Origin of the sequence: Nonomuraea sp. NPDC049714, assembly GCF_044465295.1 — a bacterium.
In the GTDB taxonomy this organism is placed as follows: Bacteria; Actinomycetota; Actinomycetes; order Streptosporangiales; family Streptosporangiaceae; genus Nonomuraea.
The window spans coordinates 609172-663403 of record NZ_JBITLM010000004.1 but is presented as its reverse complement, the minus strand read 5'-3'; the positions used below and the strand labels follow the sequence as shown (position 1 = coordinate 663403).

Genomic DNA, 54232 nt, shown 5'->3' with positions numbered 1-54232 from the left:
CCGCGGGCCACCCGCTCCAGCACGACCTCGAACTGCTGCAGCTCGCGGTCGCGCCCGGCGAGCTCCGGCGGACGCTGACCGGCTCCGGGGGCATAGGGGTTGCGCACAGGGTCCACGCTCTCGGACTCTATTGCCGGATATAGCGGCCGTCTTAGATTTGGGAAGAAAGTGCTACGGCGTGTCCGGGCAGGGGCGAGCGCGAGCACCGTCATCGGACACACCCCCTCTCACCTGGCCGAACCCTTGTTCGATTCGAGTACCTAAGACTGTAGCGCCCACTCGAACACCTGCGCGATGTTTTCGAGTAAAGAAGTTTGCAACGCGAAGCCCCGTTCAAGCGTCTGGGTGGTGTGGAGTTCGAGGATTTCGTCCGCGCCAGGGGGCCTGCCCTGCTCAGGTACGGCTACGTGCTCTCCGGCAACCCCGATGACGCCGCCGACCTGGTGCAGGAGGCGTTGCTCAAGCTGAGCGACACCTGGAGGCGGGTGCGGAACAAGGACAATCCCGAGGCGTACGTACGCACGATCATGGCTCGCCAGCACATCAGCTGGTGGCGCAGGAGGCGCCGGGAGCACCTGACGGACGACGTGCCCGAGGGCTCCTACACCGACCGCCACGCGACCGGCGAGCTCTGGAGAGAGCTGGCCACGCTGCCGAGGAAACAGCGCACCGTGCTGGTGCTGCGCTACTTCGAAGACCTGCCGGACCAGGAGATCGCCGACATCCTCGGCATTTCTTGCGGAACGGTGCGAAGCCAGGCCTTCCGCGCGCTCCAAACGTTGCGGGTCAGACCTGAGATGCTCGAAAGGGGACGGGCATGAGGACCGAGGCCGACCTGGTCGCCGCGCTGCGTGAAGGGGCGGACGACGCGCCGATGCCCGATCTGATCGCGGGTGTGGAACGGCTCAAGCGGCGGCGCGGCAGGAGACGTACCCAACTTCTCGCCGCGGCGGCGGTGATCACGGTGGCGAGCACGAGCATGGCGGTCGTTCTCAGGGGTGGACAGGTCGCTCCCGTGCAACCCGCCGTGACCACGTCCGCGAGCGTCGCGTCGCCGTCCGCCGCCGCCACGTCGACCCCGCCACAGGTGGAGGTGCCGACGGTCCGTGCCGCCGACATCTGGCCCGACGCGCTGTTCACGATGCCGGCGAAGAACGCCGACGGCTGGCGCTACCGGCCGATCACCGCGCTCAGCGCCACCGAGGTGCTGCTCAGCGCGGAGTCGTCGTTCGAACGAGCAGGGCGATTCGAGATTTACGACAGCAGTTCCGGCAAAGCCAGAGTAGTAACGGAAGCGCCGAAAAATCCGGACCTGAGGGGGTACATCACGCAGACCGCGACCGTCGACGGACGGAACATGGTCTGGTTCTCCTTCGGCCGGCAGGCGGACGGGACGCCGGCGCGCGACATCTGGACGGCGCCGCTGGCAGGCGGGCAGGCCAGGCTCGTCACCACCCGCACCGGCCCCGACGCGTCCATCGACGCGATCGCGGTCAACGGCGACAGGGTCGTCTGGTCACTGGTGCAGGGTGGCGTCTGGGAGGTGCCCCTGGCGGGAGGAACCCCGAGCCGGTTGCCGGGCGGCGACGGACTGCACCTGATCAGATGGCCGTGGGCGGGCGACGCGGGGACCGGCCCGGGTGACCAGAAACGCGTCCAGACCAAGGTCGTGGACCTGACGAACGGCTACGTCTCCGAAGTGGCCGCCCAGGAAGGGGTGACGGATCTGCGGTGCGCTCCGTTCTGGTGTTTCGGCCGCAGCACGAACGGCGGGGTCGTGCAGCGCATCGACGGGACGGACCGCCTGGAATCACGAAAGATCTCCCATGGAGGAGCCCTGCGGCCGTATCCCATCCTCGACCGCTTCCTGTGGATGGGCAGCAGCGTGTACGACATGTGGACCGGGCAGTTGGCGACCATCGACAATCCCGGCAACTGGTACGGCGCTGGGACGTCCTCCGAACCCAGCACGATCCTCTACTGGGGGGCCAGCAAGGGGGACAAGCCGGACAAACTCCGGGTGCTGAACTTGGCAGCCGTGCCGCCCGCGCAATAACGTTCGACCTCATGCGGACCTTCGCGAACGTACAAGAACTCAAGGCGAGCGTCGGCGAGAAGTTCGGCCCGACCGAGTGGCGCACGATCACCCAGGAGCAGGTCAACCTCTTCGCCGACGCCACCGACGACCACCAGTGGATCCACGTCGACGTGGAGCGCGCCAAGGAGGGGCCGTTCGGTGGCACGATCGCGCACGGCTATCTGAGCCTGTCGCTGCTTCCGGCGTTCATGTTCGAGCTCATCAGGGTCGAGGGCATCGCGATGGGCGTCAACTTCGGCCTGAACAAGGTCCGCTTCCCCCGGCCGGTGCCGGTCGGCGTGCGCGTCAGGGCCAGCGCGGAGTTGTCCGACGTCAAGGGCACCCCCGCCGGCTACCTGTCCAACCTGAAGATGACGATCGAGATCGAGGGCGAGCGGCGTCCCGCCTGCGTCGCCGAGACGCTCAGCCTGTACGTTCCCGCCCAATAACTTCTTTTTCGCTTCTCGTGCAACACAGGCGTGTCCTCGACGGTCCCTGGGTTCGTGGACCCAACTGAGTTCGACGAGTTCATCCGGACCCGGGGTGACGCGCTTCTTCGGTACGGCTACGTGCTGACGGGTAACTCCGAGGATGCGGCCGATCTCGTCCAGGAGGCGCTGGCCCGCCTCGGAGACGCCTGGCCCCGCGTACGCAAGAAGGACAGCCCCGAGGGCTACGTGCGCACCATCATGGTCAGGCTGCACATCAACGCGTGGCGACGGCGGCGCCGGGAGGACCTGGTGGCCGCCGTGCCCGAGAGCGGCCGGTTCGACGACTACGGCGACGCCGACCTCTGGGCCGAGCTCCAGGAACTGCCGCGCAGGATGCGGGCCGTGCTCGTGCTGCGCTACTACGAGGACCTTCCCGATGCGGAGATCGCCCGGATTCTCGGCGTCTCGCGCGGAACCGTACGCAGTCAGGCCGCCCGTGCCCTGGACAAGCTCCGGATCAAGCGAGTGCTGCAGGAGGCGCGATGAGAAGCGAAGAAGACCTGGTCAGGACCCTGCGCGCCGCCGCCGACCAGGCGGCGCGGCCGCCGGCTGCGCCCGGCTCGCCGGCGGCCGGCTCGCTGGCGCACGCGGTCGCCGCGCGCCGCCGCGCCCGGCGGTTCCGGCAGCGGGCGCAGGTGGCGCTGGCCGCCGCCGCGGTGGTGATCGTGGCGGGAGGCACGGCGACCGTCCTGTCGGGCGGGGGCGGGCAGGTGCAGCCGGCCGTCACGGTGGACGAGCCTAGGGTGAAGGAGGTGTTTCCGCAGGTGAAGCCCGCTGGCGAGGTGTGGCCCGGGGCCGTCGTCAAGATGCCTGCCAAGGCCGCCGATGGCTGGAAATATCGCCCGGTGACCGGCATCAGCCCGACCGAGGTGCTGGTGACCGCCGAGTCGTCCTTCGAGAAGGCCGGACGCCTGGAGGTGTACGACACCTCGGCCGGGACGGCGCGGGTGGTGGGCGAGATGCCCGCGCCCGAAGGGGTGAAGGGCTACTACTCCCAGGCCGTCGAAGTGGGGGAGAAGTACTACGCCTGGTACGGCGAAACGCCGAACAACAGTGATAAATGGGCAGATTTCTGGATCATGCCAAGAGAGGGCGGCAAGGCACGGCAGGTAGGCGAGGTCACCGGCGACCTGTCCCGAGTGGAGCGGATCGGCGTCACCGACGATCACCTCGTCTGGTCCGTGGACCAGGGCGGCGTCTACCGCATCCCACTGACCGGCGGCGCTCCCGAGAAGATCGCCGACGACCTCCACCTGACCTCCTGGCCCCTGGCGGCCGGCTACGCGCCCGGCGGGCGGGGGGAGAAGAACCAGAACCGCGTCGTCAACCTGGAGACCGGCCAGTCGACGGCCATCAAGGCACCGCCCGGCGTCACGAACCTGACCTGCGCCATCGAATGGTGCTTCGGCGTGCAACGCGACCGCACCGTCAGGCAGCGGATCGACGGGTCCGGCCGCGAACCGCTCCCCGACGGCCTTGGTCCCTACCGCGAAGTCCTCGGCGGTCGGTTCCCGCTCCTCTCGCCCCCCGGCGGTGACCCGGCTAAGCAGTACATCCCGGTCAAGACCGTGTACGACCCCACGACCGGCCTGTTCGGCGGTGCCCACAGGCGTTCGCCGGAGGGCAGCAGCTACGGCTTCGGCACCTCCTCCTCGCCCACCACGATCATGTACTGGGACGAGGACAAGAAGCAGCGTCGGGTATGCCGGACAACCTCCCCCACGGGGGCTACGTCCTGCGAGACCAAGGAGAGCGGCGGCGGTAAGGAGTTCACGGTGCTGAACACGCTGGCCATCAGATCAGGGAGTTGACGATCGCGGCCGCCGCCACCAGCGCGAGCAGCCCCAGATAGCCCAGTACGAGCCGGGTGTCCCGCAGCACGCACTTGCTCCGGGTCAACCCGGCTCGCCGCGCCTTCCAGTACCCGGCGAACCCCAGCCCCGCGAACCCCAGCAACGCCCACGGCCCCAGCAGCCAAGCCAGCAGCGCGATCGTCGCGTACACACACAACCGGAGCGGATCGTACGGCTCCGCCTTCTGCTCGGTGGTCACGTGATCACCTCCAGCGGAAGCCGTACCCTCGGCTCGGACGCCACCGCGGACAGCCGCTGGGCCGACAGTTGCGGCCACGCCTGCACCGCGCAGAACGGCGCGCACTGATCCTGGGCGGCCCGCGTGCCGACGTGCACGCAGCACTGCGTGAGCCGCTCCTCGATCATCGTCGAGATGTCCATGAACGGCTTGACCGTGATCCGCACCACCCGCTCGCCCAGCATCCTGCGCAGCTTCTTACGCCTGCCGGGCAGCGCCGACGAGGCCAGCGTGAGCAGCGTGGACACGCCGAGGTCGCAGTTCTCGCAGATGTTGCGCCACAGGTCGCCCATCTGCGGGTGCGACAGCGACGACTGCTCCGACAGCAGTCCGAGCAGCGACTCCTGTACGGCCAGCCGCAGCTCGCGGGGGATCTCGGTGTCGGCGATCCGGTTGGAGACCAGGCCCAGGTTCTCCTTGAGCCGGTCGTGGCCGATCAGCGCGACCAGCGAGCGCCACTGCCGGGAGTCGTCGCGGATGAGGTAGCCGACCGAGCAGCAGTGGGGGTGCGAGCACGGCAACGCCGTCAGGTCGCGCCAGGTCACCAGGCCGCCGGTCTGCGGGCCGAGCCGCTTGAGCACGCCGGTGTGCGTGAGCCGGTCCATCGGGTCGATCGCGCCGGACCTGCCCGAGCCGAACTGCGGCTGCAACGACACCCCGCCGACGAACGGCGTGTCGAGTGCGAGCCGTACGACGTCACCGATCTCGTCGTCGTTCACGCCCAGCGCGGCGGTCATCACCAGCGTGGTGAAGATCTCCCGCTCCGACAGCCGTTGTACGGCCTGCGCCTTGAGTTTGCGCAGGTCACCGCCCCGGTGGTGTCGGGAGGACTCGGCCGAGGAGCCGTCGTACTGCAGGTAGACCTCGACCCGCTCGCGGTGCTCGGTGAGCAGGTCGAGCAGGGAGTCGTCCCTGGCGATCAGGACGCCGTTGGTGTTGATCAGGATGCGGGTGATGGGACGCTCGTGCAGCTCGGCCAGGAGCGTCTTCAGCTCGGGATGCAGGGTCGGCTCGCCGCCGCTCAGCATCAGCACGTCGAGCCGGCCGTTCTCCCTGGCGAGCCGCTGGTCGATGTTGGCGAGCACCTCACGGACCGGGACGACTCCGCTCAGGTCGGGCGAGCTGCCGGCGAAGCAGGTGGGGCAGCGCAGGTTGCACGCCTCGGCGATGTCCTCCAGGAGAATGCAGGTGTGCTGGGTCTGCATCTCGGGCAGCCCGTCCAGATAGGCGGCCGGAACCGGCGCGAAATTCCCCGAGATATCCGGCAGGTGCTCCTTGGTGGGAGCGGTCCATTCTTCGAGGTACGCGAGAATCTCCGGATCCTCGTCGTAGAGCGTGCGCACCAGCCCGTGCTTCCGGCACCCGCGCTCCAGCCACACCTTGCCGTCCCTGGCCGCCAGATAGCCGCTCAGCCGCTCCACCTGGTCCAGGTCCTGGCCATGGCAGTGGGGGCAGAACGCGTTGACGTATCTGAGAATGCGGTCACCCCGCAGTCCCATTCCTGAGCTCATGTCATGACCTTTCGCCGGAAAAGTGGATCGTAGTGGCCGCGCCGCCAGCCGTACGCCACCCGCAACCCCAGCAGCAGCAGGCCCGGAACGAGAAAGCACTGCGGTCCGGTGAGCTCCAGCCACAGAATCTCGTTCGCCCGGGTGAACTCCACGAGGAACCGGAAGGTGGCATATCCCGCCAGATAGAGCGTGAACAACTCACCCGGCTCGGTAAGCCGCTTACGCGCCCAGATCAGGGCGGCGAACGCCGCGAGATGGAAGACGATCTCGTAGATGAACGACGGGTGCATCGCCTGCCCGGCCAGACAGCCGGGACACTCCGGCGTCGACGCGGGCGCGTGCACGCCCCATGGCAGGTCCGTGGGCCGTCCAGGCGCTTCGGTCAGATGACAGCCGATCCGGCCCACCGCCATGCCGAGCGCCACCGCCGGAGCGAACAGGTCGCCGGTGCGCTCCCGGTAGCCGATGATCCGCTTGGCGATCAGGACACCGACGTACGCGCCGGTCAGGCCGCCGAGGATGCTGCGTGAGCCGTACATCCACAGGTCCGCGAGGCTCAGCGTCTCCAGCCAGCCCGCCAGTCGCATGCCGATCGCACCGCCGACCAGCGCTCCCGTGACGGCGACCAGCGACTGCTCGTTCAGCGCACCCCGACTGCGGGCCTCGCGGACGAAGACCACGGAGGCCACCAGCACTCCCAGGCCGACGAAGATCTCGTGAAGAGGCAGCATGGTCAGCCGTACAGGCCCGGATTGATGCCCGTACAGAAGCCGGCTGTGGTGATCGACCACAGCGCCCAGCCGATCATGAGCCCGAGGCCCATTCCGGTGGCCCACGGTTTACGGACGAACAGCAGCCCGACACCGGCGACCAGGCCGACGAGCACCAGGACCACGGCTCCGACGACGAGAAAGGCGGTGGCGCCACCGGTGCCGCTCGAGTTGGACTGGCTCAGGGCGGCGAAGAAGATGAAGAACCCGAGCACGGTGTTCACGGCGCTGTAGACGCCGACACCGGCGAAGACCATCGCGACGGTGACGCCTGTGGAGTTGTCGGCGGGCGGGGGCGGAGGCGGCGGCATCCACTGCGGCCCCCCTTGTGGCCCCGGCCCGTACGGGGGAGGCCCGTAGGGCGGCGGCCCTTGACCGGGCGCCCCATGCCAGGCAGGACCTTGCGCGAACGGTCCTTGCGGTGGGCCCTGCTGCCCTGACCACCCCTGCGGCCCTTGCCCTTGTCCATGCCCTGCTTGCGACCCGGGCGGCCCCTGCTGACCTTGCGGGTCCTGCGGGTCCTGCGGGTCCTGCGGGTCCTGTGGGTCCTGTGGGTCCTGTGGGTTCGCTCCATACGGCGGTGGTGGCCCTTGTACGGGCGGCCCTTGCGGAGGCGGCGGCCCCTGCGGTGCCTGGTGAGGCGGGGTCCAGGTCTGGCCGTTGTCGTCCGGCTCCTCTGGTGGCGGTGTGCTCACGTGATCTCCCCTCCGATCCCGAACAGGGTAGAGGGCGTGGATCGCCGCCCGATCAACGCCACCACCTAGGCATACAGCCCGGGATTGAGCCCCGTGCAGAAGCCGGCCGACGCGATGGACACCAGCGCCCAGCCGATCATCAGCCCCATCCCCAACCCCCGCGACCAGGGCTTACGCATGAACACCAGCGTCAGCCCAAGCCCGATGGCGAAGACGGCGAGGAACGCCGCCCCGACGCCGACGCCCACGCTGGACTCCGTGGCCAGGGCCGCGAACCCCACCACCACATTGACGACGATGTACCCGAAGACCCCCACGAACGCCAGCCCGACGATCAGCCCCGTCTGACGAGGTTGCTGCGGTGGCTGAGGCGGTGGCGTGCTCACGGCGTTCAGACTACGGCCCTATATCCCCCTCTGAGTAGTAGATGGCGGCCTGGACTCGGCTCCGCAGGTTGAGCTTGTTCAGCACTCGGCTGACGTGGGTCTTCGTGGTGGCCTCCGCCATGTCGAGCGCTCTGGCGATCTCCGCGTTGGACATCCCCTGCCCGATGCAGGCCAGCACCTCCCGCTCGCGCGGCGTCAGAGTGGCCGTGTCACCCTGCTCCCGGCGCGGAGCCTGCTCGGCGAAGGCCGAGATCAGCCGCCGTGTCACCCCCGGCGAGATCAACCCGTCCCCCCTGGCCACCAACCGCACCGCATCGACCAGCGAATCGGCATCAGTGTTCTTCAGCAGGAACCCGGCAGCCCCGGCCCGCAACGCCCCGAACACGTACTCGTCAATGTCGAACGTCGTAAGAATCAGCACATCGGTCACCCCCGCCAACTCCTTGGTGGCGGAGATCCCATCCATCCGGGGCATGCGCACATCCATCAACACCACGTCAGGCCGCGTCTCACCGGCCAGCGCCACGGCCTCCACACCATCGGCCGCCTCACCCACCACCTCGATGTCGTCCACCCCATCGAGGATCATCACGATCCCAGCCCTGACTGCCGCATGATCGTCAGCCACCAGCACTCTGATGGTCATCTTTCCTCCAGCTGGGTCATATCGCCTCGCCATACGGATCCGCACAGGCGTCGCCTCGTGCGTTGCACGATCATGGAGGAACCCCGTCCGACGCAGGCTTGTCCGGCGCGGGCTTGTCCGACGTGGGAAGGGTCGCGGCGACACGCCAGCTGCTGTCCCGGGGGCCGGCCTCGAACTCGCCGCCCACCAGTTTGGTCCGCTCCCGCATGCCGATCAGCCCCACCCCAGCGCCTGGCAGGCTCGCCTTCCTGCCGTTGACCGGGTTGTCGACGATCAGCGACACCTGGTGAGGCTGGTAGCGAATGCTGACGGCGGCCGGTTGCTCGCCGTGTTTGAGGGCATTCGTTAGCGCCTCCTGAATGATGCGGTAACCGGCCAGATCGACCGAGGGAGACAGTTCGCGCGGCTCGCCCTCGACCTGGAAATCGACGGCCATCCCCGACTGCCGGGACCTGTCGACCAGCGTTTCCACGTCGAGCAGCCGCGGCCGCATGGCCTCGCCCTCGTCGCCTTCCTGCCGCAGCAGCCCGATCATGGACCGCATCTCGGCCATCCCCTTCACGCTGTTCTCGCGTACGGACTCCATGACCTTGCGCACGGTCGACGGATCGAGGTCCTTGCGGGAGAGCGCGGCGGTGGACTGGATGGCGATGGCGCTGAAATGGTTCGCGATCATGTCGTGGAGCTCGCGGGCCATCCGCGTCCGCTCGGCGGTGATCGCCGCCTGGCGGTCGAGCTCGGCGAGCCGTACGACCTGCTCGGCCTTGGCGCGCTCGATGACCACCTGGTCACGATGTTGCCGCAGGACCATCGCGGTGGTCACCGGCGTCACCAGGACCAGCGCCAGCTGGAAGCCGACCAACGCCAGCAGCCGCCAGTCCCCGGCGATGAACCAGCCGGCGGCCCCTGCCGACACGGCGAGCACGGTGGTGATCCCCAGGAGCCACCGGGAGAACCGCGCCGGACCGTACAGCGCGGCGGAGTAGAGATTGTCGGTGTAAACGAGGACCGTCCCCAGCGACGGCCCCACGAACGCGTCGAGCACGACCCCCACGGTGCCCAGCCCGAGCGACCAGAGCGGCGCGCGCGTCCGCAGCAGCACGGCTGCGCACACGATCGCCAGCGGAATCACCTGCGGCCCCATGGGCGCGTCGCGGCGCAGGGAGGCCCCGGCCACGATGAGGATCAGGCCCATGAGGAAGGCCAGCCCGGCCCACAGGGCCACGCGTTTCATGCCCCCTATCCCACCACCGAACGCGACCGTTTCCCTCCTTCGTCGGTCAGCCTGTGGATACACACTTCGATGTATCCACAGGCTCGTCTTCTCAGGGGATGAAAACCCGGAAAGCATCCGTGAGCATGAATAACGTGCTTGTTGCCATCATCATCGCTTGTGAAGTCGGCTTCTGGGTGCTGCTCGCCCTCGGCCTCGCCAGCCGCTACCTGTGGGGCCTCCGCCGGCTCAGCAACGTCCTCCTGATCAGCGTCCCGCTCCTGGACGTGATCCTCCTCGCGGCCGCGGTGTTCGACATGCGCGGCGGCGCCACGGCTGACCTCAGACACGCCCTCGCCGTGGCGTACCTCGCCTATTCGGTTGTTTTCGGACACCGCACCCTGCGCTGGGCCGACGCCAAGTTCCACCACCGCTTCGCCGACGGCCCCCCGCCACCGCGGCCTCCGGCCGGCGGCATGGCCAGGGCTCGGTACGAGTGGGTGCTCTGGTTGTGGATCGCGGTCGCGTATGGAGTGGCCTGGATGATCGGATTCGCTCTGGTCTGGCTCGTGGGGGATCCGGCACGTACCGAGCCGTTGATGGACCTGGTGGGAGGGCTCAGCAAGATCGTGCTGATCGCCCTTCTCTGGCCGGTCAGCTACACCCTCTGGCCCAAGAAGGTCGAGCCGGCGGAGTCATGATTGCGGAAACCGGTTCGAGGCACGGCTGAGGACCCGCTATGCTTGTTCCAGAAACGAGCGGCCGTAGCTCAATGGATAGAGCATCTGACTACGGATCAGAAGGTTACGGGTTCGACTCCTGTCGGCCGCACTCACTCGCAAGGCCCGCCACCAGGGAAAACCTGGAGCGGGCCTTGATGTTTGTCAGGACAATTTCGGGATCTTGCTAACAGCGTGGCCGGCTCTACTTATCGAGGGCCTGGGCGAAGACGTCCGCAGCAACACCGCATCACGTGATCACATGGCGTCGACCCATATCCACCGCTTCAGCGGGGGCGGACGAGGTCGCGTCAATCCATCCAGGTAACGCGAACGATCAGCACAAGGCGCAGATGCTCCGCGACGATGAAGTTGAGGAACCCGCGACCGCCGAACAGATCGAGCGTCCGAAGACCTGCCCCATGCAACGAGCCTCTGCCGGCGTGGACCGCATCTCTTCCGAGGACTGCGAGTTGGTCGGCAAGCCGCTCAACCTCATGGATGACGGTCGGCGGAAGCCCAGCGATGACATGCTCGGCGTCGGGGTTGTACTCCCAGGTCCAGGCGTCACTCACCGATGGCCTCTCGGCGTGCGGATGTCGTGATCTCGTTGATTTCCGCCAAGGTCGAGTCCAATGTGACTCTGTCGGTTGCGGTGGCGACCTCCGTCTCCAACGCGTGCAGGCGGGCTGCTCGGGCGGGGTAGCGCTGAATTGCCACGAACTCACCCCATTGTTGCAAGAAGCTCTGCAGGGGTGCCACGGTGCTTTGCCGAGCCGCCTGCTCGGTCGCCTGGTCGAGGTGGTCGACGAACTGGCTGAGATAGGCCGGAGCGATCTGGGCGACTGCTGCCCTGAGGGCGGCGGTGGTCAGTGGCGGGCAAGGGATCAGTGCCTCGCTGTCTTGATGCGGGGTGGACATCGTTGACCTCCAAGCTGTTACGCCTTCACGCTATCGGTACAACCGACCCCTTCCACCGTTGAGCTGCAGGTCAAAGCCCTGATGTAGATGGCCGGTGTCCCCGCGTCCCTGGCGGTGGGTCTGGAACGCCTGATCCTCAGAATAGACCTCTGCTGTATGACGAGGCCGCCTTTGGCTCAGACGTCACCATCCTGCCGTCGAACGATCAGCACCCCGGAGCCATAACCCACCACCCTTTCGGCTGGGCCCTCAACCACGGGAAGACGAGTGCTAGGCGAGCTGCTGCTGACGAGGCGTCCCCCTTCCCTACGGATCAGGTGGTCAGGTGTCGTACATGCCGTCCCACGGTTCGTAGAAGCCGATGTTGTTCGGGTAGAACTCGGCGTGTTCTTCGCCTTCGAAGGTCTCGATGACGAGGCCGAACAGCACTCCGTCGAACGTGTACCGGAACGGCCGGATGGCGATGTCGTCGAAGCGAAGGCCCGGAAGCGCGTCGAGCCAGTGCTTCAGGCGCCCGTTGGCGAGGTCGACGGCTGCCCGATGGTCGTCTTCGGCGCCGGTGTGCTCGACGCGGGAGTCGAGGTGGTGGCCGGCGGCGTCGAAGGTGTGCAGAACGGCGTACCAGCGTTTGTGCGCCCTCCAGTCATCGGTGCGGGTGTATCCCTCGCGGAAGGCGGCGATGACGGAGCCGAAGAACTGCCCGCCATCCCAGTGGCCGATCGTGCCGGTGTGGTAGTCGGGTTCGTAGACGATGGGGATGATCTCGGGTACTGCCATGCGCTGGAGAGTAGCCATCGGGTCCGACAACCACTCCGGACTGTCACGATCTTGCTAACGTCGGCGCTAACAACATCCTTGAACACCCCTGGACGGCTCTGGAGTCCCCGAGGCCAGGCGTCCCAAATGACCAGCAGTTTCTGTCGGTGGTGGGCGTTGCCGGACGTCTCTGGCCCTCCGGGATGATCCTGGAGGGCCTTTTTGATCTCCGTACAGCAGCGTTGTACAGGAACGCGGGCTTATACGGCCGATCTTCTACCAGTGTGTACGCGCCATGTCCGGGGCAGGCAGGGTGACGTGGTTGGTCACAGCAGGGCCTGCCTGCTGGGGTACACGCGCCGCCACCGGGACCGGCACAGGGTGCGGTGGCGGCGGATGAGGCGGCGAGGTCGTTCAGGGAAGGGAGGCGGCGGTGGCGCCGGGCTGGCCGTGGCCGCACCCGGCGCCGCCGCCGTCACGCCGTGGGGTCGACGATCACCTTGCCCACCGCACCGTTCTGCAAGGCGAGCTGCGCCGCGGCGGTCTCGGCCAGCGGGAAGCGAACCACCGGCAGGCCGTGCTCCTCGCCCACTCCCATCGCGCCGTCCCGCACCGCCGCCGTGACGTCGTCGGCCGCGGCCGCCATGCGCTCGGCGTCGGTGAAGAGCAAGAGGAACTGGAACCGAGCGTTGAGCTGTATGTTCTGCAGGATGTCCAGCTCTACCTTGGGGCTGTCGTCGGCGTAGACCGCGATCGTGCCGCCGTTCTTGAGCACCGCCAGGTCGAGGCCGATGTTCTTCGCCACGGCGACCTCGACGATGATGTCCACGCCGTCTTTCGCCACCGCGCGGATCTCGGCCGCCGGGTCGCCCTCGCGGTAGTTGACCACGTGGTGCGCGCCGGCCGCGGTGGCCAGCGCCGCCTTCTCCGGCCCGCTGACCGTGGTGATCACGGTGGCGCCGGCCCAGCGGGCGAGCTGGATCGCGGCGTGCCCGACCGCGCCCGCGCCGCCGGTCACCAGCACGGTGCAGCCGTCCAGCGCGTTGGGGGCCAGGCGGCGCGGGCCGTCCTCGGCGACGGTGAGCGCTCGGTGCGCGGTGAGCGCGGGCACCCCGAGCGATGCGCCCACCGCGAACGACGCTTCCTCCGCCAGCGGTCGCACCCAGGACGCGGGCACGACGGTGAACTCCTGGGCGGTGCCGGTGTTGTAGCCGAACCCCGCCATCATCACCCACACCCGGTCGCCGGGCGCGAATGTCTCGACGCCCGGACCGACCGCGTCGATCACGCCGCCGCCGTCGTGGTGCGGGGTCACTTCGGGATATGGCATCGGCCACGCGGCGCTGGAGCGTGCCCTCCAGTCGGTCGGGTTGATGCCGGAGGCGTGGATGCGGACGCGGACCTCGCCGGGCTCGGGCTCGGGCACGTCCCGCTCGATGAGTTCCAGGACGGACGGATCACCGATTTTGCGGTACACGATGGCTTTCATTTTCTCTCCATGGTGGTGTGACAGCGGCCGGGCGGTCTTCTCAGGAGTCGTCCGCCGCGGGGGTCGATGGCGAAGTCGTCACGGGACAGGGCGGTCGGGTCCCACCGGCGCTTGAGGTCCCGGCGCCGCCGCAGGTGGGTGCGCGGGAAGGCGCGTGCCAAGGCCTCCGGGCCGATGTCGGTCTCGAAGCTCAGGTACGTGCCCTCGAACAGCGACAGGAGATGCCGCCGGCGGTCCTCGTACTCGGGTGACGTGCCGACGAGGGCCGCGATCAGGAAGTTGGCGTCGCCTCAGGCGTACGCGGTGGTGGCGGCGACGGCACCCCGGGTGGCCCCAGCCAACTATTTGATCTTCCGCTCGTCCTGCTCCCTGGGCCTGCCCTACCTTCGGCGTCTATGCCGGTTGAGTTCTTGAGCGCTTCTCGGGTGCTCCGTCGCAGGTGGGAGCTGGAGCGGTTCTTCTACCTGGACGACGCGGATCGGGCGTTGATTGCTGAGCGGTGGGGGGCGCACGCCCGCCTCGGCTTCGACCTCCAGCTGACGACAGCCCGTAACATCGGGCGCTTCCTGATCGACCCGCTGGACGTGCCCGAGGAGGTGTTGACATATCTCGGCGAGAAACTCGGGATCGAGGATGTCTCGCAGATCACCTCCAGAAGCATCTCCGGGATCACCCGCTGCCGTGGCGACAGCACCTGCGCAGCGAGTCATGGAGACGGTGGGTGGCCTCATCCCGTATCCAGGCGACCAGCCGGGTCAGCGTGGTCACGCCCGGGAGCAGGGTCAGTCAGGCCTTCCCTGACCGGCCCGAGAAGCCGCGGTTCAGGCGTTCGGACGTTGAGCCGCCGCCAGCGCCGCACGGACCTTTTCGGCACTCGCTGACCCGCCGGGGTCATCCATGGTCATTTCCTGCGGATTTTTGAAATACAGCCCAACGTAGGTTGGAGCGTCGCGCTGGAAGCGCCAGCTGTCGGCAAGGGCTCCGGCGTCGACGATGTCGAAGCCGAGCAGGTCGAGCAGTTGGGTGGCGGCGGCCTTCGCTTCCGTTGCGTCACCGGCGATCGGCAGGACCGAACGATCGGGCGCGCCCGTCGGGCGCGCCAGCGTGGGCAGGTGTTTGACCCAGATGTTGTTGAACGCCTTGACGATCTTGCTGTCCGGCAGGTGCTGCTGGAGAAGCTCGCTACTCGTGACCTCCTCAGCGTCCAGCTCCGCAATCGAGCCGTCGCGTTCGGGATAGTAGTTGGTCGCGTCGAGTACGACCTTGCCGGCCAGCGGCTCCACCGGGATCTGGCGGTAGTGGTTGAACGGCACGGCGACCACGACCCAGTCGCCGGCGGCCGCTGCTTCCGCCGGGGTGGCGGCGCGGGCCTGTGGTCCCAGCTCCGCGACCAGGTCGGCCAGGGTTTCCGGGCCGCGGGAGTTGCTGAGGACGACGTCCAGACCGGCGTCGACAGCGAGCCGGGCGAGGGCGCCGCCGATGTTTCCGCTGCCGATGAGTCCCAGGGTGGGCTGGTGTGACATGCGAGGACCTCCTAGAATCGGGATGGGCATCCCGCTTGTTCGCAATATACGGGATGGCCGTCCCGTTTGTCGATAGAGAGGTGCGGACCATGGCGGACGAACGCGCGTTGCGGGCCGATGCGCGGCGTAACCGGGCACGCGTGCTGGAAGTGGCGGCCGAGGTGTTCGCCACCGAAGGGCTTTCCGTGCCAATACACGAGATCGCTCGCCGTGCCGGGGTCGGTACCGGCACGGTGAGTCGGCACTTCCCGACGAAGGAGGATCTCCTCACCGCGATCATGACCACCCGGCTGGTGGAGCTCATCGCCGAAGCCGACGAGCTCGCCGGCCGAGAAGATCCCGGCACCGCCTTCTTCGCTCTCTTCGCCGCTCTGGTGCGAGCGGGTGCGGCCGACTGCGGGCTGGCCGAGCTGGCCGGAACCGATCGCCGGTTGGACGCCCTCGGCGAACGCGCGGGCGCCGACCTGTGCGGACGGCTGCACGAACTCCTTGCCGCCGCCCAAAAATCGGGCGATGTGCGAGACGATGTCAGCTACGCGGACATCAGGGCGCTGATGTCGGCTTGCATGGCCAGGAAAGAAGACCCGCTGGAACCGATCCTCGCCGTCGTCACCGACGGACTGCGAAAGAGGTCCTAACAGAAAGATCAGCGGACAAGGCGGCGCCGGCTACCCCGTGTCCGTCCCCCCTCGCCCTGAGGAGCATCCCGACGAGTGTGGGATCGCTGAGCCCGGACACCCCCTCTGAACAGGTGCTCGTGTCGAATGCGGACATCACCGGTCTCGCCACGGATCAGAGGTTCAATCCCGGCTCACCACGTTGTCCGATCGGTGTGTGTCCCAGGTTTGGGACTTTAGGTCGAAGGTCAGGTGCAGGGAGAAGTCGTCAGATAGGGGTGAGCCGAGCCGCCACCGCGTGGGGGTGAAGCCCATGGTGACCTGTCCGCAGGGGTCGCTGGTCAGGACGGTGCCGACCCAGTGTTCGCTCTCTCGGAGCATGTTCTCTGCCATGGAGAGCTGAGGTTCGGCAACCATGACCGACTCCGAGTGCTCGTCGAGAAGCGCGGATCCGCCGAACAGTGCGATCAGGCGGGTGAGGATCCGCGCGGGCATGGTCGGGTCAGTGCTCTGCACATGGAGATAGCAGTCATCGTGGCCTGAGTAGAACACGCGTGACTGCGGGAATTCACGCAGGAGCCAAGAGTCTTGGCCCTGGAGGTGGAATGCGAGTGCGACTTCGTCCGCCACATCATCGGGAAGCGGCCCCTCCGCGTCCATGATGTCGGCACCGTAATGGCTCCAGTTGCCGTCGAAGAACCGGTGGAGATCGTTCCAGCTCATCGTGAGCAGGTCACTTGGCGCTGATCCACGGGCTTGCGTCCAGGTGATGTCATGGGCGGCGAACTGGACCCCTTGCTGTCGAGCGATCTCACGGGAGCGAAGGGGATCGCCATGAGGATCGAGCCAGGAGTAGTGATCGATATTCAGGACCACAGCGGTGTTCTGCGCTGCTGAGCTGAGCACGTCTATGAGGTCGCAGGCTCGCGCCGCGGTTCCGTTGACGATGTGGATGCCCTGGGATGCGCTGACGTCGACCGTCAGCGGAAAACCGGTGCCGTCGAGGCCGAGTCGGTTGGTTCCGAAGGCGTTCCAGGCATCGACACGGACGTCCTTCATGAGCCGCTGTCTTCGTGCCAGGTCGCTGGTGGGTCGATGACCGGTTGCCCAGGATGCGGGAGGGCCGCTGGTTCGTCCTCGATGGAGTGGACCTCGAAGTACGGCAGGTTGCAGCGGTCGGTTACGACGGCGGCCGGAACCTGGGCGCGCAGTTGCTCACAACCGAGGAAGTCCTGCACCGGCATGGCCGGCACCCCGGCCTGTTCCTCAGCGGTCATACGCGATCCGTCCTGGTCACGTGATCTACGGTACGCGAGCGGAGTCCGCCGGCAGCGTCGTGTGCTCGCCCGGGCCACACCGATCACCGCACGAGGGGGCGGCTCATCCTCGGTCGGCGACTTCGGCCGCCCACGCGCGCAGCCCGGCCAGGAAGCCTTCGCGCTGCTGAGGCGTAAGCGCGTCCATCGCGCGCAGGAGCGGGCCTGCTCGCATCTCCAGGAACTCCGCCACGACGGCGCGGTGCTCTGGGCTGAGGTGGACGAGCGTGCGCCTCCGGTTGGCCGGGTCGGGGGCGCGGTCGGCCAAGCCGGCTCGGCACAGGTCGCTCACCAGGTCGCTGGCGTTGGGCAGGGAGACGCCCAGTCGTGCGGCCAGTTGGGAGACGGTCAGCGGGGAGTCGATGCCGAGCTGCGTGACGACCGCACCGTGGCGCCGGGTAAGGGAGTGGCTCTCGAAGACGGTGCGCAGGCCGTCGGGCATTCCCGGCGCGGGGTGCCGGCGGAAGTAGACGGCCACCTGGGGGATCAGTTCGAGGATCTCGCGCCGGGCCGCCTCGGAGTTGCTGGACATGGACACGGAGTCTACAGTTCAAAAAATCGAACAGTTAAAATATTTGAACTGTGGAGGTGTCGTGTCGAGACAGCGTGCGCTCCGGGTCAGCCTGCGCGTCGACGGCGTCGGGACGGCGATCTTCGGCGTCCTGGTGCTGGCCGGCGGGCAGAGGCTGGCCGACGTGATCGGTGTGCCCGGCTCCTGGATTGTTCCCATCGGCGTCGGCATGCTGGGCGGAGCCGTCCTTCTGCTCGTCTTCAGCGGCCGTCCCGCCCTGCCTCGTGTCGCGGTCGCGGTCAACGCCGGCTCCGGCGTCGCCATGGTAGGAGTGACGGCAAGCGGCGTCCTGCCGCTCACTGGGCCAGGCATCGCCTTCATGCTGGCCGGGGCCGCCTGGGTGGCCACGTTCGCGATTCTCGCGGGTGTCCTGCTGCGCCAGGCGGAGGGTGACCGATGAAGATCGTGGTCTTCGGCGCCAGCGGCGGCACAGGGCGCGCGTTGGTCGAGCAGGCGCGGGCGGCCGGCCATCACGTCACGGCGGTAGTGCGCGCGCCGGGAGATCTCGCCGACGCCGTCGTGGCCGACATCTTCGACCCCCCGTCGCTGATCCCGCTTCTGACCGGGAACGACGCCGTCCTGTCTGCGCTGGGGCCGCGCGGGCGTACCGCGACCTCGGTCTGCTCGACGGCCGTGGCGGGGATCATCGAGGCGATGGCAGGGGCGGGCGTACGCCGGATCGTCGCCATCAGTGCTCAGCCGGTGCTGCGCGGCGGGGCGGGGGAGCCATGGTGGCACCGCCTGACCACCCGGCCGCTGCTGCGGACGATCTACCGCCACGTCTACCGTGACCTGGAACGCATGGAGCGAACCCTCTCGGCCAGCGACACCGACTGGACAGTCCTGCGGCCGCCCTACCTCACCGACGACCCGCCCGTTGGCCGCTACCGCACCGCGATGGACGCCAACGTCCCCGGCTGGAGCCTGGCACGGAGCGATCTCGCCCGCGCCATGCTCGACGCCCTGGACCACCCCGCCACCATCCGCCGGGCCTTGGGCGTCGGGCCGAACTGAGGAAGCGCTCCGTGTTGGGCGGGCGGCTCTGGCTCAACGGCTTGTAGAGATGGCCCACGCTGAAAATCCAGTACGGGGCACGCGCTGATCGCCTCCCAGCAGTGGATCTCCGCCGAGAAGGTCAGCGGCCTCGTCACCGCGATCACCACTGGACGAATTAGCCTGGAGACCGCCAACGAGGAGCGGGACCGAACATGAGCGACACGCCTTCCGCCGGCAGCCGCGACGTCCCCGGAGCGGTCGGCGTGTTCCTCGTCCTCGCCACCGCGTTGCTGCTCGTCTGGGCGACCGGTTCATGGCTCAGCAAGATGTTCGACTGGACGGACCAGGGTTTCTCGTCGGCATCCCTCCTCCAGCTCGCGGGCTACTCCATCGGCGGTGCGCTGAAATATTTCGCGATCTTCGCCTGGCCTGTGCTGCTCGTCCAGATCGGGCGGGCGCTGTCCCGGCGGCGGTACGCGGCCATGAGCGGCGTCCTGCTGGGCGCTGGGCTCACCACCTTCGCTCTGACGTTATGGCTGGGCGGCGACAACACCCCGGTCACGACCTGGCCGCACTGGCTCCTGGTGGGGACGGCGCTGCACGGGACGCTCGCCGGGATCGCCGGGTTCGGCCACTGCGCCTATCTCACCCGGAAATCACGAAAGGCAGGAAAGCCGGAGAATTCCCTCTGACCGGCCCCCTGCACCCTTCTCACCTCGACCGACCGTTGATGGTGGCCTACTGATCAGCGGGGGCGGCTGAGGGCGGCCTCGGCCAGATCCGTCCATTTCTCGGCCCAGGAGTGGGGCACGACCACCCAGTCCTTCACCGCCCTGCCCTGCCCCGAGGGGTCGAACAGGGACGCACCGGCCAGCTGGAGCGCGGATGTGTGTTCGGGGGTGTCCCTGACCAGCCGGAACACCATCGCGCCGTCGCGCTGCAGGCTCGCGAACACCTTCCCCGCCTGATCTTTGAGCGCGGGTCTCCCCATCATCCTGGAGATCCGTACACCCAGGTCGGCCAGCTCGGCGCCGACCTGCTTGAAATCCTCTTCCGCACTCATCAGCAGTCGGCCCCAAACTTCATGGCGGTGTGGTCGAGCAGTTCGTCGTCCATCCTCGACGCCGGTCGTGAGGCGCTAACGTACCAGGCCATGATCACAGTAGGGACGGCGTGGTGATGACGCGTCTTCATGTCTGGCGAGAGGGTGAAGCGAACCTCGCGGCGGCCGACACGACCCGTAGCCCGGCGGACGGTACGCGCCTGTTGCCCCAGGCGATCTTCCCCAGGCGATACGAGCACCGAAACCACAGCCGGCGTGGGGACTTCGATGTCGCCCCCGACCTGCGCACCGCCGTCTACTACGCGCACGACGGCCTCGTCTTCTGCATCGACACCTCGGGCGCTGTCGTATGGGAGCGTGATCTGCACGCCGCAGGCGCCCCGGAGGGTATGACCTTCGTGACACTCGGCTACGACGACGCCGGCCGCGTGTGGGCGCTTTGGTCGCTCCAGCGGAGAGGGCGCGGAGCCGACGGCAGGGTGGACGAGTGGTGTGTGCTCGACGCGGAGACGGGGGCGGTCCTGGCTCGCGCCGGCGTGGAGGTTGCGGGAGCCGCGCGCATACTGGCCCATCCGGACGGGAGCATGCTGCTCGTCACCAGGGGGATGTACTGGGGTTTTGCCACATATCACGGACGGATGGCCGACGGCAGGCTCACTGTCGCGGAGCTGGACGCTCCTTGCTGGGAAGGTCGCATCATCTGCGATGTGTCTCCCAGCGGGGCCATGCTGGTCAGCACGGGGGCGGAGGATGGCGACCCGGATGTCCGGGTGCACCGATACCCGGACGGTGAGGTGCTCTCGACGTTCACGGTCGAGGACCTTGTCCGAGGCGCCGACGAGCCGCAAGAGCCCTACATCTCGACGGGCGGTGCTGGGTTCATCGACGACCATCACCTGATGATCACGGTCGAAAGGGGTGATGACGACGTCGAGCATCCTCATGAGGTGGACTGGGAGATCCACGTCGTCGTCGATCTGCGGACCCGCCGATCCGCGGTGCTCCCACCGGAGATCGGCGGCGACAGCACGTCGATCGAACCCTTCGGCGACGGCACTTACCTCACGCATCAGATGTTCGGAGACGCCCACTACCGACTGCCGGACGGATTCGTCACAGGGCGCACCGGGCAGGACGCCGGTGCGCCGGGGTCGGCGCCTTTCACCGGCATGCGGTAGTGGCCCGGGTCAAGCGGCCGCGAGGACCGGAGTGCATGCGCAGCCGGCCAGCCGCGCGGGCAGCGTCCCGGTGTTCGCGGCGGCTTCGATGTCGCTGAGCATGTGCTCTCGCTGGCCGGCGTTGATGAGCTTGCCGCCTACGATCACCGCGTGGATCCGCTTGGTGTTGCGGATGTCGGCGAGGGGGTCGGCGTCGAGGACGGCGAGATCGGCGATCGCGTTGCGGCGTACGGTGCCCACGTCAGGCAGGCCGAGGAACCGGGCGGGTGCGCTGGTCGCCGCCTGGAGGGCCTGCATCGGGCTGAAGCCCGCTTCGACCAGGTTCTCCAGTTCGTCGTGCAGGCTGAAACCGGGGTAGACGTAGGCGGTTCCGGTGTCGGTGCCGGCGAGGACCGGCACGCCGGCCCGGTGCGCGGCGCTGATCCAGTGCAGGCGGGCCCGGAACAGTTCCCGGTGCTCGGCCACGTCCTTCGCCGAGCGCCCGGCGAGGTAGAGCTGTTCGAGCTGGGCCTGCCAGCCGTTGCGGGTGGCGGCGGGCAGGTAGCGCAGCCGGTCGTCGTGCACCGCGACGGACTCGGGCAGGTCGAACACGCGGTGCTGGGTCAGCGTGGGCACCTGGTGTGAGCCGTCGGCGGCGAGCCTGCCGAACACCTGCCGGGCGCGGGCCGGGTCGAACGTGCGCGCGGCCAGTACCTCCAGCGGATGGGTCTGGTTGAACCAGCTGTTGTACTCGCCCCCGCCGACGCGGATCTTCGCGAGGCGGCGGCGGATCTCCGTCTCCTGGCTGGAGGTGTCGAACCAGCTCGTGTAGATGTGCTCGAAGCTGCGCTGACCGGCGGCACTCGCCTCGGCCAGCGGTATCGCGTCCGGGGTGTGGCCGACGAACGTGACGCCGAGCTTGCGGCATTCGTGCGCGATCGCGTAGTAGGCGTCCGGGGTGAGCCGGGCGTACACCTTGATGAAGTCGGCTCCGTCGGCCACCGCCTGACGCACCGCCGCCCTGGCCTCACGGGCGTTCGCGACCTCGACGTACGGCGAGCCGAGGCCGGCGAGCAGCGACGGGTCGCCGTCCACGATGCCGCTGGCGACCACGGAGCGGGGGCCGAAGAGCGTCCCGGCGGCGACCCGGTCCCGCCATTCGTACAGCCGCGCGTGGCCGTTCATGTCGCGCACCGTGGTGACGCCGTTGACCAGGAACAACGGCGGATCGATCGCCTCCTGGCCGCTGCCGTGCACGTGGGAGTCGACGAATCCGGGGACGACGAACTTGCCGCGCCCGTCGACCACTTCCGCGTCCGTCGGCACGCGCACCTCGCGGGCGGTGCCGATGGCGGCGATCCTGCCGCCGCGTACCAGTACAGTGACGTCGCGGAGCGGCCTGGCTCCCGTCGCGTCGATCACCGTGGTCCCGGTGATGGCGACGGCCGGGCCCGAGCCCGTGCTGTGAGCCGCGGCACCTCCCATGGTCCCCACTGCGATGCCGGCGCCGATTCCGATGCCCGCGCCGATGACTCGACGTCGGGAAAACCCTGCTGCCATCACGTGTCTCCATCGTTGGTCCGGATGAACACGGGGAGCGTAATTGCTGACATCAGTGTGAGAGGCAAGTGACGCTGGTCACACCGCGCGGCGGAGGTGTTCGGACCCCGATTCAGGCTCCATCGAAGGTGTAAGGCTTGAAAACGTCAGTGACATTCATCAGGAACGCCGAGAGCAGCTTGCTCCGCACGTCGCCTCGCAATATTCCCGCGAGGAAATCCGTGGTCGTCATGTCGAACCGCTCCCAGGTGTCACCCTCATAACTTTCGAAATAAACAGGATATTCTCCGGGCGGCACCCCGGGCCGGGTCAGCCAGAACAGTTTGTGCCCGGCGGCGGTGGCCGCCCATGCGATCAGTCGCGCATCGGCCGGCAGATCCGCCGGTGGGGCCGAGTATCCCTCTTCCCAGAAAAGCAAAAGATCGTCCCATACGGCGCCGGAGTCGAGGAGGTCGCGATCCTGATAGCGCTTGCCCGGTGCGTACATCTGAATGTAGTCGAACCAGACTCCGGCGCCTCCCGCGTCGAGCAGCATACGGAAGTCCTCGGGAATCCGCGTCTGAAGCCGGCTATGGGCCCCCTCCCAGTCGAAGGTGCCGGGGCCCGGGATCAGCCCTCCGGCGTCGGTCAGGTGTTCCAGGCTCGATTTCACCGCTCCGCCTTCATTCCGGAAATCAGGGCCCGCTTTCGGGACGCCTCAACAGGGTAGTTCGGCTCACGTCCGGAACGTGCGGCGATAAGCGTCCGGTGGTACGCCGACCGTGCGGTGGAAGTGGCGGCGCAGTGTCGTCGCCGTGCCCATGCCCGCGGCCGAGGCGATGGTGTCGACGCTGTCGTCCGTGGTCTCCAGCAGCTCCTGCGCGCGCCGGATGCGCTGCGTCAGCAACCACTGCAGCGGGGTGGTGCCGGTGACCGAGCGGAAGTGACGGGCCAGGTGGCGCGAGCTCATGTTCGCCTGGCGGGCCAGATCCTCCACGGTGAGCGGCCGGTCCAGCCGCCGCATCACCCAGGGGAGCAGCTCGGCCAGGGGATGGCCGTCCTGGGCGGGCACCGGTGTGGTGACGAACTGGGCCTGGCCACCCGCCCGGTGGGGCGGCACGACCAGGCGGCGGGCGACCACGTTGGCGATCGCCGAGCCGTGGTCGCGGCGGACCAGATGCAGGCACAGATCCATCGCCGCGGCCTTGCCCGCGGACGTGAGCACGTTGCCGTTGTCGACGTAGAGCACGTCCGGGTCGACCGTCACCCGGGGATAGCGCGCGGCCAGTTCCTCGGTGTGGGCCCAGTGCGTGGTCGCACGCAGCCCGTCCAGCAGGCCGGCGGCGGCGAGCACGAACACGCCGGTGCACAGGGAGACCACCCGCGCGCCCGACTCGTGGGCCGCGCGCACCGCCTCGACCAGGTCGGCCGGCGGGTCCTCGTCGACGTCCGCCAGGGCGGGCACGATCACGGTGCCGGCGTGCGCCAGCCGGTCGAGCCCGCAGTCCGGCTCCAGCAGGAACCGGCCGACCCGGACGGCACGCGTGCCGCACACCCTCACGTCGTACCAGGGGCCTGGCAGGGCGGCCGGGGCGGAGCCGAACACCTCGTAGGCCAGGGACAACTCGAAGTGCAGCATGCCTTCGGTGGCGGCGACCGCGACGGAACGTGGGAGAACACTCATGTCCGGAATTGTACGGGCCGTGTCGTTCCAGACACTGGGCATCGATCCTCAACAAGGACAGGATTCAGGCAGTGGTTCACTTCGAGGGAGCAAGTATGAAGAACGTGGCGGTTTTCGGCGCTTACGGACACACCGGGCGGTTCGTGGTCGCGGAGTTGCGCGAGCGCGGATACGTACCCCTGCTCCTCGGCCGTGATCAGGACAAGTTGCTGGCGCTGGCGGGACCGGGGCTTGAGGCGCGGCAGGCGTCGGCCGACGATCCGGCCTCGCTCGACCGCGCGCTGACCGGCGCGGCCGCCGTGATCAACTGCGCCGGGCCCTTCGCCACGACCGCCGCCCCGCTGATCGAGGCGGCCCTGCGCGCCGGCATCCCGTATGTCGACGTGGCGGCCGAGATCGAGGCGAACGTCGACACGTTCGCGCACTTCGCGGAGCGCGCCCGCGCCGCGGGCACCGTGGTGGTCCCGGCGATGGCCTTCTACGGCGGCCTCGGCGACCTGCTGGTCACGACCGCGATGGGCGACTGGACGGCGGCGGACGAGGCGCACATCGCCTACGGCCTGAGCAGTTGGCACCCCACACCCGGGACACTCGCTGCGGGCGTGGTCTCGGGGCAGCGGCGGGGTGGTCGTCGTGTTCGCTTCACCGGTGGGCGGCTGGAGTACCACGATGACGCTCTGCCGACCCTGGAGTGGCACTTCCCGGCTCCGCTCGGCTCCCAGAGCGTCATCGGGGAGTTCACCATGGCCGACGTCGTCACCGTCCCCAGCCACCTGGCCGTCCCGGAGGTGCGCACCTACATGACCGCCAAGGCGGCCGCCGACCTGTCCGCCCCGGACGCCTCGGCGCCGGCCGCCGTCGACGAGCGCGGCCGATCCGCGCAGACCTTCGTCATCGACGTCCTCGTCCGCTCCGGCGGCACCGAACGTCGCGTGACCGCCGCCGGTCAGGACATCTACGCCATCAGCGCGCCGCTCGCCGTCGAGGCCGTGGACCGCATCCTGACCGGTCGGACCAGGACCACCGGCGTCGCCTCGGCGGGCGCGGTCTTCGACGCCCCGGACTTCCTCCGCGCCCTGTCCTCGCACCTCTCGCTGAACGTCCCGCTCGACGCGAACGGCTGACCGGTCACCGTCAGCGGGCCGGTGTCCGGGGGCGGTTCCACCAGAGGGAGAGGGACAGGGCGGCGGTGATGAGGATGCCGCCGCCGGCGGCGAAGGCGGCGGCTGTGTCGACCCGCTGGCGGATGACGGTGAAGCTGCCGGGGAGGGCGTCGAGGGCGCTCTGGAGCTGGTCGGCGTTCTGGGCGCGGTGGTAGGAGCCGCCGGTGGTCTGGGCGATCTGTTTGAGCGTGGGCTCGTCGATCATGCGGACGTTGCGGCCCCTGTCGAAACCGCCGCGACCACCCCAGCCGCCGAAGCCGCGGCCGTCGAACTGGGAGTTGTCGCACACCATCGGGGCGGGGGTCGTGGTGCCGAAGCCGATGGTGAAGACGCGGACGCGGCGCAGGGCCGCCTCCTGGGCGGCGACCCGAGGGTCGACGCCCCGGGTGTTCGCGCCGTCGGTGAGCACGACGATCGCGGCTCCGACGTAGCCTTCACCACCGCCGCCGGGATCGGCCCCGGTGGCGGCGACCGACGGGTCGACCTCCGCGATCGCGTCGATCGAGGTGAGGATGGCCTGCCCGATCGCGGTGTCGCGGGCCACGGTGAGGCCGTCCAGCGCCTCGATCAGCGCGTCGGTGTCGTCGGTGGGAGGGACGAGCAGGCCCGCGCTGCCCGCGAAGGTGACCAGGCCGATGCGCGGCCCGCCGCGCTGCGACTCGATGAACTCCGCGGCGGCCTTCTTCGCGGCGGTGATGCGGTTGGGGTCGACGTCCGTTGAGCACATGGAGCCGGAGGTGTCGAGCGCGAGCAGGATCGTCGCCGACGTCTGCGGCACCGGTACCGACGCCTGCGGTCGCGCGGCCCCGACCGCGAGCAGCACGAGCCCGGCGATGAACAGGGCAGGGGGAACCTTCCGCGTCCAGCGCGTACGGCCCGGCAGGGCGCTGCGTACGAGCGCGATCGAGGTGACGCGGACGGCGGCCCGCCGGCGGCGGCGCCGCGTCCACCAGCGGATGGCGAAGATCAGCGGGATGATCAAGAGGGACAGCAGCGCCCACGGCCATGAGAACGACATTCAGATCACCCGTCCAGACCGGAGCACGGTGAGCGCCGCTCCGGCGGTGAGCAGCGCGAGGGCGAGCCCGATCAGCCCGCCCGCGAGGGGCAGCGGCTCGTCGGAGACGGTGAGCCGCAGATCGATCGTGTCGGCGACCCCGTCGAGCCGCGCGGTGTCGGAGGCGGGATGGTAGCCGCCGCCGGTGGTCTGCGCGATCAAGGTGAGGGTGTCCTCCTCCAGCGAGGTCTGGAGGTGGTAGCCGTCGACCTTCACCGTCGCCCCGGCCGTGGTGCCGACCCCGACGGTGTGGATGTGCACGCCTCCCCGCTGGGCCACGGCCGCTGCCCGTTCGACGTCCCCGCCCTGGTTCTGGCCGTCGGAGAACATCACGATCGTCGCCGACGGCCAGTAGCCGATGTCGGGCGCGTCGCCGTCGCGGCCGAGGGCGACCTGCTTGCCGGTGATCGCCGACAGTGAGGCCGTGATGGCCGTGCCCAGCGAGGTGCCGCCGGTGATCTTCAGTCGGTCGATGGCCTTGAGCGCGACGGAGTGGTCGGCGTCGGGCCGTGCGGTGGTGAGCGCGCCGCGCTCGAACGCGACCACGCCGATGTCGACGCTGTCGGGCTGCGCCGCCACGAACGCGCGGGCCGCCCGCTGCGCGGCCGCCAGCCGGGTGGGGGCGACGTCGTCGGCGCTCATGCTGTTGGAGACGTCGATGGCGAGGATGACGGTGCCTGCAGCTCGCGGGACCGGCACCATGGCCGCCGGTCCGGCGGTGGCGATCGCGAGTACGGCGACGCCGGCGATCGTCAGGCCGATCCCGAGGTACGCCCGGCGTCCGCCAGGCACGGCGACGCCGGCCGAGGAGAGGGCGGCCGTCCGGCGCCGCGCCGAGACGACGGCCGCCCAGGCGAGCGCCGCCGTGACGAGCAGCCCGACGGCCAGCAGCAGCGGAGACGACAGGGTCACGACGGCCGCTCCCAGGTCGAGGCGGTCATGACGGCCGCTCGCAGGTCGGGGACGGTCATGACGGCCGCTCCCCGGTGCGGGCGGTCATGACGGCCGCTCGCGGGTTCGGGCGACGACCTCGACGAGCGCCTCGGCCAGGTCGCGGTCGGTGTCGACACGGTGTACGGGGACTCCGGCCCGGCGCATGCCCGCCGTGAGCCGGGCGTCGCGGGCGTCGACGGCCTCGCGGAACCGTACCCGCAACAACGGGTCGGCGGAGTCGACGACGAGCTGCTCGCCGGTCTCGGCGTCCTCGACCACGATCAGCCCGGCCTCGGGCAGCACGTCGTCGGCGGTGTCCACGATCCGCAGGGCGACCACCTCGTGCCGCCGGGTCAGGCGCTGGAGTGAGCGTTCCCAGTCGCCGTCGCCGATGAAGTCGGACAGGACGACGATGAGCGCGCGGCGGCGCGCGAGCCGTCCGGCCGCGTCGAGCATCTCCGCCAGGTCGGTGGTGGTGTCGCCGCGCGAGTCGGCGGTGCGTTGCAGCTCGGCGGCGATCCGCAGCGCGTGCCGCCGGGAGGTGCCTGGCGGCACGACACGCAGCATCCCGGTGTCGAACAACAGGGCGCCGACGCGGTTGCCGCCCCGGCCGAACAGCCGGGCGAGGACGAGCGCGAGCTCGGCGAGCACGTCGTGCTTGCCGCGCCCCGGCCGGCCGGCCGCCATCGACGCGGACCGGTCGAGCACCAGCCACACCGTCAGCTCGCGGTCCTCGGTGAACACGCGCAGGTGCGGCTCGTCCAGCCGTGCGGTCACGTTCCAGTCGATGTGCCGGGCGTCGTCGCCGTCGCTGTACGGGCGCAACCCGGTGAAGTCGATCCCGGAGCCGCGGTGCGCGGTGCGGTGGGCGCCCTGGAGCCGGCCGTCGAGCCTGCGGACGACCTTCCACTCCAGGCGGAGCAGCAGTTTCTCGGGGGCGGTGGCCATGGCTCAGCGGTTCTGCAGGACGACGTCGGGCGCCCGGACGGCCCCGAGCACCCTGTTGATGATCGTGTCGGGGTCGACGTCGTCCGCCAAGGCCTCGTAGGACAGCACGAGGCGGTGGCGCAGCACGTCGAGCGCGAGTTCGGACAGGTCGTGCGGCAGCACGTAGTCGCGGCCGCGCAGGAACGCGAGCGCCCGGGAGCCCGTGACGAGCGCGATGGACGCCCGCGGGCTGGCCCCGTGGGTGACGTACCGCTCCAGCTCGCCGAGCCCGGCCGTCGCGGGGGAACGCGTCACGGAGACCAGCCGTACCGCGTAGTCGACGATCGCCGGATCGACGTACACCTGCTGGGCGCGGGCCCGCATCGCGATCAGATCCTCGGCCGACACCATCGGCTGTGGCGGCTCCGGCGGACGCAGCGCCCGGCCGACGATCGCCTGCTCCTCGGCCTGCGTCGGATAGTCGACGACCACCTTCATCATGAAACGGTCGACCTGCGCCTCGGGCAGCGGGTAGGTGCCCTCCGACTCGATCGGGTTCTCCGTCGCCATGACCAGGAACGGCTCGGGCACCCGGAAGGTCTCACGGCCGATCGTCACCTGGTGCTCCTGCATCACTTCCAGCAGGGCGCTCTGCACCTTGGCGGGGGCGCGGTTGATCTCGTCGGCCAGCAGCAGGTTCGCGAACACCGGGCCGAGCTCGGTACGGAACTCCCCGGAGTGCTGGTGGTAGACCCGCGTGCCGACGAGGTCGGCGGGCACCAGGTCGGGGGTGAACTGGACGCGCTGGAAACTCCCGGCGATCGCGGCGGCCAGCGACCGCACCGCGAGCGTCTTGGCCAGGCCGGGCACGCCCTCGACGAGCAGGTGGCCGTCGGCGATCAGCGCGACGGCCATGCGCTCCAGCAGGACGTCCTGGCCGACGATCGTGCGTTTGACCTCGAACAGCACGTGTTCGAGCGGATGTGCCGACTCCGGGTTCATGGTCTTCCTTCTCGTGACGCTTCGGTCAAATCAGGGGCCCGTCGCCCGGTGGGCCGTCGCCTTCGCCGCCGCCCAGGGCCACGCCGATCGGCACCGCGAACGCGATGCCGGCGAACGCCTCGTCGCCTCCCGGGTCGGCGATCGAGACGACGATCCCGATGACCAGGCCGCGCGCGTCCAGGAGGGGACCGCCGGAGCTGCCCGGGTTGACGGAGGCGTCGAACTGGATGAGCCCGCTCAGGTCGCCTTTCTCGGTGGTCCGGTTCAGGCCCGACACCACGCCGGAGGAGACGCTGTAGGCCAGGCCCAGCGGGTTGCCGATCGCCACGACGGGCGCGCCCACGGCCACGGCGCCGCCGAGCGTCGCCGGGACGACGATCTCGGGCAGCTTCGCGGGCTTGAGGGTCGCGACGTCGCGCTTGGGGTTCGCCGACGCGACGACGGCCGTCGTCTTGGTGCCGTCCGCGAACGTCAGGGTGACGTCCTTCGTGCCCTTGACGACGTGGTGCGCGGTCAGGATCGTCCCGTCGTCGGCCGCGATCACCCCGGTTCCGAGCGACTTCCCGGCCTGGATGACCACCACCGACGGCCCGGCCCTCTTGTAGAGGTCGGGCACCGTGAGCGTCGCGCTGGGCGTCGGTGTCGCGCTCGGTCCGGGCGCGGCGACCCCGCCGTCGCCGCCACCGCCCCCCAGCCAGTACGCCAGCACCGCCACGACGACAAGGACGACAAGGACACAGCCCCCGACGACGAACCGCCGAGCCCTTCTTCCGGCCACGGCCCCCTGAGCCCCGACCGCACCGGCGTCCTGCGGCGCGTGCTCCATTGCCCCATCGTCATAAATTTCAGTTGAAAGTGCTACAAAGTCCGCCTGAGAACTCCATGAGAACCGGCCGATGGGACCAGAACAGCCGCGACGAGCAGCGCGGCCTCCCCGGAATGATCAATCCGGGTCGGAGTAGCGGTCGCCTTCGTGGTTCTTCCTCTACTTCTCATACAGTCTGGCGACCTCGGCCTCGGAGCCGGCGAACTGCATGGTGCCCTTCTTCGGGTCGGTCGTCACGAAGTAGAGCCAGGGGCCGGTGGCCGGCTTCAGGGCCGGACCGATATGCGTCAAGGGCTGCCGGCCACGGCCGAGCGGCGCCACCTGAACCAGTGCCGATGGCCGCGGACGAAGGTCACCACGAAGAGCGCCTGGATGGCACCCTCGATGAGGATGAGCAGCCCGGAGTCCAGCATCAGCAGCACCGAGCCGCCGTTGAGGCCGTCGACGACGGCGCCGATCGCACGGAACAGCGCGACGATCGCGATCGGGGCGGCGAACAGCGCGAACGCGGTGAGCGAGACGGTGGCGCCGACGACGAGGAAGACGGAGTAGACGCGGGTGGCCCGCCGCTCGTGCGGCGCGAGCTCATCGGTCGGGTCCGCGATCGGGCAGGGGCGCCGGCGCAGGCGCGCGACGGCCCGCGCGCGGAGGTAGCGGGCGAAGGCGAGCCCGTCGTCGAAGAGGTTGCGGGTACGCAGCAGGTCGCGGAGGACGTAGTACAGATCCGTGCGCATGTAGACCTGGAGCTGGAAGGGGATGGTCATGAGCACGGCCACGACCAGCGCCTGGAACAGGGCCTTCGTCAAGGACGGCAGCGCCACGTGGGCGACCAGCAGGGTCAGCGACGCCATGAGGAACAGGTCCCAGGCCATCCCGGCCAGATAGACGCGGTAGCGGGACCGCCGGGGCACGCCCCACACCGCGGTGACGTCGGTTTGCACGACCAGGTTGTGCAGGCGGGTGCCGAAGCCGATGCGTCCTGGCACGCCGAGCGACCGGGCGGCCATCAAATGCATCATCTCGTGCGTGCTGAGCGTCAACGACACCATCACGGTGTTGACCAGCACCGTGAAGCCGACGTACTCACCCCAGAAGAAGTCCTCGTAGTGCGGCAGCAGGTCGGGCCGGAACGCCAGCGTGACCAGCGCCGCCCCCACGACCAGCAGCCAGGCGAGCTTCATCGGCCGGCTGAAGATCCAGGCGACGTGCCGGTGGGTCAGCCACGGGAAGTGGCTGCGCGGGGCGTCCGCGCCGGGGTCGGGCACCGGATCCCCGTCCACCGACTCGACGAAGCCCAGCTCGGTGAGCGCCTCCACGAGCTCGGCGACGTCGATCTCCACGTCCTGCTCGGCCGCCAGGCGCTGCTCCACCTCGCTGACCGGCAGCTTCTTCCGCAGGAGCCGGATGGCCTCGCCGTACACGGCGGGTAGTTCGATGAACTCCCCGATCTCCGCCCTGCCCACCACCACGACATCCGGATCGTCGTCGTCCGGGCGGATGATCAGCCGGTGGAAGCCGACCAGGCTCTCGTCGGTGACCGGTGCGGTCGTCACGACGGTTCTGCTCCGCACGCCGGGCAGTCGTCGTAATGCGGGATGTCGATGTAGTAGGAGTGGTCCCACATGCCGTAGTTCCAGTGGAAGACGCGGCCACGCGCCTGTACGGGCAGGCCGCCGAGGTGGTACATCACTTCGAGGGCGCACAGGTGGCCGCTGATGTTGGCGCTGGCCGCGATCACCGCGTTGGGCCGTTCCTCGGTGAGCGAGCGGCCGTGCGCCTTGAACTCGCGCTGGTCCTCCTGGCGCCGCAGGCACATCCAGCAGCCGGTCTGGCGCGGGATGAGGGATCCGACGACGGCCATGGGCCCGGTGTAGAAGCTGACGAACCATGGCGTACCCGTACGCAACGCGGCGTCGTTGGTCCAGAACATGATGTCCGGGTGAGGTTCGTCCGCGCACAGGATGAACACGTCACACTCGTCCATCAGCCGGGCGATGTCGTCCGCTCCGCCGGCTTTCAGGGTGCTGCCGGTGACCTTGACCAGGCTGTTCATCTGTCGCAGGCGCGCGACGGCCGTGTCGAGCTTGGGGCGGCCGATGTCCGCCTCGGTGTAGAGGAGCTGCCGGGTGAGGTTGGCCTCCTCGACGGTGTCGAAGTCGGCCAGGTGGAGGGCCCCGATGCCGCTGGAGACCAGCCCCGCCGCCACCGCCGAGCCGGTGCCGCCGATGCCGAGCAGGCAGACCCGGGCATCCTTGATCTTGGACTGGATCTCGTACGGCGAACTGCGCGGAACGGGGTCGATCCAGGCGAAGTAGTTCCTGGCCGGCTCGTAGCGGCCGGCCTCGCGTTCGGTGAGATTCGCCGGCAGCGGCGCGCCCGCCTCCTCGACGAACCCGTTGTCGACCAACCCCGCGATGACGTCACGTACATCCTGCTCGTCGACGTCGGGATGGGTTTCGGCGAAGGCGGCGCAGACCTCGTCGACCGTACGGGTGCCGTCCATGAGGACGATCAGGCGGGCTATCGAGCCGTCCTCGTCATCCTGGATCTCGGAGGAGATGCCCTGCTGCATGAGGCCGATCATGATGCGATCACCGGGCAGGGTCATGGGCTGATGAACGCGCTTGATGCGGGGGACGCGCACGAGAACCTTCCAGGTCACAAGACATAGGAAGCCGGTCAGGTTTACCCTGACCGGCCGGCGAACCTGTTAGAGATCAGCCACCTTCGCGCAGTCCGGTGGTCTCCACCTTCTCGAGTCGCTTGATCTCCAGCTTGATCTTCTTGGTGGCCTTCTTGTCGTCGGTTACCTGATCACGCTGTTCCATGCTGCCTCCCGAAGGGGTCGAGGCCGGCCGTCAATTCGTGATCATACCTGCGCAATAATCCGGACGTAAGATCATATTTGATGCTAATCGAACGCATTCTGTCACTTGCGCAATGTACGGAGCCTTGGACGCCAGCCGGATGCAAGATCTCTCCAAGTCGCGTCTCATACCGTCCCGCTCATGGGAAAGAAGCATGTCATCGGTGCGGTCCTGGCCTTCGTGCTCGGCGCGGGCGTCCCGGCCTCGGCGGAGGCAGCGGTGACCGCCCGCATTCATTGGGGCCCCGTCAAGTCGTCTGCGGGACACTCCGGCCACGCCAAGGCCGACGTCTGGGTCACCGGTTTCAGCGCCGAGACGTTCACCGTGTCCGGCACTCTCCACGACCGCGACCGGCACCGCGGCCACTGCGCCTACATCCGTGCCCGCTTCCACTACACAGGCGGTGGCACCGGCTGGAGCCGGCCCAGCTCGACCTGCTCGGCGAAGAGATCCTTCCGGCTCACCTCCGACGGGGAGATCAACCGTGTGGACGTCAAGGTCTGCCTCTACCAAATCGGCTCGCGCAAGACGCTCAGGTGCCACGTCGACGCCATCAAGCCCGAGATCATCGCCAACTGGCCCCAGTAGGCACCGACCGGCCGATCGGTCCTGGGTGAGCCGGTTTCGGCCTGACGGTCGATCTCGTCCAGGAGGTCGCGGAAGTAGACGGCGCGATGGCGAGCCGGCGGATTCTTCGTGCGTCATTGCGCGCTTACAGCTCGTGATCTTGTCTAGCGATCCATGATGGTTGTCAGGGCACGACGTGCGGTGGTTCGGGCAAGTGTTCATCGCCCCGGTCACATCGCGGAGGGGAGTGCGGCGTGGATCCATTAGTGCTGGCGGCGGCCACGGCTTTGGTGACCGCGATGGCCACCGACGGGTGGCAGCAGGCACGTTCCGGAGCGGTCGCGTTGTGGCGGCGGGTGCATCCGGAGCGGGTGACCGCGATCGAGGCCGAACTCGGCGAGGTCCGTACTGAGTTACTGGCGGCCCGGGAGGCGAGCGATGCCCCAGCGGAAGAGGGGCTGGTCGCTGACTGGCAGCGTAAGTTGCGGCGGCTGCTGGCCGAGGACCCGCAGTTGGCCGGGGAATTGCGGCGAGTGCTGGATGAGCAGTGGACTCCGCTGTTGGGCGCCGCTGAGCGGACGACGGTGGACGTGATCGTCCAATCCGCGAGCGCCACCGGCCATGGGCAGGTCTATCAGGCCGGCCGCGACCAGAACATCTACAAGCGGTGAAGACGGCAGGCGGAAGCCAAAGATCGGCGTGAGAGGGTCACCGCAATGCAGGTGACTCCGCCATCCATTGTTACTTCACGGCTAGTGGCATGAGCCTGCGTGGACGCGCATACTATGGGAAATCCAAGGCCAAGTAGCCGCGCGGAGTAGCTATGAGTCTTGTCCATGTTCAGCTTGAAACCAGCGACTCCGATATGCTACGTGATGCCGCAATTCGATTGGCTGGAAGCGTAAACCGCTTGGAAGATATCTCGGCCTTGGACCAGACCGCCGGCCTGATATCCGAGCTCCCGGATAAAATTCGTGATCTCACGAGTCATCTGCGATCGACGGGAGGGCAAGCCGCGGCGGTGCTTTTATCTGGTATCGACATCGGGACGCTCGCTGAACTGCCGACACCGAGCGCTTTCGGACAGTACGACCTGGAGCGGGCGGTCCGCCTAACAGACAGCACGATGTTTATGCTCGGTGCCACGATCGGTATACCGTACTGCTTCGCGTCCCAGCAGCGGGGCCGGATCGTTCTTGACGTCTTTCCGCTGATCGGACGCGAGAACCGGCAGTTGGGATGCAGTTCTACGACAGCGTTGGAGTGGCATAACGAGGACGCCTTCCACCCGCTGCGTGCAGACTATAGTCTGCTCTGTTGTATTAGAAATGAGCGACAGGTCGCCACTCGGTACGTAATCGCCCGGGAGCTTGTGCTCGATCCGGCTGTGGAGGCGCAACTTCGCATACCGGAATTCGCCATTGTGCCGGACGAGTCGCACACCTACGTTTACAACCTGGCCACATCCGGCGTCGCTAAATCAGGGGTCGCCGCTTTCGCGCGGGTCAAGGCAATGGCGGATGACCTGCCGAGAGCCGCCGTGCTGTCCGGTGCCGTGGATGATCCATGGATCAATGTCGACTTCGCTTACATGCCCGCCGAAATTCATAGCGAAGACGCCAATGCCGCGCTGGCGGAGCTGAGAGTCGCGATCGAGCGCGCCAGCAGGCGAATCGAGCTCTCTGCCGGCGATGTTCTCGTCATCGACAACAAACGCGCTGTGCACGGGCGGGACAGCTTTGTTCCCCAGTATGACGGCAGCGATCGCTGGCTGCGTCGACTCAACGTGTTACAGGAGCTTCCGCCCAGGGAGTCTCATTTCATCCCCGGAACCCTGCAGATCACCTGATCTCTCTCGCCTGCGGTGAGCCGATGCGTCGGTAAATCGCCTTAGCCTGACGAAGGACCTCATCGTCGGACGTCGCGGTGGCAAGTCCTTCAAGAGCGCGCGCTTCCTCCAGTGGGCTGCGTGCCTCGCGGGCCAGGTCCAGCGCGACCGAATACCGTGCCTGTGCGGCAGCGGGCCCTTCCGTCTCAAGGAGCAGGGCCGCGAGCGTATTGGTGGCCTCCGCCTCGCCCAGGCGATGGCCCAGGTCTTGGTAGAGGGCCAGTGCCTCGGTGGTCGCGGTTCGGGCGCTCGAGTGGTTTCCTGCCAGCCGTAGGACGTCCCCCAGCGCATTGAGAGCGCTCGCCTGGCCGAGTCGATCCTCCAGCGCGCTACAAATGGAGTGAGCCCGGCGCAGTGCATCCTCGGCGTCGCCGTAGTGCCCCATCTGGCCAGCCAGCCGACCGAGTCGATTGAGTGCGTCCGCTTCGCCGAGCTGGCTGCCCAACTCGCGATAGATATCGAGAGCGCGCGATGACGCCTCCGCGGCGTCCCCGTAGTCGCCCGTGAGCCGACGCACGTTGCCGAGCTCGTTGAGCGCGAATGCCTCGGCGAAGTTGTCCCTGAGCTCGCGCGCGATCTCCAATGATTGGGCCAGCACGGTTACGGCGCCTGGATAGTCCCCGATCAACGGCCGGATCGTGCCGAGCTCGTTCAGGGCGTACGCTTCCGCCAACCTATCGCCCAGCTCGCGGGAAAGATCCAGCGCTTGGCTGAGCGCGCGGTTGGCCTGGGCATAGTCCCCGACCATGGGATGAACGGTTCCGAGCTCCGTGAGCACGTATGCCTGGCCTGACCGGTCGTCCAGTGCGCGATAAATCTCGAGAGCCTGTGATTGCGCGTCGATGGCGGCCTCGAAATTCCCCGTCAGCCGCTGAAAGGTGCCCATCTGGGCGAGTGCGTGGGCGCGCCCGGGAGGATCGTCGATCTCCTGGTAGAGCTCAAGCGATCGGGTCAAGGCCGCACGCGCGTCCGGATAGTCGCCCCGGAGGAAGGCGATGATGCCGACATTCACCAGTGCCTCAGCCTGACCGGCCCGGTCGGCGGTTCGCTCAGCGGCCTCCACGGCTTTCCGGTGAAGCCGGACGGCTTCTTCCCAAGGCCCGGCGTGCCGCATGAACCCTGCCATGGCGCTGGCAAGGTTGACCACGAGTGGATAGCGGTGTTCGGCATCGGCGAGGTCGACGCAGGCCAGAAGTGATGCACGTTCGGCGCGAAACCACTGAACCGCCGCATCCTGGGTGGCCAGTTCCGGAACGGTGAGCTGGGAGGTGATCTCCGCAGCAGGTGTGGCCCCGGTGTGCGCGATGCGGCTTCCGGCCGTCTGTGCCACGACGAGGTAATAGTCGAACAAGCGTTGCAGAGCCGCCATCCGCTCCACATGATCGAGTTGATTGGAGACTTTTCCCGCATATTCCCGGATGAGGTCATGCATCAGATAGCGCCCACGGACGGGTTCGTCCAATACATGAACGTCGTAAAGGCCTGATAGGCAGCTTTCAACGGCTGGTAGATCCAGGTTGCTCAGCGCGGCAGCTGCGTGAGCGTCGAACTCGGTGCCCGGGTGCATGCCCAAGTAGCGGAACACCAGCTTCTGGCCGGCATGCAAATCGTTGTATGACATCTCCAACGCTGCTTCGACCGTTATGCCTTCAGCTTGCAATTCGCCCAGGCGGTCTTGGGTGACGCGCAAGTCGGAGGCCAGGTCCGCGACGGTCCAGGCCGGCCGGTGCCGGAGCCTGCCGGCCAACAGGGAGATGGCCAGTGGCAGGTAGCCACACAACTGGACCAACTGCGCGACTGGTTCGGCGTCCTCACGATCCAGTTGGCGGCCGGAGAGACGGGCGAAGAGCTCGGCCGCCTTCGCTGGTTTCAAGACGTCCAACGGTATCGAGATGGCCGCGTCGAGAGCCGCCATACGCCGTCGGCTGGTGATGATGACCAGGCAGCCGGAGGCGCTCGGAATCAGATGCTTGACGTGGTCGTAACCGACCGCGTCGTCGAGGATGACCAAGGTTTGACGCCCAGCGAGCCGACTGCGCCACAATGCCGACCGGGCGTCGATCCCGGTGGGAATGTCCTGAGGAAGGACGCCATCGGCGGTCAACAACGATCCGAGTGCGTCCTCGGTCTCCACGGGCTTTTTTCCCGGAGTGTGGGCATGGAGGCGAAGGAAGTACTGTCCATCCCGAAAACGGCTTTGTAGGATATGTCCGACATGTACGGCTAGTGCCGTTTTGCCAATACCGGCCATGCCGTCGATCGCATGAATGGCTATGATGTGGCTTGAGGCGATCGCTGCCATGACGTTGTGGACCAGAGCGTCGATTTCGTCCTCGCGGCCGGTAAACGCCACCGTGTCGCGCGGAAGTGTGTGCATGGCCGTTGCCGTCGCCCTGACAGGAGTGTCGTAAATGTTGATGTCCCCATATGCTTGATACACGCGCCCGGCACCATCAGCTGTACCGCGAATCTCCACAGCTCGGCCGATGGACTCCGCCATAGGAGATCAACGTGGGACCGACGAATGGGTGACAGCCGACCTGGAGCGCGTACCCCGTCGCTGGGCTTCTGACCCACGACAGCATAGTGGCAGCAGGCATAAATTTGTCTCATGCAACCAGCTGGTCATCGCCAACACTCCCTATGACGACTCCGCTCTCACTTACGATTACTGTCTAGAGGTGCGCACCGACCGTCAATATCCACGAGGTGTGGGAAGACATTCATGTCGTTGGACGTCGGCATGCTCAGCGCGCCAGGCGGGATCGGTCACCGCTGCAGCGATGGCGCGCAACTTGGGCCTCGGAGTGTGCAGTGAGAGCGCTCCAACCCGTAAATGATCGCCAAGCAGCCGGTGGCACAGGCTATCCCTAGCACTACTGCCCGCGCTGAGCTGGTCGGATACTTTCGGGGGGTGGTCTCCCTCACCGCGCTGCACGCCATGTCCACCCGGCCGCTGCGCTATCTCACCTCCGCCTGGCCGTGGCGCGCTCTGGCCTACCTGCTGGTCAGCGTCGGCATGGTGCCGGTGGTGGCCGGGCTGGTCCAGCTGGCGTACACAGCGGGTCTGCCGGTGGCGGTGCTGGCCGGGACGGTGCTGACGGTGGCCGTCGCGCCGTGGCTGGCCCGGTTCGAGAGGTGGCGGCTGCGGCTGGTCGACCGCATGCCCGTCCGCGATCCCCATGGGCCCCCTGGCCCCGGGCCGCTGGGCCGGATGCGCACCCGGCTGCGGGAGCCGGCGAGCTGGCGTGAGCTGGGCTTCGCGGCGGTCGCCGTGCTCGCGCTGTGGTGGATCGACCTGGGGCTCGTCGCTCTCGGCCTGTGGCTGCCGCTCGCGCTGATGAGCGCGCCGCTGCAGCCGACCACCGAGCTGCTGACCAGCCTGCCCCTCACGGCGGCGGGTCTGGTGATGCTGCCGCTGGCCGCCTACCCGGTCACCGCGTGGGCGGCGGTGCGCGCGACGCTCGTCCGCACCGTGCTGGCCGGGGACGAGGCGGAGCTCGTCCGTTCCCGGGCCCGGCTCGTGGACGCCTTCGAGAACGAGCGCCGGCGGATCGAGCGCGACCTGCACGACGGCGCCCAGCAGCGGCTCGTCGCGCTCACCATGAAGCTCGGCCTGGCCCGGCTCGACCTGCCGCCGGGCTCCCCTGCCGAGGTGCAGGTGCGGGAGGCGTACGACGAGGCGCAGCGGGCGCTGGCCGAGCTGCGCGAGCTCATCCGTGGCGTGCATCCGCAGGTGCTCACCGACCGGGGCCTGCCGGCCGCCGTGCTCGACGTGGCGGGCCGCTCCCAGGTGCCGGTGGACGTCGATCTCGTCCTGCAGGAGGGACGGCGGCTGCCGCCCGCCGTCGAGGTGACCGCCTACTACGTCGTCTCCGAGGCGCTCACCAACGTGGCCAAGCACAGCGGCGCGTCCCGCTGCCGGGTCCGGGGGCGGCTGGTGAAGGGGGTGCTCGACCTGGAAGTACGTGACGACGGGGTGGGCGGCGCGGACCAGAGCGGGGGGAGCGGGCTGGAAGGGCTGGCCGACCGGCTCGCCGTCGTCGACGGTGCCATGTCCCTGTCCAGCCCAGTGGGCGGGCCGACGGTGCTCAGGGCGGAGATCCCGTGCGCGTAGTCATCGCCGAGGACGTCGTTCTGCTCCGCGAGGGCCTGGTGAGCCTGCTCGAACGCTTCGGCCACGAGGTCGTCGCGGCCGTCGGCGACCCCGTCGCGCTCCTGGCCGCCGTCGACGAGCACGAGCCCGACATCCTCCTCACCGACGTCAGGATGCCGCCCGGCTTCACCGACGAGGGGCTGCGCGCCGCACTGGAGCTACGCGCCCGCCGACCGTCGCTCGCCGTGCTCGTGCTCAGCCAGTACGTCGAGCAGACGTACGCCGCGGAGCTGCTCGACTCCGGCACCGGCGCCGGGATCGGCTACCTCCTCAAGGACAGGATCGGCGCCGTGCAGGAGTTCGTCGACGCGCTGGAGCGGGTCGCGGGCGGCCACGCCGTGGTCGATCCGGAGGTCGTCCGGCAACTCCTGCAGCGCCGCCGTGACCCGCTGACCCGCCTGACGCCGCGCGAGCTCGAAGTGCTCGGCCTGGTGGCGGAGGGCCGCTCCAACTCCGCCGTGGCCCGCGCCCTGGTGGTCACCGAAGCGGCCGTCGCCAAGCACATCGCCAACATCCTGAGCAAACTCGACCTGCCCCCCGCCCCGGACGACCACCGCCGCGTCCTGGCCGTCCTCGCCTACCTGCGGGGGTGACCGGCTATCCGACGAGAACGGATCGTGCCAACGTGTTCAGGCGGAGGCCGTCATCGGTGGGGACGGCCTCGACGATCTCGGCCGCCCCCATCTCGGCGAGACCGATGGGGACGTCGGCACGCTCGTCGCACCAGGCCACGATCGCTGCCGGGTCGGTCACCGGCGTCGCGAAGTGCACCAGGCTCACGTACCAGCGGTCCCGCACCCAGGACTCGAACTCCGCCACGCCGCGCGTACGCAGCGACTGCGCGAACCGCCGCTGCAAGGTCGTCAGCGTGTCATCGACCGGGTGACCGAAGGCGAGCACCCCGCCCGCATGCGGGCTGACCCCGCGCAACTCGATCCGAACCGGCGGCAACCCGGCGGCAGCCTCGGCCAAGGAGGCCGCGTAGGCCAGACGGCGCGGATCATCACCCGGGATCACCCGCCGGTAGCGTTCCAGCGACCGCAGCGTGAAGTGCAGCGTCTCACGCCCATGCACCCAGTGCCCGGCCCCGGCAGCCCCGCTCACGGACTTGGCCAGATCGATCAACTCCGCAAGGACGGGACCACCGGGCCGCAGGACCGCCGCGGCCCCCCACCGCATCCCGTCCTCGACCAGCGGCCGTTCGTAGGTGGCCGCGCCCGCGAGGAGCGCGGCCCGCCCCCTGGTGAAGAAATCCGCGTAGTCACTCATCGCAGAAGTATGCAACGGAGGACCGGACCGCCGGGTCCTGGTGTGGCAGGCTCACCGGTCGTGACCAGCTCCGACGAGAACCCGGAACGCCGCCTGATCCTCATCTCAGGGCAGGAGGGCGCGGGCAAGACCACGATCATCCGGGCCTTGCTGCCGCACACCCCGCGCGAAGCACAGGTCGTGGCAGCCGTCATGCGCGGGATTCCCGAGATCTACGGAGGTCAGGGGGCGACGTAGGCGGCGAGGTGTTCGCCGGTGATGGTGGAGCGGGCGGCGATGAGGTCGGCGGGGGTGCCCTCGAAGACGATGCGGCCGCCGTCGTGGCCGGCGCCGGGGCCGAGGTCGATGATCCAGTCGGCGTGTGCCATGACCGCCTGGTGGTGCTCGATGACGATGACGGACTTGCCGGCGTCCACGAGCCGGTCGAGCAGGCCGAGCAGTTGCTCGACGTCGGCCAGGTGGAGGCCGGTGGTCGGCTCGTCGAGGACGTAGACGCCGCCCTTGTCGGCCATGCGGGTGGCCAGCTTGAGCCGCTGCCGCTCGCCGCCGGACAGCGTGGTGAGCGGCTGGCCGAGGCTGAGGTAACCGAGCCCGACGTCGGCGAGCCGGTCGAGGATGGCGTGTGCGGCCGGTGTGCGGGCCTCGCCCGTGCCGAAGAACTCCTTGGCCTCGATCACCGGCATCGCGAGCACCTCGCTGATGTCGCGGCCGCCGAGGTGGTGGTCCAGCACCGACGCCAGGAACCGCTTCCCCTCGCACTCCTCGCAGGTGGTGGCGACGCCGGCCATCATGGCCAGGTCGGTGTAGATGACGCCGGCGCCGTTGCAGTTGGGGCAGGCGCCCTCGGAGTTGGCGCTGAACAGCGCGGGCTTCACGCCGTTGGCCTTCGCGAACGCCTTGCGGATCGGGTCGAGCAGTCCGGTGTACGTCGCCGGGTTGCTCCGCCTGGAGCCGCGGATCGCGCCCTGGTCGATCGAGACCACATCGGCGCCGGCCGGGATCGACCCGTGCACGAGCGAGCTCTTGCCGGAGCCCGCGACGCCGGTGATCACGCAGAGCACGCCGAGCGGGATGTCGACGTCGACGTTCCGCAGGTTGTTGGCGGTCGCGCCGCGGATCTCCAGCGCGCCCTTGGGCGTCCGCAGCGTCTCCTTGAGGGTGGCCCGGTCGTCGAGGTGGCGGCCAGTGAGGGTGTCGCTGGCCCGCAGCCCCTCGACGGTGCCCTCGAAGCAGACGGTGCCGCCCGCCGTGCCGGCGCCGGGGCCCAGGTCCACGACGTGGTCGGCGATCGCGATCATCTCCGGCTTGTGCTCGACGACGAGCACCGTGTTGCCCTTGTCCCGCAGCCGCCGCAGCAGGTCGTTCATCCGCTGGATGTCATGGGGGTGCAGGCCGATGCTGGGCTCGTCGAAGACGTAGGTGGTGTCGGTGAGCGAGGAGCCGAGGTGGCGGATCATCTTGACGCGCTGCGCCTCGCCGCCCGACAGGCTGCCCGACGGCCGGTCCAGCGAGATGTAGCCCAGCCCGATCTCCACGAACGAGTCGAGGGTCCGCAGCAGCGTGGCGAGCAGCGGCGCGACCGACGGCTCGGTCAGGCCACGGACCCATTCGGCCAGGTCGCTGATCTGCATCGCGCAGGCGTCGGCGATGCTGATCCCGCCGATCCGCGACGACCGGGCCGCCTCGCTGAGCCGGGTGCCGTCGCACTCGGGGCAGGTGGTGAAGGTGACCGCCCGGTCCACGAACGCCCGGATGTGCGGCTGCATCGCCTCCCGGTCCTTGGCCAGGAACGACTTCTGGATCTTCGGGATCAGCCCCTCGTAGGTGAGGTTGACGCCGTCGATCTTCACCTTGACGGCCTCCTTGTACAGGAAGTCGTTCATCTCCCTCTTGGTGAACTCGCGGATAGGCTTGTTCGGGTCGACGAAGCCCGACTCGGCGTAGACGCGTACCGTCCAGAAGCTGTCCGACTTCCAGCCGGGGATGGTGAACGCGCCCTCGGCGATCGACTTGGAGTCGTCGTACAGCTGGGTGAGGTCGAGGTCGGTGACCTTGCCCCGGCCTTCGCAGCGCAGGCACATGCCGCCGGTGATGCTGAACTCGCGACGCTCCTTCATGGTCTGCCCGCCACGGCTCAGGGTGACCGCGCCCGCTCCGCTGATCGAGGCGACGTTGAAGGAGAACGCCTGGGGTGAGCCGATGTGCGGCTGCCCGAGCCGGCTGAACAGGATGCGCAGCATCGCGTTGGCGTCGGTGGCGGTGCCGACCGTGGAGCGGGGGTCGGCCCCCAGGCGCTGCTGGTCGACGATGATCGCGGTCGTCAGCCCGTCGAGCACGTCGACCTCGGGCCGGGCCAGCGTCGGCATGAAGCCCTGTACGAAGGTGCTGTAGGTCTCGTTGATCAGCCGCTGCGACTCGGCGGCGATCGTGCCGAACACCAGCGAGCTCTTGCCCGAGCCGGACACTCCGGTGAACACCGTCAGCCGGCGCTTCGGGATCTCGACACTGATGTCCTTGAGGTTGTTCACGCGCGCGCCGTGGACGCGGATCAGGTCGTGGGCGTCCGCGATGTGCGGCGCGGGCGACTGCGTGTCCGTCCTCTTGGGCATGCTCATGGTGTCTCCATCCGTTACGCGGGGGCTGTTCACGGTCTACGTCGGCGCCGCCGGGCTCGATCGGACCAGCTTCGAGCGTATGTCGGGTTTCCTCCGTTTTCGCGCGCCGAGCCGAGCTGTCAGGCTAGTCGCGGTCCGGTGACCGGCGCTTCTCCGTTCCTGACCGGTTCAGTACGTGGGCCGGCTCGAATGGGCAGGCCAGGGGCCGGGAGAGACCATGGTGTTGGTGAGGGCCCAGCGTTCGTGGTCGCGCCAGGCGCCGGCGATGAACAGCACGTCGGGCGAGGTGCCCTCGTACCGGAAGCCGAGGCGCTGGACCAGCTTGAGTGAGGGGTGGTTGTCCGGCTGGATCTGGGCTTCCAGGCGGTGCAGCCGCAGGCGCTCGAAGGCGTACCCGATCACCAGGCCGAGGCCCTCGGTCATGTAGCCGCGTCCGGCGCTGGGGGCGAAGGCCGCGTAACCGAGCGAAGCGTTCTGGAAGCGGCCGCGGATGATGCTGTTGAGGTTGACCGTGCCCGCGATGGCGCCGGTATCGCGCAGGCAGATCAGCAGGCCCTGGGTGGTCACATGGTCGAACCGGGTGAGGAACGCCTTGAACTCCTCCGGGGTGGAGGGGTACGACATCCGCGGAGCATGCAGGTCCGCGGATGCGGCGGTGAGATCCAGGAACTCGTCCTGATCGCGGGCCGTGATGGCGCGCAAGGTCACGCGCGACGCCTCTGCCGTCCCGGCTGCGAGGAATGCCGCTACTTCTGCCTGTGTCTGCGTGTGAGCCGCGTCTCCCGTGCTGTCATCCATGCGCCGAAGCTAGCCCACGCCATGAGCGACCGGGCGACGCGACCTCACCCCTGCCGGGCCGACGCCGACCCGGCTCCGTCAGTCGGCGATCGGCAGGTAGACCCTGTTGCCCGACTCCGCGAACTCGCGGGACTTGGCGAGCATCCCTTCCCGCACCTCCTCCTCGGTGAGCGAGTCAGGCCCGTCAGGGCCGAACTTCTCCATCACCTCTTTGCTGATCTTCATCGAGCAGAACTTCGGCCCGCACATCGAGCAGAAGTGGGCCGTCTTGGCCGGGGCGGCGGGCAGGGTCTCGTCGTGGAAGGACCGGGCCGTGTCCGGGTCGAGCGACAGGTCGAACTGGTCCTCCCAGCGGAACTCGAACCGGGCGTCCGACAGCGCGTCGTCCCAGGCCTGGGCCTGCGGATGCCCCTTGGCCAGGTCCGCCGCGTGCGCTGCGATCTTGTACGTGATCACGCCCGTCTTGACGTCGTCCCTGTTGGGCAGGCCGAGGTGCTCCTTGGGGGTGACGTAGCAGAGCATCGCGGTGCCGAACCAGCCGATCATCGCCGCCCCGATGCCCGAGGTGATGTGGTCGTAGCCGGGAGCGATGTCGGTGACCAGGGGGCCGAGCGTGTAGAAGGGCGCGTCGTCGCAGAGCTCGCGCTGCAGGTCGACGTTCTCCTTGATCTTGTGCATGGGCACGTGGCCGGGGCCCTCGATCATCACCTGGACGCCGTGGTCGCGGGCGATGGAGGTGAGCTCGCCGAGCGTGCGGAGCTCCGCGAACTGGGCCTCGTCGTTGGCGTCGGCGATGGAGCCGGGCCGCAGCCCGTCGCCGAGGGAGAACGCCACGTCGTAGGCGGCCAGGAGCTCGCACATGTCGGCGAAGTGTTCGTACAGGAAGCTCTCGCGGTGGTGCGCCAGGCACCAGGCGGCCATGATCGAGCCGCCGCGCGAGACGATGCCGGTCTTGCGGCGGGCCGTCAGCGGCACGTACGCCAGCCGGACGCCGGCGTGCACGGTCATGTAGTCGACGCCCTGCTCGCACTGCTCGATCAGGGTGTCGCGGTAGACCTCCCACGACAGGTCGGCGGCGACCCCGTTGACCTTCTCCAGGGCCTGGTAGATGGGCACGGTGCCGACGGGGACGGGGGAGTTGCGGATGATCCACTCGCGGGTGGCGTGGATGTCCTTGCCGGTGGACAGGTCCATGATGGTGTCGGCTCCCCAGCGGGTGGCCCAGGTCATCTTCTCCACCTCCTCCTCGATGGAGGAGGAGACGGCCGAGTTGCCGATGTTGGCGTTGATCTTCACCAGGAAGTTGCGGCCGATGATCATGGGCTCGGTCTCGGGGTGGTTGACGTTCGCCGGGATGATGGCCCGGCCGGCGGCCACCTCGTCCCGGACGAACTCCGGCGCGACCCCTTCCCTGACCGCGACGAACTCCATCTCGCGGGTGATCAGGCCCGCGCGGGCGTAGGCGAGCTGGGTGACCGGCGCCCCGGTCGCCCGCAGCGTCCCCGACGCCTGCGGGGCGACGTCGCCCCGGTCGAGGATCCACTCCCGGCGCAGCGGCGGCAGGCCCTGGGTGAGGTCGGTGGTCACGGACTGGTCGGTGTACGGCCCGGAGGTGTCGTACAGGCGCACCCGTTCGCCGTTGGACAGCAGGATCTCGCGCATGGGGACTCGGAGATCACCGATGTGGACCTTGGAAAAGCGCGCGTCGCTCACCACGCAACTCCCTTCGCCGGCATTACCCGGAGCAGGTTCTGGCGGTCGGCGGCTGATGAGTAGCCGTCCTCTCAGCCCGGTCGAACCGGGCTCCCGCGTTGGACTGCCTCAAGCTAACCCGGCATCCGGCGACGCGCAAGATCCGTGTCAGAAGTCGAACAGGCGGCGCGGCCCCGGGCCGTCCTGGCCGAGCCGGTCGGCCGGGTTGGTCAGGGCGCAGACCTCGAAGGACAGGCAGCCGCAGCCGATGCAGTCGGTGAACCGGTCCCGCATCCGCTCCAGCCGCTCGATCCGGGCGTCGATCTCCGCGCTCCAGCATGCGGACGCCTTGACCCAGAACTCGCGGGTCGGCGCCACACCGTCGGGCAGCAGGGCGAGCACGTCGCCGATCACCGTGAGCGGGATGCCCAGGTGGTGCGAGGCGCGGATGAAGGCGAGCTGGCGCAGCGTCTGGCGGGGGTAGCGGCGCTGGTTGCCCGTCGTGCGGCGGCTGGCGATGAGGCCCTGCCGCTCGTAGAAGCGCAGCGCCGAGGCGGGAACGCCGCTGCGCTCCGACAGCTCGCCGATCGTCAGCTCCGTGGTCTCCGGAGGGATCGATGCCATGCCGGGCAGCCTAGCCCTTGACTTAAACCTTTGTTCAAGTTCGACGCTTGGGGGGTCGACCTTGAAAGGACCGCGTATGTCTGACAGACCGCTCCACCTCGCGTTGATCGTGGGGAGCACGCGTGCGGGCCGGTTCGGCCCCACGGTCGCCGCCTGGTTCGCCGAGCAGGCCGCCGCGCGTCAGGACGTCGTCGTCGATCTCATCGACCTGGCGCAGGCACGGCTGCCCGCGCACCTGACCGGCGAACCCGGCGCGGAGGACGCGCGGGCGCTCGCGGCCGTGAGCGAACGGCTGACCCGGGCCGACGGGTTCGTCGTGGTGACGCCCGAGTACAACCACAGCTATCCCGCGTCCCTCAAATCCGCCATCGACTGGCATTTCACCGAATGGCAGGCCAAGCCCGTCGGATTCATCTCGTACGGCGGCGTATCCGGCGGGCTGCGGGCTGTCGAGCACCTCCGGCAGGTGTTCGCCGAGCTGCACGCGGTCACCATCCGCGACACCGTCAGCTTCCACGGAGCCGCCTACCAGTTCACCCCGGACGGGCGGCCCAAGGACCCGGCGTCCTGCGAGGCAGCCGCGACCCGCCTGCTCGACCAGTTCGTCTGGTGGGCCCGCGCACTGCGCTCGGCCCGCTCCCATCACCCCTACGCCGCCTGACCAGGAGGACACCGTTCATGAGCAGCATGTGGCCACAGATCGCCCGACCCGATGCCGGCACCGTCCTGGTGACCGAATCCTCCTCGGCCGCCGCCTGGGAGGGGGCGCCGTGGCCGGCGGGGCTCCTGTCGGTCACCGAGTTCGCCGCCACGGACGGCGGCGCCGTACTGACCTACACGCAGTGGGTGAGCGGCGCGGCCGATCGCGCGTTCGTGACCGGGCTGACGGGAGCCGAGCCCGTCGAGTACGAGCTGTACCGCAGCGGAGAGCGGGAGGACCGGCCGACGCCGGGGTGCCTGGTCGCCGTGCGCGTCGAGTTCGACGGGCCCGACCGGGAGCGGCAGCGGCAGTGGATCGACACCGTGTTCCAGGCGCTGGCGAGCGAGGCCGAGCCGCATCCCGGCGGGATTTCGGGCCACTTCCACGTGAGCGCCGACGGCACGCGCGTGCTCAACTACGCCGAGTGGACCGACGAGCGGGCACACCGGGACGCCATCGCGAGCTCCGGCCAGGGCGCGGTGGGCGGTTCGGCCGACTGGCGACGGGTCCAGCGGTTCCCCGGAGTGAAGAACAGCCAGGTCAGGCGCTACCACCTGCTGCGCAGCCTCCCCGCGCCCGCCAAGGACGCGCCCGCCGCTAGCGGGCCGGCTGAGGAAGTGCTGGACAGCCCGACGGGGTGGGTGGCCGAGCACATCCGCACGTACGTGGACAGCGACGGACGAGACGGTCACCTCTACCAGGGCTTGCCGACCCTGCTGCTCACCACCCGGGGCCGTAAGTCCGGCAGGCTCCGCCGTACCGCGCTGATCTACGGGCGGGACGGCGACCGCCACCTGCTGGTGGCCTCGAACGGCGGCTCGCCCCAGCACCCCGCCTGGTACCTCAACCTGTCCGCGAACCCCGGCGTCACCGTCCAGGTCGGCGGCGACATCTTCGACGCGCGGGCGCGGGTGGCCACCCCGCAGGAGAAGCGACGGCTCTGGCGGGTGATGGCGGAGGTCTTCCCGCTCTACGACACCTACCAGGAGGGGACGGAGCGCGACCTTCCCCTGGTCATCCTGGAGAGGGCGTAACGTCACGGTGGCGTCCCGGGTCGTCCGGTCGACTAGGCTCCGCCTCGTGAAGCGCCAAATCGTCGCCGGACTGATCATCGTGGGGCTCGTCGGTACGAGTGGCCTGGCCGTGGTCGCCTCGGCGGCCGGCTCGTTCTTCGATGCCGACACCGGCTGCGCCGGGGCCGAGAAGCGACTCCTCCCGGTGTTGAGCTCGCTCGCCATCCTCGATCAGGCGCCCGGGGACGCCGTGGCGCTGGGTGGCAGGTCGTCCGGCTGTGAGCCCGACTACCAGCAGGTGTACGTCGGCCAGAACTACCGCTTCACCGTTCCCAGAGCCGACGTGCTCGCCTTCTACGACCAGCAGGCCACGCAGTCCGGCTGGCGCCGCGTCGCCGCCAACCCGTCGGTGACGAACGACCGGAGCCTCTGCTACACCGGCTCGGTCGGCGGTGCGACGGCCTACGCGTACGTCTGGTTCCCCGGCGACTCCGGCCTGGCCGCCTCCAACGAGTACAACGTCACCGTCTCCGCCCTCGACGGCGAACTCCCGCCCGCCGGCGACGCCGCGATGTGCTGACGGCCTCCGGCTGATCTGGTTGTCCGAACGGTCCTGACGCGGGGCCGGATTCGTGTCACGATGGCGGCGCGTGCGACTCCAGGGAGTGTTCGATGTGTGACGATTCGCTGCTTCCCGACAGCGTGGCCCGGGCCCTCGCCGACTACCGGGGCCTGCGCGACCGGCACGGGGTGAGCTGGGGCGAGGAGCCGATCGGGTACGTGGTCCAGGCCCGGGCCACCGTCTATCTCGACCGGCGTTACGACTCTTGGGGATCGAGCCTGCGCCAGCTCGCCGAGCGTTTCCCCGGCCTGTCGGAGGAGGAGCTGGAGGATCGGTTCGGCGAGGTGGACGTCGACCGGGTGGTGCGTGACGCGCTGGCCGGCGACGTGCTCGCCAACCTGGCCGTGCTCCGGCTGACCCCCGCCGGGGCCGCGCTTGAGGCCCGCACGCAGGTGGTCCTCGGCGACGCGCCCTTCCGTACGGCGCTGCTGCTGGATTCCAGCCGGGCCGAGGCGGCCACGGTGGTCGTGGACGGGGTCGCGCACGACGTGGCGGCGGGCGGGGCCAGGGTGGTGGAGGTGGCCCGGGAGCTGATCGCCGACGGCCGGCCGGTGGACCTGGCGCCGCTGTCCAGGCGGGCGGCCACGGCCACGATCCGGCTGTCGGCCGGGTTCCCCTGCCGGTGGAGCGTGACGGGCGCGGGCGGGCAGGGGTGGTATCCCGAGGGCGTCCCGGCCAAGGTGGACGGCCTGCTGCGACCGTACTTCCACGGCGACGACGTGGTGCTCGCGGTGCCCGCCGAGGAGATCACGGTGGAGGTGACCCGTGGCATGGAGTACGCCACCGCCGAGGTGACGCTCACCCCGGCGGCGGGGCGGGAGACGCTGGTCGAGCTGACGCCCGAGCGACTGTACGACGCCGCCGCGCATGGCTGGTTCGGCGGCGACATGCACGTACATCTCAACTGGATGGGTGAGGAGCCGGCGGCGCCCGCGCTCGCCGCGGCGGCGCAGCACGGCGAGGACCTGCACGTCCTCAACCTCGTGGCGGGCAATGTGGCGGGCGAGCGGGTCTACGACGTGGAGGCGCTGGCCCACTGGGTGGGCGTGGACCTGCCGTGGTCCGACGAGCGGCACCTGGCCAGGCTGGGCGTCGAATACCGCAGCGACCTCGTCGGGCACATCAGCGCCTTCGGGCTGCACGGCCTGCCGAAGCGCTTCCACACGGGCTTCGCCGGCACGGTCGACTGGCCGCCCAACGCGACCGCCTGTGAGGAGTTGCGGGAGCTCGGCGGGCTGCTCGGGTACGGGCATCCGTTCCACACGCCGTTCTCCGACACCGATCCGCCCGACGTGGTGATCAGCCGGGGGCGTAACTGCTCGGCGCGGGAGATCGTCGCCGACGCGGCGCTCGGCCTGATCGACACCCTCGACGTGCTCAACCACTCCTCGATCGCCGCGACGGCGTCGGTCTACCGCCGCCTGATCGGTGCGGGCAACCGGGTGACGGTCACGGCGGGCACCGACGCGGTGCTCTCCTGGTGCCGCCGCGGCACCTCCTCCGGCCCTCCCGGCTGGGAGCGGGTGTACGCGCATGTGGAAGGCCCGCTCACGGCCGAGTCCTTCATGGAGGCGATCCTGCTCGGCCGCACCTTCGCCACCACGGGGCCGTGGCTGGAGCTCACGGTCAACGGCCATGAGCCGGGCGACACGCTGGACCTGGCGCCGGGTGAGCGGGTGGAGGTGGTCGTGGAGTCGGTCGGGCCGGAGGTGGAGACGCTGGAGCTGCGCACCGCCGACGGCGTCATCGCGCAGGGGCCGCCCGGCCGGCTGGCCACGACGCTGGTGGCGGGCGAGCCGACGTACGTGGTGGCCGTCGCGACCGGCGGCGCCCATCCACGCGCCCACCACCGCGGCGGCGCGTACGCGCACACGAGCCCCGTCTACCTGGACGTGGCGGGCGGGCACGTGGCCAGGGAAGCGGACGTGCGCTGGTGCCTGGCCTGGCTGGACCGGCTGGAGGCGGTGGTGCGCGAGTTCGGCCGCTTCGACGCCAAGGAGCAGTACGACGACCATCTGCAGCTGTACGAACGCGCCAGGGACGTCTATCGCGGCCGGCTGGCACGATCCTGATTCTGTGCATTTCTACGTGGAACGTTGGCTCCCCGGGTGACGATGATCAGATGTCACCCGGACAGGAGAGAAGGCAGGGGCCGCGATGGCGCAAACGGTTCGGCTGGACAACTCACCACTGTTCGCCAGCTCGGACCTGGACGAGGTCCGCGAGGAGGTGGGGCGGGTCTTCTGCGCGCACCGGCTGGACCTGACCGGCGATCCCGACTTACTGGCCGCGCGGTTCAACTCCGCGCAACCGGGCTCCGTACGGGTGAGCTACCTCGACTACGGAGCCGACGTCCGCATCGAGCCGGGCGAGCTGGAGTCGTTCTACCTGGTGCAGATACCCCTGACCGGGCGCAGCCTGATCCGCTGCGGGAGCCAGGAGATCGTCTCCACCTCCTCGCTCGCCTCGCTGCCGTCGCCCACCGAATACCTCGACATGCGCTGGGGCGCGCAGTGCCCCCAGGTGATCGTCAAGTTCGACCGGGACACCGTCGAGAGCACGCTGGAGCAGATGCTCGGCGAGCGGCTCGCCCGGCCCCTGGTCTTCGATCTGGGCCTGGACCTGACCAGCGGCTGGGCGCGGAGCTGGCGGGCGATGGCCGACCTGGTCGTGACCGCGGCCGAGGACGGCGCCGGGCTTGCCGCCCAGCCGCTGGCCCTCGCCCACCTGGAGAACGCCCTGCTGTCCAGTCTGCTCACCATGCAGCCGTCCAACTACCGGTCGAAGCTGACCGCGCCCCGCCGGCCGGCCGTGCCGAAGGTGGTGCGGCGGGCCATGGAGTTCATCGCGGAGCACGCGCACCTGCCGATCACCACCGACGACGTGGCGCGGGCCGTCGCGGTCAGCACCCGCTCGCTGCAGGAGGGCTTCCGGGCGCACCTGGGCCAGACGCCGATGGCGCACCTGCGTGACGTACGGCTGGCCCGCGTGCGCGAGGACCTGCTCGCCGCCGACCCGGCCCGCGTCACGGTCACCGCCGTCGCCGCACGCTGGGGATTCCCGCACCAGGGCCGCTTCGCCGCCGCCTACAGGGACCGGTACGGCCAGCCCCCGTCGGCGACGCTGCGCCTCGCCTGAGGTAAGTCCGCGCCCAGCGGACGGAACCCGCGCTCAGCGGATGGATGACCTGCGGCAGCGAAACGTACCTTTTGCTCATCCACTCCTCCAGCACGCGAAGGACCACCCACCATGCGCGAGATCCTCATCGTCGGCGCCGGGCAGGCCGGGCTGCACCTGGCGCTCGGCCTGCTGCACCACGGTTACGGCGTCACCGTCATCTCCAACCGAACCCCCGAGGCGATCCGGGACGGCCGGGTCACCTCCAGCCAGGCCATGTTCGGCACCGCGCTCGGCCACGAGCGCGACCTGGGCATCGATCTGTGGCCCGACTGCCCGCCGATCGACGGGATCCAGCTCTCCGTCCCGGGCCCCGACGGGACCAAGGCGATCGGCTGGACGGGCCGGCTGGACGAGCCCGCCCGCTCGGTCGACCAGCGGGTGAAGATGCCCGCCTGGCTCGCCGAGGTCGAGAGACTGGGCGGCAAGGTCGTCTACCACGACGCGACGGCCGCGGACCTGGAGACGTACGCCGCCGACTACGACCTGGTCCTGGTGGCCGCCGGCAAGGGGCAGATCGCCTCCCTGTTCGAGCGGGACGCCGGCCGGTCGCCGTACGACGTCCCGCAGCGCGCCCTGGCCCTCACCTACGTCAACGGTCTCACGCCCCGGCCGGAGCACTCCGCCGTCTGCTTCAACCTGATCCCGGGCGTCGGCGAGTACTTCGTCTTCCCCGCGCTCACCCTCACCGGGCCGTGCGAGATCATGGTGTTCGAGGGTGTCCCCGGCGGGCCGATGGACTGCTGGGGTGACATCCGCACCCCCGCCGAGCATCTGGCCAGGAGCCGCTCCATCCTGGAGACGTACCTGCCGTGGGAGGCCGCACGCTGCGCGGACATCGAGCTCACCGACGAGCGCGGCACCCTCGCCGGCCGGTTCGCGCCCACGGTCCGCCGGCCCGTCGCCGTCCTGCCGACGGGCGCGCCGGTGCTCGGCGTCGCCGACGTGGTGGTGCTCAACGACCCCATCACCGGCCAGGGCGCGGGCAACGCCGCCAAGTGCGCCGCCTCCTACCTGGCCGACGTCGTCGAGCGCGGCGACCTGCCGTTCGACCAGGCGTGGATGGAGGCCACCTTCGAGCGCTACTGGGCCGACGCCCGGCACGCCACCGAGTGGACCAACGCCCTGCTCTCCCCGCCGCCGCCGCACGTCCTGGAGATCCTCGGCGCCGCGGGCTCCCTGCCCGAGGTGGCCGCCCGCTTCGCCAACGGCTTCGACGACCCCAGGGACTTCGCCGAGTGGTTCATGGACCCGGCCAAGGCCGCCGCCTACCTCGCGCAGGCCGGGAGCCGGTCATGAGAACGCTGCGCGACGCCCTCGGCCGCTTCGCCACCGGGGTGGCGGTGGTCACCACCACCTCCCCGGACGGCCGGCGGACCGGAGTCACGGTGAACTCCTTCACCTCCGTCTCCCTCGATCCCGCCCTGGTGCTGTGGTGCCTGTCGGAGCGGGCGCCGAGCGTCCCGGCGTTCCTGCGGGCCGGGCGGTTCGCCGTCAACGTGCTGGCCAGCGGGCAGGACGACCTGTCACAGCGGTTCGCCAGGCCGGCGCCGGACAAGTTCGCCGGGGTGGAGACCCGCCTCACGCCCAGCGGCCTGCCGGCGCTGGCCGGCGCACTGGCCTTCTTCGCCTGCCGTACCGTGACGACGTACGAGGCCGGCGACCACCGCCTGTTCATCGGCGAGGTCGAGCACTTCCAGTGGCAGGAGGGCGAGCCGCTGGTCTTCCACGGGGGCCGCTACCGGGAGTTGTGCGCCATGGACCGGGTCATGGACCGGATCGGAGCCTGACCTGGTGGGTAGTGGGCTGCGGTGGACGAACCCGTGGCCAGTGCGCTGCACCAGATGACGGGGCCCTTCTACCTGCTGGACAAGGAGGTCGCGGAGGGCCGTCACGGCGAGGTGTCGTCCTCCTGGGGGCAGGAGGTGAGCCCTCCGGGGCAGGAGTGGCTGGCGGTGGGCGCCAACAGCCTGCTGTTCCAGGTGTGGCCCAAGAAGACCAGTTACGTGCGGCTCGACCTGTGGGGCGGGCCGCCGGTCGCGGCCGACCCGTGGGAGCTGAGCTGGGACGGGCGGCTCTTCCTGCCGTCGGGGCTGGTGGTCCTC

60 protein-coding genes, 1 tRNA gene, 1 pseudogene and 1 riboswitch (2 of these 63 running past the window's edge) are annotated in these 54232 nt (G+C 69.1%); of the genes and pseudogenes, 28 read left to right on the top strand and 34 right to left on the bottom strand.

The features are described 5' to 3' along the window. On the bottom strand, positions 1 to 116 hold the beginning of the coding sequence (locus ACIBQX_RS20805) for an AAA family ATPase (protein WP_397006760.1). It extends 1066 nt beyond the left edge of the window; the window shows 116 of its 1182 coding nt (coding positions 1–116); its start codon is at positions 114 to 116; the stop codon falls past the left edge of the window. A 234-nt stretch (positions 117 to 350) separates the two neighbouring features. Between ACIBQX_RS20805 and ACIBQX_RS20800 the strand changes: the two genes are divergently transcribed. From ACIBQX_RS20800 to ACIBQX_RS20780, 5 genes are read left to right on the top strand one after another with little or no spacing between them, the layout of a single operon-like run. Then, complete coding sequence (locus ACIBQX_RS20800) at positions 351 to 821, top strand: SigE family RNA polymerase sigma factor (protein ID WP_397006758.1); 471 nt, start codon at positions 351 to 353, stop codon at positions 819 to 821. After that, the gene (locus tag ACIBQX_RS20795; protein ID WP_397006756.1) at positions 818 to 2056 is read left to right on the top strand and encodes a TolB family protein; all 1239 of its coding nucleotides are present in this window, start codon (positions 818 to 820) and stop codon (positions 2054 to 2056) included. Before ACIBQX_RS20800 ends, ACIBQX_RS20795 begins: the two co-directional genes overlap by 4 nt. An 11-nt stretch (positions 2057 to 2067) precedes the next feature. Continuing rightward, positions 2068 to 2526 carry a MaoC family dehydratase gene (locus tag ACIBQX_RS20790; RefSeq protein WP_397006754.1) on the top strand — a complete coding sequence of 153 codons (459 nt, stop codon included), beginning with the start codon at positions 2068 to 2070 and terminating at the stop codon, positions 2524 to 2526. A gap of 54 nt (positions 2527 to 2580) precedes the next feature. After that, a complete protein-coding gene (locus ACIBQX_RS20785) occupies positions 2581 to 3054 on the top strand; it encodes a SigE family RNA polymerase sigma factor (protein WP_397006752.1) in 474 nt (157 codons plus the stop codon). Continuing rightward, complete coding sequence (locus ACIBQX_RS20780; RefSeq protein WP_397006750.1) at positions 3051 to 4379, top strand: hypothetical protein; 1329 nt, start codon at positions 3051 to 3053, stop codon at positions 4377 to 4379. The genes ACIBQX_RS20785 and ACIBQX_RS20780 overlap by 4 nt, the downstream gene beginning before the upstream one ends. On the opposite strand, the gene ACIBQX_RS20775 is transcribed toward ACIBQX_RS20780, so the two are convergent. The 7 genes from ACIBQX_RS20775 to ACIBQX_RS20745 all read right to left on the bottom strand — a co-directional run bounded on the left by ACIBQX_RS20775 (position 4363) and on the right by ACIBQX_RS20745 (position 9901). After that, positions 4363 to 4620, bottom strand: coding sequence for a hypothetical protein (locus ACIBQX_RS20775; RefSeq protein WP_397006748.1), 258 nt, complete (start codon positions 4618 to 4620; stop codon positions 4363 to 4365). The genes ACIBQX_RS20780 and ACIBQX_RS20775 overlap by 17 nt on opposite strands. Beyond that, positions 4617 to 6170: a radical SAM protein gene (locus tag ACIBQX_RS20770; protein ID WP_397006746.1), complete on the bottom strand. Its 1554-nt coding sequence runs from the start codon at positions 6168 to 6170 to the stop codon at positions 4617 to 4619. Before ACIBQX_RS20770 ends, ACIBQX_RS20775 begins: the two co-directional genes overlap by 4 nt. Beyond that, the gene (locus tag ACIBQX_RS20765) at positions 6167 to 6901 is read right to left on the bottom strand and encodes a prolipoprotein diacylglyceryl transferase (protein ID WP_397006744.1); all 735 of its coding nucleotides are present in this window, start codon (positions 6899 to 6901) and stop codon (positions 6167 to 6169) included. The genes ACIBQX_RS20770 and ACIBQX_RS20765 overlap by 4 nt, the downstream gene beginning before the upstream one ends. A 2-nt stretch (positions 6902 to 6903) precedes the next feature. After that, on the bottom strand, positions 6904 to 7251 hold the full coding sequence (locus ACIBQX_RS20760) for a hypothetical protein (RefSeq protein WP_397006742.1): 348 nt from the start codon (positions 7249 to 7251) through the stop codon (positions 6904 to 6906). Between the two features lie 449 nt (positions 7252 to 7700). Continuing rightward, positions 7701 to 8021, bottom strand: a complete 321-nt coding sequence (locus ACIBQX_RS20755) for a hypothetical protein (RefSeq protein WP_397006740.1) — start codon at positions 8019 to 8021, stop codon at positions 7701 to 7703. Positions 8022 to 8031: 10 nt separating this feature from the next. Beyond that, complete coding sequence (locus tag ACIBQX_RS20750) at positions 8032 to 8667, bottom strand: response regulator (RefSeq protein WP_397006738.1); 636 nt, start codon at positions 8665 to 8667, stop codon at positions 8032 to 8034. A 70-nt stretch (positions 8668 to 8737) separates the two neighbouring features. After that, the gene (locus ACIBQX_RS20745) at positions 8738 to 9901 is read right to left on the bottom strand and encodes a histidine kinase (RefSeq protein WP_397006736.1); all 1164 of its coding nucleotides are present in this window, start codon (positions 9899 to 9901) and stop codon (positions 8738 to 8740) included. Positions 9902 to 10026: 125 nt separating this feature from the next. Here ACIBQX_RS20745 and ACIBQX_RS20740 point away from each other — a divergent pair, with 125 nt between their 5' ends. Further along, a complete protein-coding gene (locus ACIBQX_RS20740) occupies positions 10027 to 10581 on the top strand; it encodes a hypothetical protein (protein WP_397006734.1) in 555 nt (184 codons plus the stop codon). Between the two features lie 57 nt (positions 10582 to 10638). Then, positions 10639 to 10711 (top strand) — tRNA-Arg (locus ACIBQX_RS20735). A 199-nt stretch (positions 10712 to 10910) separates the two neighbouring features. On the opposite strand, the gene ACIBQX_RS20730 is transcribed toward ACIBQX_RS20735, so the two are convergent. The 4 genes from ACIBQX_RS20730 to ACIBQX_RS20715 form a co-directional block, all read right to left on the bottom strand. After that, on the bottom strand, positions 10911 to 11174 hold the full coding sequence (locus ACIBQX_RS20730) for a hypothetical protein (RefSeq protein WP_397006733.1): 264 nt from the start codon (positions 11172 to 11174) through the stop codon (positions 10911 to 10913). Continuing rightward, complete coding sequence (locus ACIBQX_RS20725) at positions 11167 to 11520, bottom strand: DUF6247 family protein (RefSeq protein WP_397006731.1); 354 nt, start codon at positions 11518 to 11520, stop codon at positions 11167 to 11169. Before ACIBQX_RS20725 ends, ACIBQX_RS20730 begins: the two co-directional genes overlap by 8 nt. 321 nt (positions 11521 to 11841) lie before the next feature. Further along, on the bottom strand, positions 11842 to 12297 hold the full coding sequence (locus ACIBQX_RS20720) for a hypothetical protein (RefSeq protein ID WP_397006729.1): 456 nt from the start codon (positions 12295 to 12297) through the stop codon (positions 11842 to 11844). A gap of 454 nt (positions 12298 to 12751) precedes the next feature. Then, positions 12752 to 13765: an NADPH:quinone reductase gene (locus tag ACIBQX_RS20715; RefSeq protein ID WP_397006727.1), complete on the bottom strand. Its 1014-nt coding sequence runs from the start codon at positions 13763 to 13765 to the stop codon at positions 12752 to 12754. 415 nt (positions 13766 to 14180) lie between these two features. Here ACIBQX_RS20715 and ACIBQX_RS20710 point away from each other — a divergent pair. Continuing rightward, positions 14181 to 14406: pseudogene (locus ACIBQX_RS20710) on the top strand (DUF4158 domain-containing protein); the annotation flags it as partial. A 180-nt stretch (positions 14407 to 14586) separates the two neighbouring features. Here ACIBQX_RS20710 and ACIBQX_RS20705 read toward each other — a convergent pair. Then, positions 14587 to 15318 carry an NADPH-dependent F420 reductase gene (locus ACIBQX_RS20705; RefSeq protein ID WP_397006725.1) on the bottom strand — a complete coding sequence of 244 codons (732 nt, stop codon included), beginning with the start codon at positions 15316 to 15318 and terminating at the stop codon, positions 14587 to 14589. A 59-nt stretch (positions 15319 to 15377) separates the two neighbouring features. Between ACIBQX_RS20705 and ACIBQX_RS20700 the strand changes: the two genes are divergently transcribed. Next, positions 15378 to 15926, top strand: a complete 549-nt coding sequence (locus ACIBQX_RS20700; protein ID WP_397006723.1) for a TetR/AcrR family transcriptional regulator — start codon at positions 15378 to 15380, stop codon at positions 15924 to 15926. A 162-nt stretch (positions 15927 to 16088) separates the two neighbouring features. Here the strand turns inward: ACIBQX_RS20700 and ACIBQX_RS20695 are convergent, their stop codons facing one another. From ACIBQX_RS20695 to ACIBQX_RS20685, 3 genes are all read right to left on the bottom strand, one after another. Next, entirely contained in the window at positions 16089 to 16964 is an 876-nt protein-coding gene (locus tag ACIBQX_RS20695; protein WP_397006721.1) for a hypothetical protein, read from the bottom strand. After that, on the bottom strand, positions 16961 to 17182 hold the full coding sequence (locus ACIBQX_RS20690) for a hypothetical protein (RefSeq protein WP_397006719.1): 222 nt from the start codon (positions 17180 to 17182) through the stop codon (positions 16961 to 16963). The genes ACIBQX_RS20695 and ACIBQX_RS20690 overlap by 4 nt, the downstream gene beginning before the upstream one ends. Before the next feature lie 103 nt (positions 17183 to 17285). Next, the gene (locus tag ACIBQX_RS20685; protein ID WP_397006717.1) at positions 17286 to 17753 is read right to left on the bottom strand and encodes a MarR family winged helix-turn-helix transcriptional regulator; all 468 of its coding nucleotides are present in this window, start codon (positions 17751 to 17753) and stop codon (positions 17286 to 17288) included. A gap of 61 nt (positions 17754 to 17814) precedes the next feature. Here ACIBQX_RS20685 and ACIBQX_RS20680 point away from each other — a divergent pair, with 61 nt between their 5' ends. The 3 genes from ACIBQX_RS20680 (at position 17815) to ACIBQX_RS20670 (ending at position 19480) form a co-directional block, all read left to right on the top strand. Next, positions 17815 to 18192, top strand: a complete 378-nt coding sequence (locus ACIBQX_RS20680; protein ID WP_397006715.1) for a hypothetical protein — start codon at positions 17815 to 17817, stop codon at positions 18190 to 18192. Further along, complete coding sequence (locus tag ACIBQX_RS20675; protein ID WP_397006713.1) at positions 18189 to 18806, top strand: NAD(P)-dependent oxidoreductase; 618 nt, start codon at positions 18189 to 18191, stop codon at positions 18804 to 18806. Before ACIBQX_RS20680 ends, ACIBQX_RS20675 begins: the two co-directional genes overlap by 4 nt. A gap of 194 nt (positions 18807 to 19000) precedes the next feature. Next, a complete protein-coding gene (locus tag ACIBQX_RS20670) occupies positions 19001 to 19480 on the top strand; it encodes a hypothetical protein (RefSeq protein WP_397006711.1) in 480 nt (159 codons plus the stop codon). 53 nt (positions 19481 to 19533) lie between these two features. On the opposite strand, the gene ACIBQX_RS20665 is transcribed toward ACIBQX_RS20670, so the two are convergent. After that, positions 19534 to 19851 (bottom strand): hypothetical protein, encoded by a 318-nt coding sequence (locus tag ACIBQX_RS20665; protein WP_397006709.1) that lies wholly within the window; start codon positions 19849 to 19851, stop codon positions 19534 to 19536. A 116-nt stretch (positions 19852 to 19967) separates the two neighbouring features. Between ACIBQX_RS20665 and ACIBQX_RS20660 the strand changes: the two genes are divergently transcribed. Further along, positions 19968 to 21029: a hypothetical protein gene (locus ACIBQX_RS20660; protein ID WP_397006708.1), complete on the top strand. Its 1062-nt coding sequence runs from the start codon at positions 19968 to 19970 to the stop codon at positions 21027 to 21029. A 9-nt stretch (positions 21030 to 21038) separates the two neighbouring features. Here ACIBQX_RS20660 and ACIBQX_RS20655 read toward each other — a convergent pair whose 3' ends face one another. From ACIBQX_RS20655 to ACIBQX_RS20645, 3 genes are all read right to left on the bottom strand, one after another. After that, complete coding sequence (locus ACIBQX_RS20655) at positions 21039 to 22568, bottom strand: amidohydrolase family protein (protein WP_397006706.1); 1530 nt, start codon at positions 22566 to 22568, stop codon at positions 21039 to 21041. A gap of 112 nt (positions 22569 to 22680) precedes the next feature. Continuing rightward, positions 22681 to 23220: a hypothetical protein gene (locus tag ACIBQX_RS20650; protein ID WP_397006704.1), complete on the bottom strand. Its 540-nt coding sequence runs from the start codon at positions 23218 to 23220 to the stop codon at positions 22681 to 22683. A 63-nt stretch (positions 23221 to 23283) separates the two neighbouring features. Next, positions 23284 to 24231, bottom strand: coding sequence for a helix-turn-helix domain-containing protein (locus tag ACIBQX_RS20645; protein ID WP_397006702.1), 948 nt, complete (start codon positions 24229 to 24231; stop codon positions 23284 to 23286). 95 nt (positions 24232 to 24326) lie between these two features. On the opposite strand from ACIBQX_RS20645, the gene ACIBQX_RS20640 reads away from it, so the two are divergent. Continuing rightward, on the top strand, positions 24327 to 25355 hold the full coding sequence (locus ACIBQX_RS20640) for a saccharopine dehydrogenase family protein (RefSeq protein WP_397006700.1): 1029 nt from the start codon (positions 24327 to 24329) through the stop codon (positions 25353 to 25355). 10 nt (positions 25356 to 25365) lie between these two features. Here the strand turns inward: ACIBQX_RS20640 and ACIBQX_RS20635 are convergent, their stop codons facing one another. The 8 genes from ACIBQX_RS20635 to ACIBQX_RS20600 form a co-directional block, all read right to left on the bottom strand. Then, the gene (locus tag ACIBQX_RS20635) at positions 25366 to 26412 is read right to left on the bottom strand and encodes a VWA domain-containing protein (protein WP_397006698.1); all 1047 of its coding nucleotides are present in this window, start codon (positions 26410 to 26412) and stop codon (positions 25366 to 25368) included. Then, positions 26413 to 27363, bottom strand: a complete 951-nt coding sequence (locus ACIBQX_RS20630) for a VWA domain-containing protein (protein WP_397006697.1) — start codon at positions 27361 to 27363, stop codon at positions 26413 to 26415. Positions 27364 to 27447: 84 nt separating this feature from the next. Continuing rightward, the gene (locus ACIBQX_RS20625; RefSeq protein ID WP_397006695.1) at positions 27448 to 28332 is read right to left on the bottom strand and encodes a DUF58 domain-containing protein; all 885 of its coding nucleotides are present in this window, start codon (positions 28330 to 28332) and stop codon (positions 27448 to 27450) included. A gap of 3 nt (positions 28333 to 28335) precedes the next feature. Continuing rightward, a complete protein-coding gene (locus ACIBQX_RS20620) occupies positions 28336 to 29313 on the bottom strand; it encodes an AAA family ATPase (RefSeq protein WP_397006693.1) in 978 nt (325 codons plus the stop codon). 25 nt (positions 29314 to 29338) lie between these two features. Further along, complete coding sequence (locus ACIBQX_RS20615) at positions 29339 to 30139, bottom strand: S1C family serine protease (RefSeq protein ID WP_397006691.1); 801 nt, start codon at positions 30137 to 30139, stop codon at positions 29339 to 29341. Positions 30140 to 30298: 159 nt separating this feature from the next. Then, complete coding sequence (locus ACIBQX_RS20610) at positions 30299 to 30430, bottom strand: hypothetical protein (protein WP_397006689.1); 132 nt, start codon at positions 30428 to 30430, stop codon at positions 30299 to 30301. Further along, the gene (locus tag ACIBQX_RS20605) at positions 30427 to 31692 is read right to left on the bottom strand and encodes a hypothetical protein (RefSeq protein WP_397006687.1); all 1266 of its coding nucleotides are present in this window, start codon (positions 31690 to 31692) and stop codon (positions 30427 to 30429) included. Before ACIBQX_RS20605 ends, ACIBQX_RS20610 begins: the two co-directional genes overlap by 4 nt. Then, positions 31689 to 32747 (bottom strand): ThiF family adenylyltransferase, encoded by a 1059-nt coding sequence (locus ACIBQX_RS20600; protein WP_397006685.1) that lies wholly within the window; start codon positions 32745 to 32747, stop codon positions 31689 to 31691. Before ACIBQX_RS20600 ends, ACIBQX_RS20605 begins: the two co-directional genes overlap by 4 nt. Positions 32748 to 33147: 400 nt before the next feature. On the opposite strand from ACIBQX_RS20600, the gene ACIBQX_RS20595 reads away from it, so the two are divergent. The 3 genes from ACIBQX_RS20595 (at position 33148) to ACIBQX_RS20585 (ending at position 35422) form a co-directional block, all read left to right on the top strand. Continuing rightward, on the top strand, positions 33148 to 33594 hold the full coding sequence (locus ACIBQX_RS20595; RefSeq protein WP_397006683.1) for a hypothetical protein: 447 nt from the start codon (positions 33148 to 33150) through the stop codon (positions 33592 to 33594). Between the two features lie 233 nt (positions 33595 to 33827). Then, complete coding sequence (locus ACIBQX_RS20590; protein ID WP_397006681.1) at positions 33828 to 34244, top strand: hypothetical protein; 417 nt, start codon at positions 33828 to 33830, stop codon at positions 34242 to 34244. Positions 34245 to 34396: 152 nt separating this feature from the next. Further along, positions 34397 to 35422 (top strand): TauD/TfdA family dioxygenase, encoded by a 1026-nt coding sequence (locus tag ACIBQX_RS20585; protein WP_397006679.1) that lies wholly within the window; start codon positions 34397 to 34399, stop codon positions 35420 to 35422. Here the strand turns inward: ACIBQX_RS20585 and ACIBQX_RS20580 are convergent. Next, positions 35415 to 37961, bottom strand: a complete 2547-nt coding sequence (locus ACIBQX_RS20580) for an ATP-binding protein (protein ID WP_397006677.1) — start codon at positions 37959 to 37961, stop codon at positions 35415 to 35417. The genes ACIBQX_RS20585 and ACIBQX_RS20580 overlap by 8 nt on opposite strands. A gap of 414 nt (positions 37962 to 38375) precedes the next feature. Here ACIBQX_RS20580 and ACIBQX_RS20575 point away from each other — a divergent pair, with 414 nt between their 5' ends. Beyond that, positions 38376 to 39578: a sensor histidine kinase gene (locus tag ACIBQX_RS20575; RefSeq protein WP_397006675.1), complete on the top strand. Its 1203-nt coding sequence runs from the start codon at positions 38376 to 38378 to the stop codon at positions 39576 to 39578. After that, positions 39569 to 40210: a response regulator gene (locus tag ACIBQX_RS20570; protein WP_397006673.1), complete on the top strand. Its 642-nt coding sequence runs from the start codon at positions 39569 to 39571 to the stop codon at positions 40208 to 40210. The genes ACIBQX_RS20575 and ACIBQX_RS20570 overlap by 10 nt, the downstream gene beginning before the upstream one ends. Before the next feature lie 4 nt (positions 40211 to 40214). Here ACIBQX_RS20570 and ACIBQX_RS20565 read toward each other — a convergent pair whose 3' ends face one another. Beyond that, entirely contained in the window at positions 40215 to 40886 is a 672-nt protein-coding gene (locus tag ACIBQX_RS20565) for a hypothetical protein (RefSeq protein WP_397006671.1), read from the bottom strand. Between the two features lie 60 nt (positions 40887 to 40946). Between ACIBQX_RS20565 and ACIBQX_RS20560 the strand changes: the two genes are divergently transcribed. Continuing rightward, on the top strand, positions 40947 to 41123 hold the full coding sequence (locus ACIBQX_RS20560) for an ATP-binding protein (protein WP_397006670.1): 177 nt from the start codon (positions 40947 to 40949) through the stop codon (positions 41121 to 41123). Here the strand turns inward: ACIBQX_RS20560 and ACIBQX_RS20555 are convergent. The 4 genes from ACIBQX_RS20555 to soxR all read right to left on the bottom strand — a co-directional run bounded on the left by ACIBQX_RS20555 (position 41108) and on the right by soxR (position 46615). Continuing rightward, the gene (locus tag ACIBQX_RS20555) at positions 41108 to 43495 is read right to left on the bottom strand and encodes an ATP-binding cassette domain-containing protein (RefSeq protein ID WP_397006820.1); all 2388 of its coding nucleotides are present in this window, start codon (positions 43493 to 43495) and stop codon (positions 41108 to 41110) included. The two genes, ACIBQX_RS20560 and ACIBQX_RS20555, sit on opposite strands and share 16 nt — an antisense overlap. Before the next feature lie 174 nt (positions 43496 to 43669). Then, the gene (locus ACIBQX_RS20550) at positions 43670 to 44209 is read right to left on the bottom strand and encodes a GNAT family N-acetyltransferase (protein ID WP_397006668.1); all 540 of its coding nucleotides are present in this window, start codon (positions 44207 to 44209) and stop codon (positions 43670 to 43672) included. Positions 44210 to 44377: 168 nt separating this feature from the next. Beyond that, positions 44378 to 45961, bottom strand: a complete 1584-nt coding sequence (gene thiC / locus ACIBQX_RS20545) for a phosphomethylpyrimidine synthase ThiC (RefSeq protein WP_397006818.1) — start codon at positions 45959 to 45961, stop codon at positions 44378 to 44380. A 42-nt stretch (positions 45962 to 46003) separates the two neighbouring features. Beyond that, a riboswitch (TPP riboswitch) is annotated at positions 46004 to 46119 on the bottom strand. 40 nt (positions 46120 to 46159) lie between these two features. Next, entirely contained in the window at positions 46160 to 46615 is a 456-nt protein-coding gene (gene soxR, locus ACIBQX_RS20540) for a redox-sensitive transcriptional activator SoxR (RefSeq protein ID WP_397006666.1), read from the bottom strand. Positions 46616 to 46691: 76 nt separating this feature from the next. Between soxR and ACIBQX_RS20535 the strand changes: the two genes are divergently transcribed. The 8 genes from ACIBQX_RS20535 to ACIBQX_RS20500 form a co-directional block, all read left to right on the top strand. Next, entirely contained in the window at positions 46692 to 47276 is a 585-nt protein-coding gene (locus ACIBQX_RS20535) for an NADPH-dependent FMN reductase (RefSeq protein WP_397006664.1), read from the top strand. Positions 47277 to 47293: 17 nt separating this feature from the next. Further along, complete coding sequence (locus ACIBQX_RS20530; protein WP_397006662.1) at positions 47294 to 48349, top strand: nitroreductase family deazaflavin-dependent oxidoreductase; 1056 nt, start codon at positions 47294 to 47296, stop codon at positions 48347 to 48349. A gap of 46 nt (positions 48350 to 48395) precedes the next feature. Continuing rightward, on the top strand, positions 48396 to 48908 hold the full coding sequence (locus tag ACIBQX_RS20525; RefSeq protein WP_397006660.1) for a hypothetical protein: 513 nt from the start codon (positions 48396 to 48398) through the stop codon (positions 48906 to 48908). A 92-nt stretch (positions 48909 to 49000) separates the two neighbouring features. Then, positions 49001 to 51022 carry a CehA/McbA family metallohydrolase gene (locus ACIBQX_RS20520; protein WP_397006658.1) on the top strand — a complete coding sequence of 674 codons (2022 nt, stop codon included), beginning with the start codon at positions 49001 to 49003 and terminating at the stop codon, positions 51020 to 51022. Between the two features lie 85 nt (positions 51023 to 51107). Continuing rightward, complete coding sequence (locus ACIBQX_RS20515) at positions 51108 to 52088, top strand: AraC family transcriptional regulator (RefSeq protein ID WP_397006656.1); 981 nt, start codon at positions 51108 to 51110, stop codon at positions 52086 to 52088. A gap of 111 nt (positions 52089 to 52199) precedes the next feature. Beyond that, positions 52200 to 53426, top strand: a complete 1227-nt coding sequence (locus ACIBQX_RS20510; RefSeq protein WP_397006654.1) for a styrene monooxygenase/indole monooxygenase family protein — start codon at positions 52200 to 52202, stop codon at positions 53424 to 53426. After that, positions 53423 to 53917: a flavin reductase family protein gene (locus ACIBQX_RS20505; RefSeq protein ID WP_397006652.1), complete on the top strand. Its 495-nt coding sequence runs from the start codon at positions 53423 to 53425 to the stop codon at positions 53915 to 53917. Before ACIBQX_RS20510 ends, ACIBQX_RS20505 begins: the two co-directional genes overlap by 4 nt. Positions 53918 to 53938: 21 nt before the next feature. Further along, positions 53939 to 54232, top strand: partial view of a hypothetical protein gene (locus ACIBQX_RS20500; protein ID WP_397006650.1) — the 5' portion only. Its footprint extends 174 nt past the window's final position; only the first 294 of its 468 coding nucleotides appear in the window; the start codon lies at positions 53939 to 53941; its stop codon lies off the right edge, out of view.

Excerpts from the sequence above, each read along its gene's own strand:
- ACIBQX_RS20675 (WP_397006713.1), top strand. The coding sequence starts at position 18,189 with ATGAAGATCGTGGTCTTCGGCGCCAGCGGCGGCACAGGGCGCGCGTTG.
- ACIBQX_RS20665 (WP_397006709.1), bottom strand. The coding sequence starts at position 19,851 with ATGAGTGCGGAAGAGGATTTCAAGCAGGTCGGCGCCGAGCTGGCCGAC.
- ACIBQX_RS20625 (WP_397006695.1), bottom strand. The coding sequence starts at position 28,332 with ATGGCCACCGCCCCCGAGAAACTGCTGCTCCGCCTGGAGTGGAAGGTC.
- thiC (WP_397006818.1), bottom strand. The coding sequence starts at position 45,961 with ATGCGCGAGATCCTGCTGTCCAACGGCGAACGGGTGCGCCTGTACGAC.
- ACIBQX_RS20770 (WP_397006746.1), bottom strand. The coding sequence starts at position 6,170 with ATGAGCTCAGGAATGGGACTGCGGGGTGACCGCATTCTCAGATACGTC.
- ACIBQX_RS20595 (WP_397006683.1), top strand. The coding sequence starts at position 33,148 with ATGGGAAAGAAGCATGTCATCGGTGCGGTCCTGGCCTTCGTGCTCGGC.
- ACIBQX_RS20795 (WP_397006756.1), top strand. The coding sequence starts at position 818 with ATGAGGACCGAGGCCGACCTGGTCGCCGCGCTGCGTGAAGGGGCGGAC.
- ACIBQX_RS20700 (WP_397006723.1), top strand. The coding sequence starts at position 15,378 with ATGGCGGACGAACGCGCGTTGCGGGCCGATGCGCGGCGTAACCGGGCA.
- ACIBQX_RS20635 (WP_397006698.1), bottom strand. The coding sequence starts at position 26,412 with ATGTCGTTCTCATGGCCGTGGGCGCTGCTGTCCCTCTTGATCATCCCG.
- ACIBQX_RS20725 (WP_397006731.1), bottom strand. The coding sequence starts at position 11,520 with ATGTCCACCCCGCATCAAGACAGCGAGGCACTGATCCCTTGCCCGCCA.
- ACIBQX_RS20705 (WP_397006725.1), bottom strand. The coding sequence starts at position 15,318 with ATGCCCATCCCGATTCTAGGAGGTCCTCGCATGTCACACCAGCCCACC.
- ACIBQX_RS20750 (WP_397006738.1), bottom strand. The coding sequence starts at position 8,667 with ATGACCATCAGAGTGCTGGTGGCTGACGATCATGCGGCAGTCAGGGCT.
- ACIBQX_RS20505 (WP_397006652.1), top strand. The coding sequence starts at position 53,423 with ATGAGAACGCTGCGCGACGCCCTCGGCCGCTTCGCCACCGGGGTGGCG.
- ACIBQX_RS20670 (WP_397006711.1), top strand. The coding sequence starts at position 19,001 with ATGAGCGACACGCCTTCCGCCGGCAGCCGCGACGTCCCCGGAGCGGTC.
- ACIBQX_RS20690 (WP_397006719.1), bottom strand. The coding sequence starts at position 17,182 with ATGACCGCTGAGGAACAGGCCGGGGTGCCGGCCATGCCGGTGCAGGAC.
- ACIBQX_RS20660 (WP_397006708.1), top strand. The coding sequence starts at position 19,968 with ATGACGCGTCTTCATGTCTGGCGAGAGGGTGAAGCGAACCTCGCGGCG.
- ACIBQX_RS20715 (WP_397006727.1), bottom strand. The coding sequence starts at position 13,765 with ATGAAAGCCATCGTGTACCGCAAAATCGGTGATCCGTCCGTCCTGGAA.
- ACIBQX_RS20555 (WP_397006820.1), bottom strand. The coding sequence starts at position 43,495 with ATGCCCAAGAGGACGGACACGCAGTCGCCCGCGCCGCACATCGCGGAC.
- ACIBQX_RS20685 (WP_397006717.1), bottom strand. The coding sequence starts at position 17,753 with ATGTCCAGCAACTCCGAGGCGGCCCGGCGCGAGATCCTCGAACTGATC.
- ACIBQX_RS20720 (WP_397006729.1), bottom strand. The coding sequence starts at position 12,297 with ATGGCAGTACCCGAGATCATCCCCATCGTCTACGAACCCGACTACCAC.
- ACIBQX_RS20600 (WP_397006685.1), bottom strand. The coding sequence starts at position 32,747 with ATGACCCTGCCCGGTGATCGCATCATGATCGGCCTCATGCAGCAGGGC.
- ACIBQX_RS20760 (WP_397006742.1), bottom strand. The coding sequence starts at position 7,251 with ATGCCGCCGCCTCCGCCCCCGCCCGCCGACAACTCCACAGGCGTCACC.
- ACIBQX_RS20535 (WP_397006664.1), top strand. The coding sequence starts at position 46,692 with ATGTCTGACAGACCGCTCCACCTCGCGTTGATCGTGGGGAGCACGCGT.
- ACIBQX_RS20645 (WP_397006702.1), bottom strand. The coding sequence starts at position 24,231 with ATGAGTGTTCTCCCACGTTCCGTCGCGGTCGCCGCCACCGAAGGCATG.
- ACIBQX_RS20580 (WP_397006677.1), bottom strand. The coding sequence starts at position 37,961 with ATGGCGGAGTCCATCGGCCGAGCTGTGGAGATTCGCGGTACAGCTGAT.
- ACIBQX_RS20520 (WP_397006658.1), top strand. The coding sequence starts at position 49,001 with ATGTGTGACGATTCGCTGCTTCCCGACAGCGTGGCCCGGGCCCTCGCC.
- ACIBQX_RS20640 (WP_397006700.1), top strand. The coding sequence starts at position 24,327 with ATGAAGAACGTGGCGGTTTTCGGCGCTTACGGACACACCGGGCGGTTC.
- ACIBQX_RS20740 (WP_397006734.1), top strand. The coding sequence starts at position 10,027 with ATGAATAACGTGCTTGTTGCCATCATCATCGCTTGTGAAGTCGGCTTC.
- ACIBQX_RS20790 (WP_397006754.1), top strand. The coding sequence starts at position 2,068 with ATGCGGACCTTCGCGAACGTACAAGAACTCAAGGCGAGCGTCGGCGAG.
- ACIBQX_RS20585 (WP_397006679.1), top strand. The coding sequence starts at position 34,397 with ATGAGTCTTGTCCATGTTCAGCTTGAAACCAGCGACTCCGATATGCTA.
- ACIBQX_RS20765 (WP_397006744.1), bottom strand. The coding sequence starts at position 6,901 with ATGCTGCCTCTTCACGAGATCTTCGTCGGCCTGGGAGTGCTGGTGGCC.
- soxR (WP_397006666.1), bottom strand. The coding sequence starts at position 46,615 with ATGGCATCGATCCCTCCGGAGACCACGGAGCTGACGATCGGCGAGCTG.
- ACIBQX_RS20530 (WP_397006662.1), top strand. The coding sequence starts at position 47,294 with ATGAGCAGCATGTGGCCACAGATCGCCCGACCCGATGCCGGCACCGTC.
- ACIBQX_RS20565 (WP_397006671.1), bottom strand. The coding sequence starts at position 40,886 with ATGAGTGACTACGCGGATTTCTTCACCAGGGGGCGGGCCGCGCTCCTC.
- ACIBQX_RS20695 (WP_397006721.1), bottom strand. The coding sequence starts at position 16,964 with ATGAAGGACGTCCGTGTCGATGCCTGGAACGCCTTCGGAACCAACCGA.
- ACIBQX_RS20655 (WP_397006706.1), bottom strand. The coding sequence starts at position 22,568 with ATGGCAGCAGGGTTTTCCCGACGTCGAGTCATCGGCGCGGGCATCGGA.
- ACIBQX_RS20615 (WP_397006691.1), bottom strand. The coding sequence starts at position 30,139 with ATGGAGCACGCGCCGCAGGACGCCGGTGCGGTCGGGGCTCAGGGGGCC.
- ACIBQX_RS20780 (WP_397006750.1), top strand. The coding sequence starts at position 3,051 with ATGAGAAGCGAAGAAGACCTGGTCAGGACCCTGCGCGCCGCCGCCGAC.
- ACIBQX_RS20620 (WP_397006693.1), bottom strand. The coding sequence starts at position 29,313 with ATGAACCCGGAGTCGGCACATCCGCTCGAACACGTGCTGTTCGAGGTC.
- ACIBQX_RS20745 (WP_397006736.1), bottom strand. The coding sequence starts at position 9,901 with ATGAAACGCGTGGCCCTGTGGGCCGGGCTGGCCTTCCTCATGGGCCTG.
- ACIBQX_RS20510 (WP_397006654.1), top strand. The coding sequence starts at position 52,200 with ATGCGCGAGATCCTCATCGTCGGCGCCGGGCAGGCCGGGCTGCACCTG.
- ACIBQX_RS20515 (WP_397006656.1), top strand. The coding sequence starts at position 51,108 with ATGGCGCAAACGGTTCGGCTGGACAACTCACCACTGTTCGCCAGCTCG.